Below are 57,671 nucleotides of genomic sequence, written 5' to 3'. Positions count from 1 at the left end.
AGCGGTAATGATTACCCACGATGTGGATGAAGCGATATTTTTAGCAGATCGTGTTGTGATGATGACTAGCGGACCGCGTGCAAAAATTGGTGATGTTCTGGATATTGATTTTGAAAGACCAAGAACACGTAAAGCTGTATTGGAACATGACGATTATTATAAATACAGAAAACATTTGATAGATTTCTTAGAGCACTAAGACGCAAAATTCACAAGTATTTTATTGTACAAAAGTTGCTTACCAAAACATGAGATTTTTGGGAGTTCAGGGTAAATACAACCTAAAATCAAAATAATTAATTAAAAAAACTCAAACAAAAAATTAAACTTAAAAACGAGTAACAATGAGAAAACAATATGTATTAATAGGCTTGATGGCATTGATAGTTCAATTAGCACAAGCGCAGTTTACATTAGATGGTCAATTTAGACCAAGAGCAGAATACCGTAATGGATTTCAAACCTTAATTCCAGATGGAGCTGATGCAGGTTTTGCTATTAATACCAGAGCGCGTTTAAATGCTGGATACCAAACCGAAGCATTTAAAGTGTACTTGAGTATTCAAGATTTATTAGTTTGGGGTGAGAACCCACAAATTATTCCTGTTGATGCTAACAATTCGTTCGCAATTTTTGAAGCGTGGGCAGACCTGAAATTAGGCGGAAACTGGTCTGCTAAAATTGGGCGTCAAGTTTTGTCTTATGATGACCAACGTTTCTTTGGTGGTTTAGATTGGGCACAGCAAGGTAGGAATCATGACTTAGCTATGATTCAATACAAAGGTGATTTTATTCTAGATTTAGGTTTTGCCTTCAATCAAGATCTTGATAATAACGGAGGCCCTCTTTTTGGTTTCCAAAATGTTGGTACGGGCTATCCTAATAACAATCCGTTTCAATACAAAACGATGCAGCATTTATATGCAAAAAAAGCTTGGGATGGTTTTGCAGCAAGTTTGTTATTAGTAAACTATGGGCACCAAGCTTTTGATACTAATAGCGATCCTGATGGGGTAAATAGTCTTTTTACGGCTGGTACACACTTAACATACAAAAAAGGAGCTTTTGGAGCTGCGGCAAATGCTTTTATTCAAACTGGAGAATTCTTTAATGGTAGCACGGATGTAGGAGGCGCTTACTTATTAGGACTGGATTTAACCTATAAAACCTCAGACAAAGTAACATTAGGAGCTGGTGTTGAATTAATAAGTGGTGATGATGCAAGTACTACTGATAAAACGGAAGCATTTATTCCAACATTTGGAACCAATCATAAATTCAACGGTTTTATGGATTATTTCTACGTAGGTAACCATATCAATACCATTGGTTTATTTGATGTTCATGTTAGTGCAAACTTTAAGTTGAGCGATACCTCTAGCTTAATGGCAAAGGTGCTAAACTTTAGTGGAGATCAAGAATTACCAAGTGGTGAAAAATCTTTAGGTACTGAGATTGACATGGTATATTCCAAGAAATTTAAAGGTTATGCTTTAAAAATTGGATATTCCCATTTATTCGCTGCCGACGGTATGTATGAATTAAAAGGCGTTGCCGAAAGTGCTGCAAAAGACACTCAAAACTGGGCATGGGCGATGTTAATTATTAAGCCAAAATTTTTAAATACAGCGAAATAAGACTTTTAGTGTTTATTTAAATTGGAAATAATTTTCATAATATAAAGTGTTAATTAGTTTGATATTCCAATTTATGAAGTCCCGCTTAGTGCGGGACTTTTTGTTTAATAATAAAAATGAGCTCCTTTTAGTGAATTCCGAAAGATGTAAAAAGAGCATTTTGCTCAAAAAAAAGCCTTGAAATTTTTCTTCAAGGCTTTTCTGTTTATATGAAAGTTGGTTTATTAACTGCCCAAACCTAATTGCTCCATAGCTTCTTGTTGTTGCTCCATATAAGCTTCCCAGCCTCCAGCAGAAATAATTTGGAAAATAGACAATGCAAAAGCAATTACGCCTAAAACCAAACCAATTATAGCAATAGTCTTTGCAGTTTTCAACTGACTGAAATTACTATACAATTCAGGATTCTCTTGGTATAACTTTGTGTCTTTATTTACTAAAAACAAGGCTATACCTGAAAATAGTAAACCTCCGATACCCATACTACAGCAGCAAGCTATAAAAGATACTATACTAAGGATTAAAGCGATGGTTGCATTTGGTAATTTTTGTTGTTCCATAATTTTAGATGTGTTAAATTAAAATTTTAAAAGCATAGCTTCCTACTATGATAGCAACATTTAATATTGCCAATACTATAATTATTCTATTTGACGATTTAAAAGGTTTAACAGCATTGATGCCTACTACTACAAATAGCAATACTAACGTGTAAATAGCAGGATACATTTTAAAAGCTGCGATAAATTCACCTTGAATTAATAACGAAAAGCTACGTTGTAAGCCACAACCCATACATTCCACACCCAAAAACTTCTTGTTTAGGCAGGGAAGCATGTATTTTTCCAGTTCACTTATTAATAGCATAAACGGCTTATTTGTGCTAAATATAATGAAAATGAAAAGAATTAAACACGTAAGGATTTTAAGAAATGGTAATTTTATTTACCAGAAATAACAACCTTTTTGTTAAGTGTTTGATTGTCTGATAATTTTAGAGACACCACATAAATACCAGAACTTAAAGATTTTGTGGATACTGTATGCTTCCGTTTGTTAGAAAACATCGGTTGCTCAAAAACTAACTTACCAGAAACATCATAAAGAAAAATATGGTCTATTTCTAGACGTTTTGGATTAATGATTTCTAAGTGGTTACGTCTTTTGTTTTCAAATATTTTAAAATCTGATGCAGCTACTGTTTCTATGTTCAACGTATTCTGTTTGCTGAATGCAATTTCAAATCTGTCGTTATAGAGGCCTTCTTTCAAAACAATACTAAACATATTATTTCGTATATCTGTGTATGTGTCATTCAATTTATCATGTACATAAATAGTGACGCTTTCAGGAATGGCTTTAAGACTATATACTGAGATGTCAAAAGTCGTATCGTCCTTGTTTGTTTTTAATCCGATAGGGATGGTTGTGTCGTCAGTGTAATTGATTGATTTAATAACGAGTTCCTTGTCTTCAGACAATAAATAGGCATCTCTAGTTAAGCCTTCTTCATAATTTCTTCCATCAAAAAATCTATTGTAAGTATCATTGTTTGGAGTGCCATCTCTAAATGCAATAACACTTTCTCTATAAAAGGTGTTATCTATTTTCGTATGCACCCTTATTTCAGGAATTATCAATGGGTTATTAATAATCTCCTGGTAATCAATACCATTATGAGACATCGCAATTACCTCAGGTTTTTTATGTTCTTCGCTTTTTCCTTTTGATTTATTTTTGGCAAAAACAGAGCCATTTCCCCCTGTAGTAGAATCCTCTGCTAAATATAATCGCATAGCATTATTAAACACAGCTGTTCCACCACCTGGCAAGCCTCCATTATCCAAACTGCTTACTATAAAACCTTGTCCAACAGCGGCATATCGTCTTGCATATTGGTAGTAAAATCTTGAGTGTTTCCGGCAGTGGGGCCATTTACACTACCATCCAAGTTATAATTTTCAAATGGAGCAGTCGCATAAGAACCATTGTCTGCCAGATTTGTAGGGTCACCTGGTGTGTACACACTATATCCACCTTGATAATCTGCTAGATTATGTGATCCTACGGGAATTTGCTCCCAAAAGAAAGCTTCTCCATTCAGGATATTTCTGTTATTAGTTCCTGTAGGTGACGTTGAGCCATTGCCATCAGTTAAAAACAACTTTAAATCCAAAGCTGATGGGTAAGGGTTGCCTGTAAGTGTTTCTACTTGAGTTGTTGGTCCAGAAAGTGGATCGGAATCAACACCTGTAAAGGTGCAATCAATTGAGATGTCTCCTGTATTTGGTCTACCTCTTAAATCTAAGACATTATTTACGTTTGGACTACCTTTAAGGGTGAATCCATAACCCGACGGTATGTTGCCTGTATTTAATTCTTGTGACCAATCAGCGTATCCGCCACCAGATATCAATGTAAAAATCCAGTACGTTGCTAACTGAGTTGCGGTACCATTATATGAATTACCAATAAAACCATACGGAACTGATGTTACATTCGTCAGATCGGTGTGATCCGCTGGATCATGAATATTGGTACCATCAAAATCAACATTTGCATTTAGAGTACCGTCAATGCTTACGCCAACAGGCGAGCACCAAAAATTATAATCGTAAATTCCTGTTGTTTGATTTTGATAAATTGATAGTACTCCAGCATCGGAGTTTTTAGTATCTGTATTTTGAAGCAGTTGTGCATCGCTTCTCATATAAATATTAGATGTGGTGGTTTCCAGTCTAATACATCATTTACAAAAAGCACAACGTCCCTAGCATAGAGATATGAGTTATCGTCAACATACAAATCCTGACTAAAAGAAATGCTCAAACCAAACCAAACAAAGCACAATGTAACTAAGCTCTTGAAGGTAGAGTTGAAGCGTGCTAAACCAAATGTTCTCAATATCGAAGTAAGAAAATTCATTAATATTAGGGGCTTTTACAAGCGAATATACAAAAAAATATCAGTTTAACAGGTTTATATGCATTTTGTCGATATCCTGTCTTTTAATAATTAGACCCTATTATCAAAACGATGTCACAATTTTCATGTAAATTTGTGTTACTTTACTAAAGCAGTTCTATCCTCTTATGAAATACCTTAATTACATTTTAATCTTATTGGGTGCTATCATTGCTATGTATGCCAAAGCCGGCGAGGAGCAGAATCAGTATATTTTGATTGCTGGTATAGTTGTTTTGATGATAGGTGTTTATAGAATAGCTAGGACTATTCCAAGTAGAAGAGATAATGAACAAGAAGAAGACAATTAAACTGTAATGGCTATTAAGGTTGGAGACAGAGTTTTAGTTTTAGACGATGACCTCTCTGGTATTGTAAAAACAATAAAAGGTAACGAAGTAACATTAGAAACTGAAGATGGTTTTTTATTAAGTTTTGCTGAAAGTGAATTAGTGTTGATACACAGTGCTGATGCTATGATCGAAAATACGCTCAACACATCTAACATTAACGATATAATCGCAGAAAAGGAAGCTGTTAAAAGAAAATCTTCTAAGCGCATAAAACCAAAAGAGCGATCCCAACCAGCTATGGAGGTAGATCTGCACATCCATCACTTGGTAAAATCGTCTCGCGGTATGACAAATTTTGAAATGTTAGACCTACAATTGCAGACAGCAAAACGTCAATTGGAATTTGCCATTGGCAAACGTATCCAACGCATTGTTTTTATACATGGTGTAGGAGAGGGTGTTTTAAAACAAGAATTGGAAACTTTATTTAGGCGCTATGACAATATCAAGTATTATGATGCCAATTTCCAGAAATATGGATTTGGTGCTACCGAAGTTTATATTTACCAAAGTGTGAATTAAGGAAAGTCAGGGGTGATTTCTGTACTTCCAGATAGCTTGCTTTCTCCTGTTAAAATTCCAAAGTCAAATTCATCCTGAGATAAAAAATCAATTCTAATATCAGAGACTACAAGTCTCACAACAAATGTTCTTGAGATACTATGCTCTTTGTAGGCCATAGCAGGCGTAGAGGTAGTGACACTAGGGTTTAGATAATCTGCGCCAATATCGCTATTTGTGATATCGTTTAATGGGTTTTGGTCTTGGGTATCCGTTTCTTCATCTCTGGTTAATACGCCATCGCCGTCATCGTCACTATCAAGATAATCTGGAGTGCCATTGCCATCGGTATCCTGAGCATCAGAGAGATCTCCATTGCCATCGGGATCTGGGTTCTCGTTTGCTGTAAGTACATTATCGCCATCGTCATCTTGATCTAAATAATCAGGGATACCATCGTTGTCAGTATCTTGCGCATCCGAAAAATCTCCATCTCCATTTGGGTCTTGGTTTTCTAGTTCTGCAGGGATACCATCATTGTCGTCTTCGGTAAAAGTCCTAATGATAGTGGCTACTGCAGTCGCATCATTTTGATCAACTACAATATTCAAACCCTCTGGAGGAACACTAGAGCAAAATAAATCCTTTGGTAAATCAGGTCTGTCATAGGTTCTGTAAGTGAAGCGCACATTAGGCTTAGGTATTACCAGAGAATCATTATCTGGGTCTTCTTCAAATATGTCATCTAGCGTATAGCTAGAAATTAATACCGAAACAGTTTCCGAAGGGTCTTCTTTAGTTTTATAGAGCAAGAGGTCTACTTCACCACAAGCAACAAACGTATCATCGAAATCAAATTCAAAATCAATAACATCACCGTCGCTACATGAAAAAATAACTAGAAAGCCATATGATAAAAGCAGTGATGATAGACGTCTCATAGAATTAAATTTTAAGCAAAAATAATAGAATTGTATATATAACGTCTCTAATTATTAATAATTTTATTTGACCTATTTTTGTTAGAAATTTAGAACGAATGCAACAGGTGTATTTTGATAATGCTGCTACTACTCAAATGCGGGAAGAAGTTATTTCCACGATGACGGATGTATTAAAACACAATTATGGAAATGCCTCATCCTCATATAGTTTAGGTAGATCTTCTAAATCTTTAATTGAAAATTCAAGAAAAGCAATAGCAAAGCTTTTAAACGTTTCTTCCAGTGAAATTATCTTTACTTCTGGCGGTACCGAAGCTGATAATTTAGCATTGCGATGTGCAGTGAGAGACCTTGGTGTAAAACATATCATTACTTCTAAAATTGAACACCATGCCGTTTTACATACTGTTGAAGCATTAAAGAAGGAGTACAGTATTGAAGTTTCTTTTGTTGAGATGGATGAAAAGGGAGTTATTGATTACAAAGGACTTGAGAAACTTCTAAATGGCATAAATACTAAGGCCTTAGTAAGTTTAATGTTGGTTAATAATGAAATTGGCAACATTCTGGATATAGAGAAAATAGCAAATTTGTGTGAAGCCCATAATGCTTTGTTTCATACAGATGCTGTACAAGCTATAGGGCATTACAATTTGGATTTGCAAAAAATTAAAGTAGATTTTTTAGCAGCAAGCGCACATAAGTTACATGGCCCAAAAGGTGTTGGTTTTGCATATATAAGAAAAAACAACCATATAAACCCTTTGATTTCTGGGGGAGAGCAAGAGCGAGGTCTGAGAGCAGGTACTGAAAGTGTTCATAACATAGCTGGACTTGAAAAGGCCATGACTATGGCTTATGAAAATTTAGAGTCTGAGACTGAATATATTAAAAGTTTAAAGTCTTATTTTATTTCAAAAGTTAAAGAAGAAATTCCCAATGTCATCTTCAACGGTCTGTCGGGAGATTTAGAAAAAAGCACCTATACACTTGTGAACATGCGTTTGCCGATAGCCGCAAACAAATCAGGAATGTTTCTCTTTCAATTGGATTTAAAGGGAATTGCCTGCTCGAAAGGTAGTGCGTGCCAAAGTGGAAGTAGTCAAAAATCTCATGTATTATCCGAATTATTAAATGCAGACGATCTAGAAAAGCCTTCAATTCGTTTTTCATTCAGTATCTACAATACTAAAGATGAAATTGATTACGTGGTTGGTATTTTGAAAGATTATATCAACGAATGAAAGTACTTGATTTAGAGCAATGAATTCTTTCCTTTAAATCGACTATTTACCATCTTGTTTATTGCCTTTATAGTAGTATTCATTAAAAGAATTTCAGCATTTATTACTTGGCATTATTAGTACAGATATTTCATGTTTAAGTTTGGTGTTGAGATGGTTAAGCTATTTTTGATTTTTTCTAATATCAAGTAAAATTTCCTTTATATCTTCTAGTAAAACTTCCGTTTTACCTTTTTCATCATTAGTAGATTGCACTGAGCCTGAGTTGTTTTGAAGTAGCTCCCTTTGTTCTAAAACAGTTGTTTTAAAATCATGAGCATCAACAATTCCAATAAGTTTCATGTCGCTTCCCTTGGGATTACTATTACCCGCAGTTTCAATTTTTAAAACTCTCAAGTCTAGATATTTTAGAATAGGGTTCTCAATAAAGGTTAAATCTTGAATGTTTTCCAAAGGAATCGTTTTTTCAACTCTAAAAAACACCCCTTTTTTAAACTCTAAATGTTTAGTTGTGAGTTGGCACTCTAAACTGTTATAATATTTTTTACCAATATGCTGCCCCAAACCTAAGAGCCATACAATAAGGATCGGGATTCCAATAATTGAAATGAACAGAAAGAATGAAACCACCAAAACAATATATGTTTTTATGTTTTTGCTAAATGTAGCTTGTTGGATTACTTTTACTTCGGGTTTCATAGTTAATCTTGAAAAGTTCGTTTTAGTGTAAATCTGTTGATTTTGTTGTCTTTATTTTTGAATGCTATCTCCAATGTATCTGAAGATTTAAAAGGTGATTCCTTTGCAATTAAGTCACATACATTAGCATTTGAAAATTTAATATTGTTTATACTGACAATTTCATCCCCATAGCTTATTTTACCCTTCAATTGCCTGTCCCAGACCACACCAACTATTAGTTTATTGTTTTGAACTATAGGCGTGAAACCCAATTGCTTTTCCATTAGATTTGCCCTTTCGTTAAAGCTATTAAAATAAAAATGACGCTTTCTAAAATCTAAAGTTACCACACCGTATTTAAAAATATCAGAACCAATTCTTGAATTCTTATCATCTGTTGTTTCGGTCATTACATTGGTAAAGACATGGTTGTTAATTGAAATTTCAGGAATCGTCAATCTATATGTCGTGTTGGCCTCTGATGCTCCAAAAAGCCCAATGCCAGCAGAACCTTCACTACTTAAAACATGTGTGGCTACTTTTTGTTCCTTAAAAAGGCTTAAATGTTGTTTGCTCATATCGTAAAACCCACTTGCTCCAGTATCAAATAATAGCTTTTCTGAAACGTTGTTTTTACCCTTTAGCTGTATTTGAATATATGGACTACCTTGACCATTATTAATAAATAGTTTTGTAGGCGTCTCACTTTTTAAATCTAAATTATCAATAGAATTTGTAAGTATGAGCTCCTGCGTTTTTGAATTTATTTGAACGATAGATTTCTGCAGCAGATTGCTTCCGATTATGCCATCAATCTCAAAACAGTCAAAAAGGATGTTATTATCGCCATCGAACACCAAAGCACTTGTATTTGTAAACTCTAAATCTCCAATCGTAATTGATTGAAGCGTGGTTAAATCCATACGCTGCTTTCTATCATTAGAGTCTGATACCGTTAGATTTTTTTTTGAAGAATGTTTTACAACGTTTAATAGGTTTGATGAAATAACGTTCGGGGCTCCTGTGTCAAATAAAAAATAATAAGTACTGTCCTGAATACTTACAGGGATTATTATTTTACCTCTTACATCCTTATATTTTATTGCGGTAAAATAATTTTTGCTGCTGGTTTTACCTGTTTTGAATTTTGTTTTTTGGGCATAAGTAAAAGCAATGCACAGTAAGCATAAACTTAAATTTATAAGCGTTTTTTTCATGATTAGAATTTCATGGTAGTCCTCACATTAAAAACCCGAGGCGTTAAAAAGTTTGGTATAGCAAATTGTCGTTTGCTATACACATCCCTTACCCAAGTATTTGTTATTGAGTTTTGTACATCAAAAATATTGAATATTTCAACACCAAATGAAAGTTGTTTAAACGGTTTTTTCCATCCGCTTTGGAATTGCTTATTTTCATCAACCAATACAAATTGAAAACCAACGTCGGCTCTTTTGTAATCTGGCAACCTAAGTTGAAAATCATAAGGATCTGCGTAACTTGGAGAACCTCCAGGCAATCCAGTATTGTATACCAAATTGAGATAAACTCTCATATTCGGTATGTTGGGGACATAATCTTGAAATAATGCTGCAAATTTTAGGCGTTGGTCTGTTGGCCTTGAAATATAACCACGGTTATTAATGTTCTCTTCTGTTTTTAAATACCCAAAACTAAACCAAGATTCAGTTCCGGGAACAAACTCCCCATTTAGGCGCATGTCTAATCCATAAGCATAAGCTTTTGCATTGTTTCTGGCACGATAACGAATACGAACGTTTTCTAATGTATATGGGTTTACATCCGTTAGGTTTTTATAGAACACTTCTGAAGTCAGTTTAAAAGGACGATCCCACATTTTGAAGCTATAATCGTTACCTAAAACCAAATGCAATGATTTTTGGGCCTTTACATTGGGTTGAACGGTTCCTGTTGAATCCCTGAGCTCGCGATAGAAGGGAGGCTGATAATATAATCCTGCTGCTGCCCTAAACAGCATATCCTTCTTCCAGCTTGGCTTTATCGCAAATTGTGCACGTGGACTAACAACCGTTTGGTTTGATGATACAATACCATCTCCAGATACACTCCAGTTGTGCACACGAACACCCGCATTGTACCATACATCACTTTCGCCTAATGTAGCCCGTTTACTCCATTGCCCGTATGCCTGAATCCTGTTAATTTTGGTGTTGTTCCTAGCTCTAACATTGGTAAAAGGTGTTATTGGACCTTCATAGGGCGTGTAAGGTTGTTCGTTAATGGGGATGGTTCTTGGAGGTCTTACAGAAAAACCTGCTGAATCAATAACTTCCCACTCAACTAAACGGTCTCTAATATCTTCGTTCGTATATTTTATCGACCATTCAAATCTGTTATCATCAACTTTTAGGTCTCCTTTTGCTTGCACAGTTGAAATCAACGCATCCAAATCATTTCTTCCGTGGTTTAGTTGACTTCCAATGCCTTCGCTAAATTCAACCTCTCCTAAATTTTCATCGCCAATATTACTATTTACCTCTCCTAAGTTATATTGAGCCAAGATATCAAAATACTCTTCTTCCGTGGTGTGATATGTTGAAGCCGTCAAGCTAAGCGTTAAATCGTCATTAGCAAAATATGTGCCTTGAAACGCGCCAAAATACGTTTGATATTCTGTTTTTTCCTGACCTTCATAAAATACTATTAAAGCTACAGGGTCTGCCAACGTACCAAAATTAGTTTGTCGCGTTAAGGGCTCATAATCATATTTGTTTAACGATGCGTTACCTAAAAAGCTTAAATGGAATTTATTGGTGAATTTGTAATTGAAATATCCTTGTAAATCAGCGAAAACAGGACGGAAGTTGGTTTGTGTTTGTTTTGCATTGACAAACAGGTTGTTGTTGCGATACCTCGCGCCAACGATACTGGTGAATTTTGAGTCCTTACTTATATTTTCAACAGAAACGGCTGCCCCAAGTAAACTTAAATCGGCATTTACTTCAAATTGATAAGGCGTTTTATAGGTAATATCTAAAACAGAAGATAGTTTATCTCCATATTTAGCCTGAAAGCCACCTGCCGAAAAATCCACATTTTGCACTAAATCAGGATTTACAAAACTTAAACCTTCTTGTTGCCCAGAGCGTACTAAAAAAGGACGATATACTTCTATGCCATTGATGTAAACTAAGTTTTCATCATAATTCCCGCCTCTTACCGAATATTGTGTGCTTAATTCATTATTGTTATTAACTCCTGGAAGTGATAATAATAAGTTTTCAACACCTGCATTTGCCCCAGGGATTTTTTTAACGGTTTCTCTATCTAAAGTTATAATGCCTTCAACTTCCTTTCTACGTGTTCCAGATATCACAACCTCGTTTATTTGTTCGACTGAAGTGCTCATTACTGGATAAAACTCTTTAATTACGCCATTTTTTAAATTAAAGGTAACGACCACTTTTTTGTGTGAAATGTGCGTAAACTCGATATTAACATCTTGATTCGCAGGAATATCCAAAGTATAAAAACCGTTTTCGTTGGTTTGGGTGCCTATAATACCAGTTTTAACGGACACATTTTGAATGGGTTTGCTGTTTTCATCAAGAATAACACCTTTTATTGTGGCTTCCTGACTAAAACCTATTAGAATCGTAAATAAGAAAAGAGTTGTGGTTAGTATGTAACGCGTTTTCAAAAGCAGTTAAGTTTATTTCCTGTAAAATGTAGTTTCAAAAGTAGAATTATTTCCAACATTATCTGTAACAATTACTTTTAAATTGTTTTTGGTATCCCCAATCACGCCATCGTTAAAATCGTGTGTTAGTGTTTTTGTTTTATAGTCATATTCCATTAAAATCCAATTTCCATTCACTGTGGCCCTATAACTTGATATTCCTGAAACTTTGTCATCAATTTTAACTTTAAGGAAGCGGTATTTGCTTAACCACTGACCCTTTTTAAAGTTAATTGGCGTTATGGTTGGTACTTCGTCATCATAAGCTAAAGCATATGTCCCCAGTCTTTTGGTGTAAGACGATAAGGTGTCTCCCTCACGTTTTGTAAACGAATAATACGGTGTTTTCTTATAACCAGATAATCGAGCTATAAAAAGTTTATTCTTGTCTTCTGCACTATACTTGCTAATGTTGTACGATATTTTCAAGTTTTTCTTTAAGGGAACAATATCCTTGTGAAGCGTTAAGGTATCGGCGTTAACGTTAAAATCCATATAAAAATCTTCATAAAACGTATCAGGGAATATATCCACACTTATGTTTTTCTCCTTTAACGTCGTACTTTTTTCCGCATAAATGTAATATGGCGTTTTGATTTCAGGTTGAGATTTGATGCTTTTACTTTTTTGGCCTTTGATAGAAATCGTAACCCAAGATGTGTTGTTTTTAAAATCACTAACCTTTATTTTATATACTGAATATGTACTGTCTTCAATGGACAGGATACCTTCTTTATAAAGGTCTTTATAAATGCTTAACGGATTGTTTATTCTAAACAATTTTTGAAGTCGTTGTTTTCTGGTTTTGAATTGTTTATAGTCTATTAATTGTTTAATATGTTTAGTTTCATCAAAAGAGAATCTTTTAAAATCCAGCTCAAAGTTTTTACTACCATTTACAAAGGTTTGAATATTGTATACGCCATTTTTATTTGGTGCTAAATCCTGTCTGTCCCAAGTAGTAATTCCGAACCCTATTTTACCAAAAGCGTTGATGTTTTCAACGGTGTAATCTCCATTTTTTAACGGGATTAATCGCAAGCTCTGTTTTGTGTTGGAATTATTTACATGGGAGCTTTCATCCAGTGGATACGCATAAATGGAAGTTACCGTGGGAAGTTTACTGTCCTTAATTTCTATCCCAAAAAGCATAGGGTTTATAGGGCGTTCAGCATTATCACGAATTTCAAAATGTAAATGTGGGCCGCCAGAACCTCCGGAGTTACCACTGTAAGCGACTAAATTGCCCTTGGTTACTAATAACTCATCGACTTTTGGGAACAGTTCAATCTCATAAGACTCTTTATAGTACTGCTTTTTTTTAATATAATCTTCAATTTCTGGAGAAAAGCTTTTTAAGTGTGCGTAAACCGTTGTGTATCCATTTTTATGGGTAATGTATAATGCTTTTCCATAGCCGTAATGCGCTATTTTTATTCTGCTAACATAGCCATCTGCCGAAGCCTTTACCTTTAGCCCTGTGCGCTGTTGAGTTTTTATATCCATACCAGAATGGAAATGGTTTGAGCGTAGTTCTGCAAAGGTACCTGAAAGTACAAGGGGTATATCTAAAGGACTAGCAAAGTAATCTTGTGGGTATATGTTTTGTGCACCAATGGGCGCGCAGAGTAGGATGAAGAGGGCAAGAAGTATTCGCATAACGATGTATTGGGCTAAAATATTAATTTGAGTATGAATTAGCAAAGTAGAAAACAAAAATCACGCCAATGGGTTTTTATGGTTGAATTATTACGTATTGTTTGTCGCCTATACGTTGCAGGAGTGATTTGGTATTGATGCAAGACACAGCCTTGGCAGATAGACCCGCGTTAGGGATTGCAGCGGCATCCTTTTTGCGAACCTTGAATAATGCATTTTTAAATGGAAACGATTTGCTTTAAAAATTAATGTGATCTTGAAATGAGTTTGGGATGCTTCGCGAAAAGATATAGCGGAAAGCCCGACCCCCTTTGGGGTAACGCCCAAAACGCAATGGAGGTTTTAAAAAATTAACTAAAAACTATTGCTATTTAGGCCAAGGTATGTTAACTTTGTTTACTAAGTATTGTTTTTTGTAAATGAGTAAGATTGAAGATATTGTCGATTCTTTAGAACACAAAATTAGCAAAGTACTACTGAGAGTAGACCATTTAAAGCAAGCTAATTTAGAATTATCGAAAGATTTAGCTTCGGCGCGACAAGAAATTCAAACCCAAAAACAATTGAATATTGATTGGGAGGAAAAATATGAAGCTCTAAAAATTGCAAATTCAATGCTTGGTAGTGACGATAATAAAAGAGAAACTAAGCTTAAAATAAATGCATTAATTAGAGATATTGACCATTGTATAGCGCAATTATCGGATTAATGTAACATAAGAATCAATGTCAGAAAAGCTTAAAATAAAGCTATCTATAGCTAACAGAGTATATCCTTTAACCATTGATACATCTCAGGAAGAAGGTTTGCGAAAGGCGGCTAAGAACATTGAAACTATGATTAAACAATTTGAGCAAAGTTATTCCGTTAGAGATAAACAAGATGTATTGGCCATGTGCGCTTTACAGTTTGCATCTCAAGTGGAGCAGAAAACTATAGATAAAGAAGTGCGAAATGAGGTTGTTGAAGAAAAGCTTGAAGCTATCAGCAACATGTTAGAAGCTCATTTAAGTGCTTAACGTTCTTTAAAATAAAGTAGAAAGTTACTACCTACATCGGTTATTTTTTTTGATAAACTCAACGTTAATTCTTTAAAAAGGGTGAGTTGAAGTTGTAAAAGCATGCTGCTAGTGCTGGTTAATTCTAGTATCTCGGGCAGACCCTTGATCAGCTTGTTAGCCCTAAACTTGTTTTTAAGGAGTTTATACAAAACACTATACTGATGTAGGTTTTTTTATATATATAAATCAACTAAATTAAAAATGGACAACCCAATTATATTAATTGTAGTAGGCGTAATTGTAGGGCTAATAATAGGATTTATTATAGCCAAAACAATGGAAAAGAATAATGCATCAAAGCTTATAAAAAGTGCAAAAAAGAATGCAGCATCAATATTAAAAGAAGCTAAGAGTGAAGGCGAAACGATAAAGAAAGATAAAATACTTCAGGCTAAAGAGAAATTTATTGAACTTAAAGCTGAGCATGAAAAGGTAATTTTATCTCGCGATAAAAAAATGGCAGAGGCCGAAAAGCGCACTAGAGATAAGGAATCTCAAATATCTAATGAACTCTCTAGAAATAAAAAGCTAAATGCCGAGGTTGAAAATAAAATTAAGGATTACAACCATAGGCTGAATGTACTTGACAAAAAGCAATCGGAAATTGACAGACTTCATAAAAGTCAAGTACAACAGTTAGAAGTCATTTCAAGCTTATCAGCCGAAGAGGCCAAGGAGCAGCTTGTAGAGTCCCTTAAAGGAGAAGCTAAGAATGATGCTATGGCTTACATACAGGGCGCGCTTGAAGAAGCAAAATTAACAGCGGAACAAGAGGCTAAAAAAGTTATTATTAATACCATTCAACGCGTTGGAACCGAGGAAGCGGTTGACAATTGTGTCTCTGTTTTCAATATTGAATCAGATGATGTAAAGGGTAGAATTATTGGGCGTGAAGGAAGAAACATTAGGGCGATAGAGGCTGCAACTGGTGTTGAAATTATTGTTGATGACACACCTGAGGCCATTATATTATCTTGTTTTGATTCTGTCCGTCGTGAGATTGCAAGGTTATCACTTCATAAATTGGTAACAGACGGTAGAATTCATCCAGCTAGAATAGAGGAAATTGTTAAGAAGACCAAAAAACAAATTGAACAAGAAATTATTGAGGTTGGTAAGCGTACTGTGATAGATTTAGGCATCCATAATTTACATCCAGAATTGATTAAGACAGTTGGAAGAATGAAATACCGTTCCTCTTACGGACAAAACTTATTGCAGCATTCCAGAGAAGTGGCAAAACTTTGTGGCGTGATGGCTGCAGAATTAGGTTTGAATCCTAAGCTTGCGAAAAGAGCTGGATTATTACACGATATTGGTAAGGTACCAGATGCTGAGACTGATATGGAAACACCTCATGCAATTTTAGGTATGCAATGGGCTGAGAAATATGGAGAAAAAGATGATGTTTGTAATGCTGTTGGAGCACACCATGATGAAATAGAAATGAAATCGTTATTAGCGCCTATAGTTCAGGTGTGTGATGCTATTTCAGGTGCACGTCCAGGTGCACGTCGTCAAGTACTGGATAGTTATATTCAGCGTTTAAAGGATCTAGAAGATATTGCTTTTGGGTTCAACGGCGTTAAAAAAGCCTATGCCATTCAAGCAGGTAGAGAACTACGTGTTATTGTTGAAAGCGAAAAAGTGAATGATGAAAAAGCTGCGGAGTTATCTTTTAATATTTCACAGAAAATCCAAACGGATATGACCTATCCAGGGCAGGTAAAGATTACGGTGATTAGAGAAACTAGAGCAGTTAATATTGCAAAATAAGCGATATTAGTTAGTTATCAGGTACTATCAAATAAATCCAGCATTAAGCTGGATTTTTTAATTTGACTAATGACTAGCGACTATTTCCTAGGATGATACTTCTCTACAACCTTGGTAAGATGACTTTTATCCAAGTGGACATATATTTCTGTAGTGGTAATGCTTTCATGTCCTAGCATTAATTGAATAGCTCTTAAATCTGCATCGTTTTGTAGCAAGTGTGTCGCAAAAGAATGACGAAAGGTATGAGGGGACACATTTTTTTTAAGTCCAATTTTTTCAACCAATTGCTTAATGATAGTAAATATCATTGCACGTGTTAATTGTTTGCCTCTTCGGTTCAAAAATAAAGTATCCTCAAATCCAGCTTGAATACTTTGATGATTTCTAATTTCGTTTCTATAAATGTTGATATATTTTATTGTAGACGCTACAATAGGAACAAAGCGCTGTTTATCGCCTTTCCCTGTTACTTTTATAAAACCTTCGTCAAAGAATAAATCGGATAATTTTAAATTGATGAGCTCACTTACTCTTAAGCCGCAACCATAGAGTGTTTCTAACATGGCTCTGTTTCGTTCGCCTTCAGGTTTGCTTAAATCTATGGCTTGAATAATTTGGTCTATTTCCTCTTCCGAGAGCGTATCCGGAAGTTTTCGCCCAATTTTAGGGGATTCTATCAGCTCCAAAGGGTTATCACTTCTGTAATCCTCAAATACTAGATAATTGAAGAAGCTACGAAGGCCAGAGATTAACCGCGATTGCGATCGGGCATTTAATGATTTGGCAGCTTCATATATGAAATGTTGAATTGTTTCAGAGGAAATTGAAATGGGAGAGTTAGATATGTTATTTTCTTCCAAATAAGACATCAACCTTTGAATGTCACGACAATAACTTTCAATTGAGTTATCTGATAGACCGCGTTCTATCTTTAAATAAAGCTGAAAATCCTTTAAAGCGTTTTGCCATTTCATTAGTGTAAAAGTAAAGAAAAATCTACCTAATATAAGCCAAGTTTATTGGCTGTATCAACATATTCAAAATAATAATTGTTAATAACTTAATTTTTAAAGTGCTGAAATACAGATTTTTAAATTAAAATGTTAATATCCGTGTTAATAAAGTAGTAAAAATATGTTTTTCGCAATAAAATTTTATTTAATTTTAATAATATCAAACTATAAACTTTAAAAATTATGAAAAAATTATTTTTTCTTTCGATTATTGCGATTTTCGCATTTCAAGGAGTTAATGCTCAGGGACAGTTTAGAGCAGGAGTTAACGCTGGTTTACCTGTTGGAGACTTTGGGGATCTTTCCACCTTTGCTATTGCGGTAGACTTGGGTTATCTATTTGATTTATCTGATGATCTTGATGCAGGAATAGAAACTGGCTACACCAACTTTTTTGGAAAAGACGGCTTCGATGGATTTAGCTTTATTCCCATTAATGGATTAATAAACTATGACTTATCTGAAGAAATTGAGATTGAAGGGGGAGCTGGGTATGCTATTTCTTTAGAGTCCGGTGGCGGAGGAGATTTCTATTGGAAAATAGGAGGGGCCTATGCTATTGACGAAGATAGTGATATTGGGCTATCTTACCGTTCTGTATCAGGAGGAAACGGCTTTTCTATTGATGCCATATATTTGGGATACCGAAGAAGGTTTTAGTATTTTTTTTAAAAAAATATTTAAAGGAGGTCAATTGACCTCCTTTATTTTTGTAATATATTGACACTAATATAGTTAAGAAAAAAAGTACAAAAAATTTCTTTTCTTGACATTATTCTTTTTACATTAGTAGTTTATCAAACTATAAACTTTATTAAAACATGAAAAAATTATTTTTAGTAGTTCCACTCGTTTTATTTGGAATGTTTAATTCTTTTGCTCAAGAGCAAGTTATAAAAGCAAACCCAATCGGTTTGGCATTTGGTATTGCCAACGCTGGTTATGAGTTTACTGTAAAGGATGGTCAAACGGTCACTATCTCTGGTCTATACTACAACATCTCAGATGTCTCTGGTTTTGGAGCAGGTGGAGAATATAGATTTTATTTTGATGGTGAAGCTATAAGAGGTTGGCATGCTGGACCTTCAGTAGGTTATTTTTCGCTTAGCGATGATTTTGATAATTCTGCTGGTTTCTTTTCAATTGGAGGTGAAGTAGGTCATCAATGGGTGTTTGGAGAGCATTTTGCATTAGACGTATTTGCAGGTCTTGGTTATATAGCTGGAAATTCTGATGATTTAGCAGTTTCATTGAGTTCTGCCGCTGTATCTTTAGGTGTTTCTATAGGATATGCTTGGTAAAACATAAAAATTTAATATTTGAAAAAACCGAAGTAACATACTTCGGTTTTTTTATGCAATAACTTTTGTATTTTTAGCTCATGAAGAAACTTATCATCATCAACGGACCAAATCTTAACCTTTTAGGAAAGCGAGAACCTAATATATACGGTAGTTTAACTTTTACTGAATTTTTAGATGAAGTAAAACAAAAGTACCCTGATGTAGATTTGGATTACTTTCAATCAAATATAGAAGGTGAGTTGATAGATAAACTACATGATGTTGGGTTTAGTTACGATGGCATTATTTTGAATGCAGCGGCTTACACGCATACATCAGTAGGTATAGGTGACGCTATCAAGGGTATAGAAACACCTGTAGTGGAAGTTCATATTTCTAACACTTTTGGGCGTGAGGAATTTAGGCATCAATCTTATGTTTCACCAAATGCTAAGGGTGTCATACTTGGTTTTGGGCTACAAAGCTACGAACTTGCCATACAAAGTTTTCTAAGTTGATAGCTACTTATATATCATTATGAAGAACGTTATTCATCTTTTACTTTTATTATTAGTAGTATCTGTGTCTAATACAGAGGCACAATCAGAAAATGCTTTTGGAATCAAAGGAGGAGCCAACTTCACTTTTTTTAAGGTTGCAGAAGATTCATTTGGCACCAACCCTGAAACTGCTACTGGTTTTTACCTTGGAGGCTTTGCAGATTTTGAAGTAGATCAAAGTTTTTCGATTCAGCCAGAGGTACTTTATATAGTGCTCAATGATTTCAATTTTATAAATGCACCTATTTACATGAAATATGAAGTAGGACATAATTTTCACTTTTTAGTAGGCCCAAGTTTAAATTATTTTTTTGATTTTTTTACTAATAAATTTAAAGTTAGGGGAGATATTGCAACTTCATATCAATTAAGTAATAGCTTAGATATTCATATCAAATATACTTTGGGGTTTCAAGAGATTACACCAAATGGTCTATTCTTTGGATTGGGAATGAAATTGTAGAAATGCCTCGAACATAGATAAAAAAAGTTCCCTAATTAGGGAACTTTTTTATTTAAAATCTAATATTTCTATTAATTTGAAATTTTGCCTAAATATGGATTACCTCGTCATAAGCTGCGGCAACAGCTTCCATAACAGCCTCACTCATTGTTGGGTGCGGGTGCACCGCTTTTAACACTTCATGACCTGTAGTTTCCAATTTTCTACCTAAAACAGCTTCCGCAATCATATCCGTAACACCAGCACCAATCATGTGGCATCCTAACCATTCACCGTATTTGGCATCAAAAATAACCTTTACAAAGCCTTCTTTGTTTCCACCGGCACTTGCTTTTCCAGAAGCAGAGAAAGGGAATTTTCCAACTTTGATATCAAAGCCTTTTTCTTTAGCTTGTTTTTCAGTTAAACCAACACTAGCAATTTCAGGAGTGCAATAGGTACAACCTGGTATATTGCCATAGTCAATTGGCTCAACATGCATGTCGGCAATTTTTTCAACACACAAAATACCTTCTGCAGAAGCAACATGTGCCAATGCCTGACCTGGAGTAACATCCCCAATAGCATAATATCCTGGAATATTGGTTTGATAGAAATCGTTTACTAAAATTTTATCTCTATCTACAACGATGCCTACATCTTCTAAACCAATATTTTCAATATTAGTCTTTATACCTACAGCTGATAAAATAATGTCAGCTTCTAAAACCTCTTCACCTTTTTTAGTTTTTACAGTTGCTTTTACGCCTTTTCCAGCCGTATCAACTGAAGTCACTTCAGCAGAGGTCATTATATTTATACCATTCTTTTTGAAAGAACGTTCTAATTGTTTAGAAACATCTTCATCTTCAACAGGAACAATATTTGGTAAATATTCAACAATAGTAACCTCGGTTCCCATAGAGTTATAGAAATATGCAAACTCAACGCCAATGGCACCAGAACCAACAACAATCATTTTCTTAGGCTGTTTTTTCAAAACCATGGCCTGACGATATCCAATCACCTTTTCGCCATCTTGTGGCAAACTTGGTAATTCTCTAGAGCGCGCACCAGTTGCAATAATAATATGGTCTGCAGAATATTCCGTGCCGTCAACATCAACCTTTTTACCAGGCTTTATTTTACCGTAACCTTCTATAACGTCAATTTTGTTCTTCTTCATTAAAAACTGAACACCCTTACTCATGCCATCAGCAACTCCGCGGCTGCGTTTTACAACAGCATCAAAATCATGTTCAGCATCTTTAACTTTTAAACCATAGTCTTCCGCATGTTTCAGATATTCAAATACTTGAGCAGATTTTAATAATGCTTTAGTTGGGATACATCCCCAATTTAAACAAACACCTCCAAGGTTTTCCTTTTCAACAATAGCAGTTTTAAAACCTAATTGTGATGCTCTAATGGCTGTTACATAACCACCAGGACCGCTTCCAAGAACTATAATATCGTATTTACTCATCTGTTAAAATTTAAGCTGCAAATTTACAAAATGAAGTTTGAATAACGAATTTAGAACCCTATTAATTTGCATCTAATTACTACCTTTGCGAAGCAATTTTTAAGAAATGAACATACCTAGAACAAGTTTTCCGCGTATTGTAATTATTGGTGGTGGTTTTGCTGGCGTAGCTTTAGCTAAAAAACTCTCTAAACAGGAAGTTCAGGTAGTGCTTATGGATAAGCATAATTATCACACATTTCAGCCATTATTGTATCAGGTATCCACAGGTGGATTAGAGCCAGATTCCATAGCATATCCAATTCGCAAAATATTAAAGGATTTTCCCAATTTCTATTTTAGGCTCGCTTCTGTAGAGGAAATTGATACGAAGAAAAATAAAGTCAGAACTAACATAGGAGACTTAAAGTTTGACTACTTGGTGGTAGCCTCAGGTTCAAAAACAAACTTTTTTGGTAATACTGAGATTGAAAAACACAGTATGGCTATGAAAACCATACCACAATCTTTAAACCTGAGAAGTTTAATTTTGGAAAATTTCGAGGATGCGCTGCTAACCTCAGATTTGAACGAGCGCAATGCATTAATGAATTTTGTTATAGTAGGAGGTGGGCCAACTGGTGTGGAGCTCGCTGGCGCTTTAGCAGAAATAAAAAAAGGAATACTCCCAAAGGATTATCCAGATTTGGATACACGCTCGGCACAAATACATATCGTACAATCGGGGGATTGCATACTCAAAGGTATGAGTGCTAAAGCTTCGCAAAAAGCTGAGGATTTTCTAGAAAAACTTGGTGTACACGTATGGAAAAACGTACGTGTTACCAATTATGATGGTAAAATGGTCACAACCGATTCTGATTTAACTTTTGAAACGTCCACTGTAGTATGGGCTGCTGGTGTTAAAGGGGCCACAATTAAAGGATTGGATGCTGAAGATTTTATTACACGCGGTAATCGTATTATGGTTAATGAATTCAATCAAGTAAAAGGGTTTGAACACATTTTTGCCATTGGAGATATTGCATGTATGGCTACTGATGAGCATCCATACGGATTTCCAATGATGGCGCAACCTGCCATCCAGCAAGGAGATCAACTAGGCGATAATTTACTTAAAATTATTGAAGAAAAACCTTTGAAACCTTTTGTTTATAAAGATAAAGGCGCTATGGCAACCATCGGTAGAAACAAAGCCGTTGTAGACTTGAAGAATTGGAAGTTCCAAGGTGTTTTTGCTTGGTATGTCTGGATGTTTGTCCATCTTTTTTTCTTAATTGGTTTTCGAAACCGCATGGTAGTATTTGTAAATTGGGTATACAATTATGTGAGATTTGATAGAGAAGCACGCCTAATTATTCGTCCGTTTAAAAGAAATTGATTCCCTTATTTCTGCGCTCTTAACATAGTATAAGATTTGTTGTCAGTTTTTTAGCTACATTGAAAAACTATTAACAATCAAATTTTATTTTAAATGAAAAATCTAACCATTATCACTATGATACTGCTTACTGGTATCATCTATTCTCAAACCAAAAAAAACGGAACTATCTACCTCGAGCATCCAGCTATTGAAGTTGCAGAACAGGCGCAGCAAGCTTTTATAAAGGGTGACACCACAAAACTAAAGAGTCTCTTAGCAGATGATTTTAAATCTTTTAATGGCATGAATACGAATCCACAAAATAAAGGTGTTGATAAGGCTACCCTTTTACGTCAATCTATTTTCTGGGTAAACAATGCGTCTTATCTAAATATAGAAAGATATCCTGGGGCTTATCCAGATGCACTGGAGTATAAGAAAGACAACAAAGAAGGTGATGTATGGGTGCAAACCTGGGATATGCTTAAAGGAGTACATAACGAAACAGGTGTAAAACTAAACATGCCACTTCACAGGCTTTTCGTTATTAATAAAGACAATAAAATTAAAACGATGATAACCTATGATGATGGAACAGTGTTTCAAACTCTAAGAGAGGGGTTTTCTGAGAGAACCAACGGTACTATCTACAATCAGCATGATTACATCAATAAAGTAAGAAGAATGATGGCTGCATTTGAAAATATGGATTTGGAGAAGGCATATAGCTATTTTGATGAAAAAGCGCAGTTTAGTAATTTAGAAATGCCCATAGATGAGCGTATGAACTTAGATGAAATAAAAGAGATGCATAAAGATTTTTATGAAAATTTTGAAATTGTAAGTATTGATGTTGTGGGTTATCCAGATGCTTTAGATTATGAAATAGGAGGTGGGGGAACCACCGTTCAATCTTGGTGGAACTTTCGAGTTATTAGAAAATCTGACAAGAAGAGGCTAACAATGCCTGCTATGTATACACATGATTTTAACGATGATGGCAAAATCGCTAGATCAATAGGTTATTTTAGCTCCAAAACTTTAGAAGCAAAATAAATAATGTAGCAATACTAAAAAACTTCTCAAAAAAATTGAGAAGTTTTTTATACATCATCAGTAAAATGTGTTCTACTTTTTTCTTTACTAAACTTATCCTTATTGTATTTTGAAGAATCTCCTTTCGGAATTGAGAGGGAAATCCAGTTCTTACCTTTTAGCAACTTACCCAAAAACACAATTTGCCCTATATGATAAGCATAATGTGCTAGTTGTCTATTGATGGCTTCAATCACCGTGTGCCCTTGATTTCTTATATAAATAATTTGCTCCAAATCTTTTTCTTCCAGAGGAGTAATAGCATCAAAAAGACATTCCCAACCTTTTTTCCAATCTGCAATTAAATCATCTTTTGAGGTATAGGTGTCTATGAACTCTTGGTCGCGATGGCGCCATTCTTTTTCGCCATCCTCGGTTAAAAAGTTAGTCCACCTACTCAACATGTTACCAGCCATATGTTTTACAATAATTGAAATTGAATTAGAATCCTGAGCGAACTCTTTTTGCAATTCAGCAAAAGTTAAATCCTTAAAAGTTTTATCTCCCAAGGATTTATAATATTCAAATTGCTTTTTAATACTGGTTAGGTAGCTTTCCATATTTTAAAAATACGAATTATTCCTTTGGAATAAATTTTAAGGCAGCACCGTTTATACAATGGCGTTTTCCAGTAGTATCCCTAGGGCCGTCATTAAATACATGTCCTAGATGTCCGCCACAAGTGGCACAATGCTCTTCCGTTCTGGCATATCCTAAATTATAATCGGTTGAAAACTCGACATTACCTTTGATTTCTCTGTCAAAACTAGGCCACCCTGTACCAGAATCAAATTTATGTTGGCTTTTAAAAAGCGGTGTATCACAGCCTTTGCATACATATGTGCCTTCTTTATAGTTTTTATTTAATGGACTAGTAAAGGCACGTTCTGTGCCAGCTTTTCGCAGCACATAATACTCCAGGTCGGTAAGCTGCTTTTTCCATTCGGCATCTGTTTTGGTGACTTTAAAATTCTTTTTTTCGGTTTTACTTTCCGATTTTTTTTGAGCGGTGGAATTGCAACTAAACAATACAGTAAAAGCTACTAGAGCAAGGAAATTCTTCATAATACTAATTTTTAGTAGTCAGTCGTTTGTTTTAAATAAAAATAACATCGCTTTAGAAATTCTTGCATTTATTTTTCTTAACTTAAAAAAGTAAAATGTGACCAATAAAAATAAAAAGTGTCTCATTAATATACATTGATTTTGTATTTTTAACTCTAAATTTAACGTTAATATGAAACGAAATAAAGTTATACTTGGTTTTGCACTGGCATTACTTTTAGTTGCATGTGCTACCAATCCATTTACAGGTAAGAAAACCATAGCTTTGGTGCCAAATTCACAATTATTCCCAACGGCTTTTGCACAATACAATCAGTTTTTAAATGAAAATAACGTAGTGACCGGCACCAAAGATGCCGAAATGATTCAGCGTGTTGGGCAGCGTATTGCTGTTGCAGCAGAACGTTATTTAAATGCTAATGGTCATCAAGGATATTTAAATGACTATAAATGGGAATACAACCTAGTAAAAGATGAAACCGTAAATGCTTGGTGTATGCCAGGAGGCAAGATTGTGTTTTATACTGGTATTTTACCTATAGCGCAAAATGAAGCTGGTGTTGCGGCAATTATGGGTCATGAGGTGGCACATGCATTAGCTAATCATGGTCAACAACGTATGAGTGCCGGTATTTTGCAACAATTAGGTGCAGTAGCCGGAAACGTTGCAATTAAAGATGATCAAACAAGGGCGATTTTTAATCAAGCATATGGTATTGGATCTCAACTAGGAGTAATGTTACCATTTAGTAGAAGTCATGAAACGGAGTCTGATTTAATCGGTATATATTTAATGGCAATTGCAGGTTATAATCCAGATGAAGCAGCAGGCTTGTGGAAGCGTATGAAAGCTAAAAGTGGAGGACAAGCACCGCCAGAGTTTATGAGTACACATCCATCAAATGATACGAGAATTGCCAACCTTACCAAATGGGCGCCACAAGCCAAGGCTGAAGCAAAAAAGTATGGCGTAACAACCTTTAGAAATTAAAAAACACACATAGAACAAATTATTTGTTTATTTTAGAAGTCACGCAATTAAAGCGTGACTTTTTTTATGAAAGAACCATTACAAAAGGGCAGTAAAAAACTCTTGAATGCTTGGGCTTTTTATGATTGGGCAAATTCTGTGTATACACTTACCATAGCCTCTTCTATTTTTCCACTTTTTTACTCAAATTTATTTGACACCAAAGAACAACTGGTTTCTGCTTTTGGTTTTGAAATGAAACAAACAGTTTTAATTGAAATAGTAACAGGATTTACATTTTTGGTTGTAGCGTTTCTTTCCCCTTTATTATCAGGTATTGCAGATTATGTAGGGAACAAGAAGAATTTCATGAAATTCTTTTGTTATATTGGAGGTGTAGGTTGTATCGGTCTTTATTTTTTCAACCTGGATTATATACACACCAGTATTCTATTTTATTTTATGGGGCTATTAGGTTATTGGGGAAGTCTGGTGTTTTATAATTCTTATCTGCCAGATATAGCATATCCAGAACAACAAGACAGTATTAGCGCCAAAGGCTTTTCTTGGGGGTATATTGGAAGTGTTCTACTACTTATTTTGAATTTATTAATGGTTATGTTTCCAAATTGGTTTGGTTTTGATATTAGTATTTCTGAAGATATCAAACTTAACGGAAGTGAAATTGAAATAGCTGAAGCTTTGGAAAAGGCAAAGAATTCGGCATCTTTTGAAGCCATGAAAATTTCATTTATTACTGTGGGACTATGGTGGGTTTTATTTAGTCAATATACATTTTATCACTTACCTAAAGGAAGTTCAAAAGGTCGTAAAGTCACCAAAGATGTGGTGTTTAATGGTTTTAAGGAATTGAAATCAGTTTGGAGAGAATTGAAAAATAATTTGAGGTTAAAACGCTATCTAAATGCATTTTTTGTTTTTAGTATGGCCGTACAAACGATAATGTTAATGGCAGTGTATTTTGGTGAAAAAGAAATACTTTGGAATGATGAAGAACACAAAACAACAGGACTTATTGGAAGTATTTTGTTAATACAGCTGGTCGCAGTTTTAGGAGCGTTCGTTACTTCTAAGATGTCAAATAAATATGGGAACATCAAAACACTAATCGGCATCAATATCATTTGGATGGGCTTATGTTTCTATGCTTATTTCATGAAGATGCCAATGGAGTTTTATATTGCAGCGACATTGGTTGGATTTGTCATGGGAGGTGTCCAGTCTTTGGCCCGCTCTACCTATTCCAAATTTTTACCAGAAACTGAGGATACTACCTCGTACTTTAGTTTTTACGATGTTGCAGAAAAAATAGGTATTGTAATTGGTATGTCCATATTTGCAGTGGTGGATCAATTATATACTATGCGATCTGCTATTTTGTTTTTATTCGTCTTCTTTTTAATTGGTATTATCTTATTGTTTAGAGTACCCAAAAAAGCATCATAAAAAAAATCCTTCAGGAATAATTCCTAAAGGACTTTTTTAAAATTAAATTCTTAATAATTAAGATTCTGTTGACTTTTCAGCCTTTTCAATCTTAATACTCAATTCATCTGTTTTCTTATCTAAATCGATAATAATTTTATCACCTTCTTGCAGGTTGGAAGCAACAATCTCTTCAGCTAATGCGTCTTCAATATACTTTTGAATGGCACGCTTTAGTGGTCTTGCGCCATATTGCTTGTCAAAACCTTTGTCGGCAATATAATCTTTTGCCGTCTTGGTTAACTTTAGGTTATAGCCCAAACCTTTAATTCTTGCAAGAAGCTTCTCTAATTCAATATCTATAATCTGATTGATATCTTCTCTTTCAAGAGGATTAAACACCACTACGTCATCAATTCTATTCAAGAACTCTGGTGCGAAGGATTTTTTAAGTGCATTTTCAATTACTTTTTGAGCATTTGAATCTTCTTGCGCTTTTTGAGCCGATGTACCAAAACCAATACCTGATCCAAAATCTTGAAGCTTTCTTGCTCCAATATTTGATGTCATGATGATTATAGTATTTCTAAAATCGATTTTTCTGCCCAAGCTATCTGTTAAATGGCCATCATCAAGTACCTGCAGTAACATGTTGAACACATCAGGATGTGCTTTTTCAATTTCATCCAATAGAATCACAGAATAAGGTTTACGACGTACTTTTTCAGTCAATTGCCCACCTTCTTCATAACCAACATATCCTGGAGGTGCACCAACTAAACGAGAAATAGCGAACTTCTCCATGTACTCACTCATATCAATTCTTATCAAAGAATCTTCACTGTCAAACAATTCGCGAGATAACACTTTTGCCAATTGGGTTTTACCAACACCTGTTTGCCCTAGGAAAATAAATGATCCAATGGGTTTATTAGGATCTTTCAATCCTGCGCGGTTACGTTGAATAGCTTTAACCACTTTGGCTACCGCTTGGTCTTGCCCAATTACTTTTCCTTTTATCAAATTCGGTAATTCAGCTAATTTGTTAATCTCAGTTTGCGCGATTCTATTTACTGGAATACCCGTCATCATAGATACAACGTCAGCAACATTCTCTTCTGTAACAATTTCACGATGTTGTTTGGTTTCTTCTTCCCATTTTTCCTGTGCAACAGCTAAATCCTTTTCTAAGCGTTTTTCATCATCTCTTAATTTAGCGGCTTCTTCATACTTTTGCTTTTTAACAACTGAGTTTTTAGTTTCCCTTACTTGTTCTAATTGTCTCTCCAACTCTAAAATCTGCTGGGGTACATCAATATTTGTAATATGAACTCGAGAACCTGCTTCATCCAAAGCATCAATGGCTTTGTCCGGTAAAAACCTGTCTGTCATATATCTGTTGGTTAATTTTACACAAGCCTGTATGGCTTCATCTGTAAAATCAACATTGTGATGTTCCTCATACTTACCTTTAATATTATTGAGAATTTCTATGGTTTCCTCAACAGTAGTAGGCTGCACAATAACTTTTTGAAAACGACGCTCTAAGGCACCGTCTTTCTCTATATATTGTCTGTATTCATCTAAAGTTGTAGCACCAATACATTGAATTTCGCCTCGTGCCAATGCTGGTTTAAACATGTTAGACGCATCTAAACTTCCTGTGGCACCACCCGCACCAACTATGGTATGAATTTCATCAATGAATAAAATAACATCATCATTTTTTTCCAGCTCGTTCATTACCGCCTTCATACGCTCCTCAAACTGACCTCTATATTTCGTGCCAGCCACTAAGCTTGCCAAATCAAGCGTTACAACCCTTTTATTAAATAGGATTCTAGACACTTTTCGTTTTACAATTCTAAGCGCTAAACCTTCAGCAATGGCAGATTTACCAACACCAGGTTCTCCAATTAAAAGCGGATTGTTTTTCTTTCTTCTACTTAAAATCTGTGAAACACGCTGTATTTCAGCTTCTCTCCCTACAACAGGGTCTAGCTTCCCTTCTTCGGCTAAAGCCGTTAAATCCCGTCCAAAGTTATCCAAAACAGGTGTTTTAGACTTCTTATTTGACTTACCCGAAGGGGAATTAAAAATATTATCCTTTTGAGATTCATCTCCTAAATTAGAATCATCATCTTGAAAAGACTCTGATTTAGGCTCTATATAATCGTCGTTTTCGTTTGTAATCATTTGTTTAAATTGTTCTTTAACATTATCATAGTCAACTTTTAACTTGTTCAGTAGTTTGGTAGTTGGGTCGTTTTCATTTCTTAAAATACACAATAGCAAATGCGCAGTATTTATCGAAGTACTTTGAAATAGTTTTGCCTCTAAAAAAGTGGTTTTTAAAGCGCGTTCTGCTTGTCGCGTTAAGTGCAGGTTTTTCTTTTGGTTTGAAGCAATGTTAATATTAGGGTTTGCAGGACTTAAAATCTCCACCTTTCGTCTTAAGTGGTTCAAGTCTACATCCAATGCGTTCAATATATCAATAGCCTTACCATTGCCATCGCGTAAAAGCCCAAGCATTAAATGTTCGGTACCAATAAAATCATGGCCCAAACGCAACGCTTCTTCCTTACTATATGCTATTACATCCTTTACTCTGGGGGAAAAATTATCATCCATAACTAAGTTCCTTTCTGCATTAAAAATACTAAAATAGTTTTACTCAAAGCAAAAACTATACCTTAAAATCTATACGCCATGCTAATTGACGAAAAATTAATCAGAAAATCAAAGCATATTCGCTTATAGTTATTAACGAAAAACAGGTACAAAATTGTTAATAAAAAGTCCTAAATTGGAAGTGTAAATCTCTTATTCTCACTAATGAAATTCGTATATTAGCATGTTTTGAAAAATTCGTAAAAATTAAATTAAATTATATATGGCAGAAGGAGAAAAACTGATACCTATCAACATTGAAGATGAGATGAAATCTGCGTACATTGATTACTCAATGTCGGTCATTGTGTCACGTGCATTACCAGATGTAAGGGATGGCTTAAAGCCAGTTCACAGACGCGTACTTTACGGTATGCACGAATTGGGAGTTAGAGCGAATTCGGCACACAAGAAATCAGCTAGAATAGTTGGGGAAGTTTTAGGTAAATATCACCCACATGGTGATACTTCGGTTTACGATACCATGGTGCGTATGGCGCAAGAATGGAGCTTACGATACATGTTAGTAGATGGACAAGGCAACTTCGGTTCTGTGGATGGTGATAGTCCAGCAGCTATGCGTTATACAGAGGCAAGAATGCAAAAAATTTCCGAGGAAATGCTTGCAGACATTGACAAAGAAACGGTAGACCATAAATTGAATTTTGATGATACGTTGCAAGAGCCTACCGTTTTGCCAACCAGGATTCCTGGATTGTTGGTAAACGGTGCTTCAGGAATTGCCGTGGGTATGGCCACAAACATGCCTCCTCATAATTTAACTGAAGTTGTAAATGGCACTATTGCTTATATAGATAACACTGATATCGAGATTGACGAATTAATGACGCATATAAAGGCTCCCGATTTTCCAACTGGGGGGACTATTTATGGTTATGATGGTGTTAGGGATGCATTCCAAACTGGGCGTGGTAGAATTGTACTTCGTGGAAAAGCAAATATTGAAGAAGTTAATGGGCGTGAATGCATTATAGTTGACGAAATTCCATATCAGGTAAATAAGGCAGATATGATTAAGAAAACTGCCGACTTAGTGAATGAGAAAAAGCTTGAAGGCATTTCTACAATCCGTGATGAATCTGATAGAAAAGGAATGCGTATTGTTTACGTTTTAAAGCGTGATGCTATACCAAATATTGTATTAAACAAATTGTATAAGTATACCGCGTTACAGTCCTCATTTAGTGTGAATAACATTGCATTGGTTAATGGTAGGCCACAGCTTCTAAACTTAAAAGATTTAATCCATTATTTTGTTGAACACAGACATGAAGTTGTAGTTAGAAGAACCCAATATGAATTGCGCAAAGCGGAAGAAAGAGCGCACATTTTAGAAGGTTTAATAATTGCTTCTGATAATATAGATGAAGTTATCAAAATTATTAGAGCATCCTCCAATGCTGATGAAGCGCGTAATAATTTGATTAAACGTTTTGAACTTTCTGAAATTCAAGCTCGTGCCATTGTTGAAATGCGTCTACGTCAATTAACGGGACTGGAGCAAGACAAGCTGCGTTCAGAATATGATGAAATTATCAAGACTATAGCCGATTTAAAGGATATTCTTGATAAGAAAGACCGCAGAATGAATATCATTAAGGAAGAGTTAGAAGTTATTCGCGATAAATATGGAGATGAAAGACGCTCTGTAATTGAATATGCAGGAGGCGACTTAAGTATAGAGGATATGATTCCAAATGAGAAAGTAGTAATCACCATTTCTCATGCTGGCTACATCAAGCGTACATCGCTTACTGAATATAAAACACAAAATAGAGGAGGTGTTGGACAGAAGGCATCAACTACCAGAAACGAGGATTTCCTAGAGCATCTATTTGTAGGTACTAATCATCAGTATATGCTCTTCTTTACCCAAAAAGGTAAATGTTTCTGGATGCGTGTTTATGAAATTCCAGAAGGTACAAAAACTTCAAAGGGAAGGGCGATTCAAAACTTAATAAATATTGAGCAAGATGATAAGGTAATGGCGTTTATCTGTACTCAAGATTTAAAAGATGAGGATTATATCAATAAGCATTATGTTATAATGGCTACTAAAAAAGGACAAGTTAAAAAGACGTCTTTAGAGCAATATTCAAGGCCAAGAACTAATGGTATCAATGCCATTACCATCAAAGAAGACGACGAACTACTTGAGGCTAAATTGACAACCGGAGAAAGTCAAGTAATGCTTGCGCTTAAATCTGGAAAAGCCATTCGTTTTGAAGAAGCCAAAACAAGACCAATGGGCAGAAATGCATCTGGTGTTAGAGGCATTAAACTAGCGAACGATAAAGATGAGGTTATTGGTATGATTGCAGTGGATGATATGGAGAGCAACATACTTGTGGTATCAGAGAATGGGTATGGAAAACGCTCTAGTCTAGATGATTACCGAATTACCAACAGAGGTGGAAAAGGTGTAAAAACCATCTCTATTACCGAAAAAACTGGTAACTTAGTGTCTATCAAAAACGTTACAGATAATGATGATTTAATGATTATCAATAAATCTGGTATCGCCATCAGAATGGCGGTTGAAGATTTACGTGTTATGGGGCGTGCTACACAGGGTGTAAAATTGATAAACCTTAAAGGTAAAGACTCCATTGCTGCAGTTGCTAAAGTTAGGCATGATGAAGACGATGTAGATGTAGATGAAACGACTGAAAACACTGATGTTTCAAATGATGGCACAACTGTTGATAATAATGATACAGAAAACAATAATAACGAATAACACAAATTAAATTAAAAATGAAAAAACAATTAATTATAGCTTTAGCTATTTCCATAAGCACATTTTCTTTTGCTCAGAAGAAAGAGTTAAAAGCTGTCGAAAAAGCAATTAAGGCCAATAATTTTGCTGAAGCAAAATCTGCTCTGGCGGTCGTTGAGCCAATGTTAGGTGCATTAGATGATAAACTAATGGCCAAATATAATTATTTAAAAGGTGTTGCTTTATATGCAAATGGCGCTGGAACCAATGCCGATATGGCTAAAGCAATGGAGTTTTTAAATAAGGCCAAAGATGACTACAAAACTGAAGTTACAGAACTTGAAGCATCAATGCTCAATAAAACGCTGGAAAAAGGTAATAAAGCATATGAGACCAAAAAATATGATGTAGCCTCAGAATACTTTGAACAGGCTTATAATTTAAGAAGTCAGGACACTACATATCTTTATTATGCAGCTGCAACAGCAGTGAACGTTCCTGACTATGATAGAGCATTACAGCTATATCAGAAACTAAAAGATTTGAACTATACTGGAATTCAAAAACAGTACTATGCTGTTAATGTAGAAACAAACCAAAAAGAAACTTTTAATGATAAAAACATGAGGGATTTATCGGTAAAATCAAAGACCCATAAGGACCCTTCACAAGGAACAAGTGATTCTAAACGTGGTGAAATTGTTAAAAATGTAGCGCTTATATATATATCTAAAGGTGATAATGAAAAAGCCATACAAGCTATAAAGGATGCAAAAGCAGAAGCTCCAAATGATATTAATTTGATTCTGTCAGAAGCAAACATTTATTATAAAATGGGTGATACTGAAAAGTTTAAGGAATTAATGGAAACTGCTACAACATTGGACCCTGATAATCCAGAACTACAATATAATTTAGGCGTTATTTCTGCGGATTCAGACCAACCAGATGAAGCACTCGAATATTATAAGAAAACTATTGAATTAGATCCAAATTATTTAAATGCTTATATAAACAGTGCTGCTGTAGTTTTAGGCAGAGAAAAAGATCTTATTGAGGAAATGAATGGGTTAGGAACCTCAGCCGCAGATGATAAACGTTACGAAGAATTACGTGAAGAACGTCAAAACTTGTACAGGAAAGCTATTCCTTATTTATCAAAAGCTTTAGAAATAAACCCAAAGAGCGAGAGTGCTGCTAAAACCTTAATGAACATTTATAGTGTTCTTGGTGAAACAGATAAATACAAAGCGATGAAAGCTAAAGTAGAATCTATGGGCGCACAATAGACTAAGTGGTATAATATAAAAAAACCAGAGGACAACCTCTGGTTTTTTTATGCTTATATTTTTACAAAAGCTATCATTCGAAAGCTTTTAATGTGTTCGTGATAATCGAAATGCAATCCAATAGTTGTTCTTTTGTCATGACTAAGGGAGGTGCAAAACGAATAATATTACCATGAGTAGGCTTAGCCAACAAACCGTTGTCTCTTAAAGCTAAACAAATATCCCAAGCCTTATTATTTTTTTCTTCATCGTTAATTACTATGGCATTTAATAAACCTTTACCTCTTACTAGCTTAACCACATTACTGGTTTTAATGTAGGCATTCAATTCACTTCTAAAAAGCTCGCCTAAAGTATCTGCATTTTCTGCTAAATTTTCCTCTTTAACTACTTCTAAAGCTGCAATAGCAACTGCTGCAGCAACGGGATTACCTCCAAAAGTGCTACCGTGATTTCCTGGTTTAATAACATTCATAATGTCGTTATTAGCGAGTACTGCACTTACAGGATAAGCACCACCACTAAGTGCTTTTCCCAGAATTAAAACATCTGGTTTTACATCTGGTGTACCACTACAAGTTTTGTTTTCACAAGAACAATTCCCACAGGTTGCCAAAAGGCGTCCGGTTCGCGCAATGCCTGTTTGTACTTCATCAGCAATAAACAAAACATTATAGGTTTCGCAGAGTGCCTTCGCGGCAATTAAATAGCCATCACTCGGCACATAAACACCTGCTTCACCTTGTATAGGCTCCACTAGAAAACCTGCAATATTTGAGTTGGTTTTTAAAACTTCCTCCAAAGCTTCTAAATTATCATACTCAATTTTGATGAACCCTTTGGTGTAAGGACCAAAATTTTCACGTGCCACTGGATCATTTGAAAATGAAATTATAGTGGTAGTTCTTCCATGGAAGTTATTTTTACAAACCACAATTTCAGCCTCGTTTTCATCAATACCTTTTACCTCATAGGCCCATTTACGTGCCAACTTTAAAGCCGTTTCTACCGCTTCCGCTCCCGTATTCATTGGTAAAAGCTTATCAAATCCAAAAAGTTCCGTAGCATACTTCTCGTATTTTCCTAGCATATCGTTATAAAATGCTCTGGACGTAAGTGTTAATGTTTTGGCTTGCTCCACCATAGCATTAACAATTTTTGGATGACAGTGCCCTTGATTTACAGCAGAATATGCAGATAAAAAATCATAATACCGTTTACCTTCTATGTCCCACATATAAACACCTTCTCCACGACTAAGCACTACGGGGAGTGGATGGTAATTATGTGCACCATACTTGTTTTCTAACTCAATTGCTCTTTGAGATGTTAATTGTTCTAAAACAGCCATTTTAAAAATAGTTTAAAAAATTCTTAACTATTGAATATTTGAGCATTCAAACATTCATAATTAATCTCGCTAAGCGAGTAAAATAACCATTCCTTCTGTACCTTTATTCTTTCGGAGATCCCGATAGCAATCGAGACGAAAAAGCAGCGTGGGAGAGAAATCATCCCTGGATAGGTGTGCAATTTAATAAATAAAAACTGTTTGCTAAAATTATTAAGATAATCGGCTAGTAAGAGAGGATACTTGCAGCTCCAACCGTTTCAACTCCCGCAGAATAGCATTTTTGTCCATTTGCATCCACGCGAATACTTTAAGCATGCTAACACCAATAAGAAATACAAGACTTCCCGTTGCCCACTTAATTAACTCAAATGTACTTTCTACATTGAAAAATTGCACTACACAATAGATGAAAAGCCCAAAAAACACTAAGGTCATAAAGTTCATCATATACATAATCCATTTGTTTTTCCCTCTAAACAAGCCCCATACCATTTCCAGTACATTTTGCTCTTCTAACTCATCATAGAATTTGCTTTCTTCTTCTGATAAGGTTTCCTTTATTAATTTATCAATATCTTCCATATTAGTCTTCATAATTATAATTTTTTAAAAGTTGTTTTAATTTTTCTCTTGCATGAAACAGTCTAGATTTAGCAGTACCAACTGAAATATTGAGCGTTTCACTTATTTCTTTAAGGCTGTAATCTTCAGTATAAAACAGTTTTATTACAGTTTGTTGATGCGATGGTAGCATTTTAAAAGCGTCTAATAGTTTTGCTTTTAATGTGACGTTATTTTGTGGTTCTTCAATGTCAATTTGCTTACTTTGTTCTTGTTTTATCTGTTCTAAATGCTTCCTGATTCTGCTGTTTTTATTTAGCCAATCGATAGACTTATTGCAAACAATACGCAAACCCCAACTACCAAAACTCTCAGGTTTTTCTAACTTGTCAATTTTATTAATAATAACCCGCCAGCTATCTTGGGCTATATCCTTTGCAGCATCAGCATCCTTAACTAACCAATACGCTTTTTCACAAAAGGGTTTGTGCCAGTGCCTTACCAATTGGTTTAAAGCTTTGGGGTTTCCAGATTGAAATTCTAAAACTAAATCTTTATCCGTTTTCACCTTAATCGTTTAAATATGAAACGCCATAAACGCACCCAAACATTCCATTTTGTGAATGTTTTGGTATTAGAAACATTGTTCTCAATACAGTCAAAGGCATTTTCAATCAAGGCATCATGAAGCCACCTAATGGCGATTACCCATTGTATAGCAGCAGTTCCTTTGGCTTGCATAATAATGCTATGTTTTATTTCCGTTTTGTATTTATCCAATATACTGATGTCAAATCTATGAATACCATCAAAACCCTTTGGTTCTAAAAACCGAAATGTGATGGTATCGCCTTCCTTATATTCCTCAATAACATATTTGATAATACCATGACCGCCTTTAGAGCCTACGGAAAGTCCATCTTTAAACTTAATAGCAGGCCAGTGTCGATGTGGCCATACTTTATCGTGCTTTGTAGCAAGTGTTTTTAGCAAAGGTGATATCTTTTCCTTTGGCGCATTTATAATTCGCTTATGTATGTTTGTAATATCCATATTCATACTAAAGACGAAAAAATAATCGAAAGGTTCATTTTATTTTAGCAAAAGTGAAAATCTCTTAAAGTTAATGGAAATAAACCAACATTTATTTCTCGCTATTGTTATTTTTGCAGCATGTCTAGAAGAAGAAATTCTAAAAGAAAACTATTTGAGCAACTAGAAGTTATTGATGCTGGTGCCAAAGGGAAAACTGTGGCTAAAGCACCTGATGGAAAAGTGGTGTTTTTATCCAATACAGTTCCTGGGGATGTTGTGGATGTGCAGACCTTTAAAAAGCGAAAAGCTTATTATGAAGGTAAAGCCACCAATTTTCATAAACTTTCTGAAAAACGTGTGACACCTAAATGTGATTATTTTGGGACTTGCGGTGGCTGTAAATGGCAAGACATGGGCTATGAACACCAGTTGTATTATAAACAGAAGGAAGTTGTTAATAATTTGACTAGAATTGGGCATATTGATTTACCAGAAATCACCCCAATATTAGGTTCGGATAAGCAATATTTTTATCGTAACAAGATGGAGTTTTCTTTTAGTGATAGCCGATGGTTAACTAAAGAGGAAATTCAATCTAACGAAGATTTAGGAGATAGAAATGCATTAGGATTTCATATCCCTGGCATGTGGGATAAGATTTTAGATATCAACAAGTGTCATTTACAAGCTGATCCTTCAAATGCCATAAGAAATGCGGTAAAACAATTCGCTGTTGAAAATGCTTTGGAGTTTTTCAATACAAGACAGCAGAACGGATTTCTAAGAACCATGATGATTCGCACCTCTAGTACTGGCGATATCATGGTGTTGATTCAATTCTTTAAAGAAGATATAGAGAAACGGACATTACTTTTGGATTTTATTGCTGAAGAATTTCCTGAAATTACATCATTACAATATGTCATCAATGGCAAAGGCAATGATACCATTTACGATCAAAAGGTAATTTGTTACAAGGGCGATGATCATATTTTTGAAGAAATGGAAGGGTTGAGATTCAAAATAAATGCAAAATCCTTTTACCAAACCAATTCAGAACAGGCTTACGAACTCTATAAAATCACAAGGGATTTTGCAGGATTATCTGGCAACGAACTTGTTTACGATTTATATACAGGTACAGGAACTATTGCACAATTTGTCTCAAAAAAAGCAAAAAAAGTAGTAGGGGTAGAGTCTGTTCCAGATGCCATTGCTGCTGCAAAAGAAAATGCACAATTAAATAACATTACTAACGTTGACTTCTATGTTGGTGACATGAAACAGGTATTTAATGATGCCTTTATCGAAGCACACGGGCATCCAGATGTTGTTATAACCGATCCACCTCGTGATGGCATGCATAAGGATGTTGTCGCGCAATTGCTTAATATAGCAGCTGAAAAAATTGTGTATGTAAGTTGCAATAGTGCAACACAAGCCAGAGATTTGGCATTGTTAAATGATATGTATAAAGTTACTAAAGTGCAACCTGTAGATATGTTTCCACAAACATTTCATGTGGAAAACGTAGTGTTGTTGGAAAAACGTTAATAGGTTTATGTGTTTATTCGTTTAAAGCTATAGTTAAGTGAGATTATATTCGTTTGAAAAATTAAATGTATGGAAAGATTCAATAGAACTGGTTAAATCTGTTTATGAAGTGACAAAAGAATTCCCTAGTGATGAAAAATTTGGTTTAATCAGTCAATTGAGAAGATGTTCTGTCTCTATAGCTTCAAATTTAGCAGAAGGAACTTCTCGGCAAACTAATAAAGATAAAGCGCATTTTACTACCATGGCCTTCAGTTCTTCAATGGAATTATTAAATCAAATTATAATTTCTAAAGAACTGAATTTTTTAGATGAAAATGAATACGTAATATTGAGAACGAAAATCGAAAAGATAACAAATATGTTAAATGCTTTACGTAAATCACAAATCAACGGATAAACGAATCAACTAATAAACATTAGTTATATTAATGAAAAAAGTAAGTTTACTCATTTTGATGCTCGTCGTTGTTGGCAACTATAGTTGCGAACGTGATGATTTATGCCCAGAAGCTACACAAACTACTGCGAGACTAGTGATTGAAGCATTTGATGTTTCGCTACCAGAAGATAGCAAGAATATTTTTGGTTTAAGAATTGAAGGTATTAACGAGAACGGAGAAGGTAACGGCGTTTTAGAGAATTATAATGTGGTAACCTCTAGTGAATTGATTTTACCACTAAGAACTGATGCCGAGGTAACGCAGTACAAACTACATCGGGACTATGCTATCAATGATAATGGCACGCCAGATGATACGAGCGACGATTTTGAAGAGGGTAATGAAGACATTATTACCATAACATATATCCCTGAAGATGTTTTTGTGTCCAGAGCCTGTGGGTTTAAAACCGTATTTAATAATGTCCAAATAAGAATTGATGTTGATGATGTTGATGATGACGAATGGATACGATCAATAACAACCGAAAATGATAACCAAATTGTAGAGAATGAAGCAGAAGCGCATTTTATATTATTGCATTAATGCCATACTGATAGTTTTGGTTTGTTCGGGTAGTCTGCAAGCCCAAAACGATAGTATTCCAAAAGTAGAAAGTGATTCTACGGTAGTGAAGTTAAAATATGGCTTACGTTTTGGTGTGGATACTGGAAAGCTAATCCGGTCGTTTTTAGATGACGAGTTTCAAGCTATTGAATTAGTTGCAGACTATCGACTTACCAAAAGGTTGTATATCGCTGGAGAATTGGGAAATGAAGAGCGCATTATAACCACCGATTTTTTAAATACTACTACAAAAGGAAGTTACTTTAAAGCTGGGATAGATTTTAACACCTATCAAAACTGGTTGGATATGGACAATATGGTCTATTTTGGATCGCGTTTAGCGTTTAGTTCGTTCAGCCATACTATAAACGAATATCAAATATACAGCACAGACCAATATTGGACACCACAAAAAACTTTGGCAGATAGCTATGAAATAGATGGATTATCCGCTATTTGGACCGAACTTATTTTAGGTCTCAAAGCAGAACTATTTAACAATTTATATTTTGGTTTAAACGTACAACTTAAGGTACTACTTACTGAAACTAAACCAGACAACTTCCAGAATATTTATATCCCTGGGTTTAATAAAACCTATGATAGTACGCGCATTGGCGTAGGCTACGGATATACTTTGGCCTATAGAATCCCGCTTTATAAAAAGGATAAGATTATTGGTCCTGCTAAGTAAACATTCAATATTTTAAGTAGATATACGTATTGTTTGTATGAGGGATTATACCTAAATTTCAAGGTACTTAATACTTCATTAAATGGCTATTATTAAATATCTTAAATCCGAAACTGCGAAAGTCTATAAGAAAAGTAACGAAAACACCGTGTTGCTGGAAGCACTTTGGGGTGATCGTATAGAGCTGGTTTCAAATACTAAAGTCAACGGACGTTATAAAGTCAATGTACGGTGGGCAAAAAACGTGTATATCAAAGCTGAAGATATTGGTGACGAACCTCTGCTAGAACTCTATTTTATTGATGTTGGGCAAGGTGATGGCGTTTTAATTGTAACGCCAGAGCGGAAACACATTTTAATTGATGGCGGTTATAAACGTTCCAAACAACCACACGGCAAAAGTGCTGCTGATTTTGTGGATTGGAAGTTCTTCAAGGAATACAAAAAGGAAAATATAGAGTTGGACGCCATGATTTGCTCGCATTGTGATGCCGATCATTACGGAGGTTTATGGGATTTATTGAGTAATGATGAAGATGACAGAAAAGAATTAGATACCAAAGCCACTAAAGTAGATACGTTTTATCATGCTGGGGTATCTTGGTGGAAAACAGATGAGAAGCGACGTTTTTTAGGTGATGAATCTGATGGTATGTTGCATGATTTGCTTACAGGAAAAACCTCCATAAAATATGGACTAAAGAAAAATGCAGATTTACGCTTACAAGGGGAGTGGGCTGATTTCTTGAAGACCATTATCGATAGTGGTGCTTCCGTGAAACGCATAGCGCACAACCCCTCAAAAGATTTTAAGTATTTAAAGGGTTTTGAGGAAGATAAAGCTACGTCCATCAAAATATTAGGACCTATTGAAACTAGGGTTAATGGGAAGCCAACATTAAAAGATTTGGGAAGTTACAGTACCAATACTAACGGAAATTCTATTTTACTTCGACTAGATTATGGTAGAGCAAGAATCTTACTTACAGGCGATTTAAACAAAAAAAGTATGCAACATATCATAGCTTCTTTGCAAGGCGATTTAATTGAATTGGCTGCCGATGTGGCAAAATCCTGTCACCATGGGAGTGATGACTGTTCCTATGAATTTTTGCAATATGTGAATGCCGCAGCCACTGTGATTTCTTCAGGTGATGATGAAACCCATGCACATCCCCGTCCCAATATTGTAGCGGCCTCTGGAGCTACAGGTTTTAAAAAGATTGAAAACGACGAAATGGTAACGCCATTAATTTATAGTACTGAAATTTCTAGAAGTTTACGCATGGGCGACCCCTACGAAGTAAAACAAGATGATTATGAAACACCCAACGGTGATATTGATATAGTACTTACCGATGAAGCCAAAACCAAAGTACGCTATTATCGCACCGCATCCGGAGCATTGCGCCCTTCAAAGAAAATAAAAAGCATGAACCGCTTAAAAGTTGTGGATGGTATCGTGTACGGTTTGGTAAATGTAAGGACTGATGGTAATAAAATACTTTGTGCTACACTTAATGAAGGTAAGCGTAAATGGGAAGTAAAAAGTTTTACGTCGCGGTTTTGATTCCCGTCATTGCGAGTGATATCGAAGCAATCTGACTAGTGTTATTATGAATTTGTCTTTTTATGGGATGAGATTACTTCAGTCGTGTCTCTTTCGTAATGACGCATGGATGTTTATATTTTGGAATTTTAAAAAATAAACGTCATAGCGAACGCAGTGCAGCAATCTGTTTCTTTTATTGGCGGATATAGTGTTTGAAAATTAGGCAAAAGACTTATAAGATTATTCGGCGTTCGAGCCTCACTTCTCGTAATAACGTTTTGGTATTTATATTTTTGAAGTTTAAAAAATAGACGTCATTGCGAGTACGCAGGACGAAGCAATCTCCTTAATGGAATATTGGATTCGCTTTTCTTTTGTTGGTTTACTTCATATCGACTGCGCTCAGTAAGCTTGTGTAAATCGCAAAAGCTGTGTTCTCTTGATTAAACCAAAACCCTGTAGATAATTATTTTTTATTTTTGAATCTGAAAAAGAAAGCGCTTCTAATTTGTGAATACTACTCAACCAACCAAAAATACTTCAAAAACAAAATGGATTCATTTACGAATGGTGCCGCATGGCGATGGTTAAAAAAATTAATGCTATTCATTATTTTTTCTTTGGTGATAAACCATTTATCGTCACCTGAGAGTTTTTCTGTTGGAGACTCGTACAGATTTCCCCTTGAAGGCTTTTTATCTTCAATTATTTTATGCATTCTTATTGCAATTATAGCAGAACTCAATTTTAAATATTACACCAAAAAGTATTTCTCTAAAAAGGTAGAAATTCGCTCTGTCTCGTGGTATATGGTATCCACACTTGGTTACATTGCCATTATGTACGTTCCTTTAGGTATTGTATTAGTTATGGTTGCTGGAGCAGATATGGAGTTTTATTATTTGTTAATCGGTTTACTGCTTACCTTATTGGTAAGTTTTGTACTTATAGGTTTAGCTTATGCCCAAGATATCTACAATTTATACAAACGATCCATAAAAGATGCTCAAATTACCATTGAAAGTGGTGCAAAAACAACAAAGCTTACTTACGAAAATATTGCTTGCTTTTATAGCGAAAATAAAGTGGTGTATACAGTGCGTAATGATGGTTCTACAATTACCACCGATTTTACCTTGAATGAACTTGAAGAAAAAATAAACGATCAGTTATTTTTTAGAGCGAATCGACAAATTATTATTCACAAGGATGCCGTAGACGAAATTGAAAAAATTGAAAACGGCAAGTTGCGCATTCGGTTAAAAGCAGTAATTCAGAACAATGCGACAGCCGAAATCACAATAAGTCGCTATAAGAGAACTGCTTTTATGGATTGGTTTGAATAACAAAACCATAAAACCAACCGACTATTCAGTTATAAATTTGCTACCATTCAGTAAAACCATTACTATTTAAAAGGGTTTTCAGAGATTTTGTTCATTATTTCGTTTTGAATTTAAAATCAAAATACAATGAATAATCTTAGTTTAAAACAAATCGCCATTCCATTAATTACTATTGCTATTATGCTCTTTTTATGGTTTGGGCCTTTGCAAATTCCCTACATCGTAAATATCATTATTTCTTTATTGATTTTTTTAGCAAACTATATAGAATACGATAGGAAGCCATTTGCAGCACTCGGGTTTCAACGAGAAAAATTAACCTTTAAAAACTTCTTTGTGTTGGCACCATTAGTAGCCGCAGTAATCTTTGCGTTTTATATATTTATTTTGGTGCCCGGTGTTACCAAACTCACAGGAGTACCTATAGATTATACTGCTTTTAAGCCTTTGGTAGGTAACATTCCTGCTTGTTTAGTGGCCTTGGCATTGGTATGGGCTTCAGCAGGGTTTGGGGAGGAAATTATCTTTCGTGGGTATTTGATGCGTCAATTTGTAAAGTTTTTTGGCGAAACCAAAGTGGCTATGGCGCTTAATATTATCCTATTGGCTTGCTTTTTTGGTTTTATGCATAGTTATCAAGGCATTACGGGGCAAATAGTTACAGCTATAGTTGGTGCCATTTTAGCCTTGATATTTTATTGGCGAAAGTACGATTTATGGTTTGTTATTGCGGTGCATGGTTTTGTAGACACTATTGCTATTATTTGTGTATACTTTGGTTTGGCGACATAGCATAATTGTTGATAATTACGCATAAGTACTTATTGATTTTTTAGTGCGAAAATTCTAACTTCGTTGATTGAACGATATAGTTCATCAGAACGGAACCATATCTAACCTTGGGCTTAATTAAAAAAAACTCAAATGGAACCAGCAACTTGGGGATTTATAGGAACGATTTTAGGAACTATCGTTGGAACTTCTGCGAGTATTTTTGCCACATATTTGAATGGTAAGAATACCATAAATATTCAGAAAAGCACAGAGAAATATAAACGTGAAGAATTGTTTAGGGAATTCCAAAGAAATAATCTTCTAAAACTACAAGATGAATTCTCTGTCGGAATGAGATTGATTGGAAAACTGCACACTGAAGCTTTTGCTTACTTTAAAAAAAATAGTACGTTAAAAGGTTTTAGAGTAAGTGATGATATTGATGCAGGAATAAATAAGTCATTTCAAAATCTTATGAAATTAACTGAAAGAGTCAATGATGACAAGTTAAGAATGAAAATTATTGAAATTAGAATGGATATGGCAAGTTTTTCTATTTCTGATACAGACCCAAGAGATAATGTTTACATTGAAGAGTTAGGAAATAAGTTTGAAAAATTAATGACTGACATTGGAATTGAATTAAGAAATAACTTTAAATAAATAAGTAAACAATGTATAACCACAATTACGGCGGATTCGACTACGTCCGAATTCAGTCGGAATTGCTAAAGCTAGTACCAAACCGAAAAGTCTGTGTTCATTAAACTGTAACTGACGGTTATACAAGACCGATAAGCCGAACCAAAAATCTCTACTTTATATACTTCCCTTTCTTGCTCCCTTCATACATCACATACTTTACCAAACGCGATTCTAGTTTGGCATTGTAAAGCTGTATTTTTCTAGAAGGCCGTAGGCCTACATGTTTTAACGCATCCAGGTTTGAGGTGATAAACCATGCATCGGTGCCTGGATAGTTTTGTTTTAGGGTATCGCCAATGCTTTTGTAAAAGGCTTCCATATCTAGGTTTAAACGTTCCCCGTATGGTGGGTTAAATACCATATGTAATTTGTTTTGTCCGCCTTTTTGGGTTTTAAAAAAGTCCTCGTGTTTTATGGTAATAAAATCATCTAACTGTGCATTCTCAACATTTTGCTGTGCTTTACGTACCGCACTTGGTGCTTTATCGTAGCCTATAATTTGATGGTGAAAGTCTCTGGTTTTCTTTAATAGGGATTCTTCAATTTTTTCAAATAGGTCTACGTCCCAATCTTGCCAACGCTCAAAGGCAAATTCCTTGCGCATCAGGTTAGGAGGGATGTTACAGGCAATCATGGCTGCTTCAATAGGGATGGTTCCCGAGCCACACATGGGGTCCATAAAATCGGATTGTCCGTCCCAACCCGACAATAGTATTAACCCTGCTGCTAATACTTCATTAATCGGTGCAATATTGGTAGCTAATTTATAACCACGTTTGTGTAAGGATTCACCAGAAGAATCTAAGGACACCGTGCACTCGTTTCTGGCAATGCGCACATTTATTTTTAAATCGGGAAATTTTAAATCTACATTAGGGCGTTGGCCAGAGTTGTCACGAAAACGATCCACAATGGCATCTTTTGTTTTTTGCGCGATAAATAGCGAGTGTTTAAACAAATCAGAATGTATAGTGGCATCAACCGCCAAAGAGCCAGTAGGTTTTAAATAGTCTTCCCAAGGCATTTTTTTAATTTGTTCGTACAAATCGGCTTCATTATGTACTCTAAAACTTTTTATAGGCTTTAGAATTTTTATGGCAGTACGCAACGCTAAATTGGCTTTGTACATGAACCCTTGGTCTCCCACAAATTCTACAACGCGCACGCCTTTTTTAACGTGCATCGCCCCGAGTTGTGTGAGTTCTTTTTCTAAAATGTCTTCAAAACCAAATAGGGTTTTGGCTACCATGTTGAAATTTTCGGCCATATTTTTCGTCCAAGTCTTAATAAGTGCTCCGTTTTACCTTCCTTTTGGGGAGGTCGTAATTTCTTTTTTTTCAGAAATTGCGGGTGGAGCTATTAGATTGCAAAAATAGTGTAATTTTGCGGCAAATAAATGACCATAGCAAATAAGTGGGTTAGGGATTGCAGCGGCATCCTTTTTGTTATCGGTGGCTGAGATTCTCGAAGCCACAATAGCAAAAAGATATAGCGGAAAGCCCGACCACGCCCAAAGGCGTGGTAACCCCCAAAATAATATATGACGGAAGATACATCGAGTTGGTTTAAATCGTGGTTTGATACGCGGTATTACCACATTTTATATAGAGATAGGGATGCTACCGAGGCACAAGTGTTTATGGATAACCTAACCAACTATTTGAATTTGCCTGAGGGTGGCACTATTTTAGACTTGGCTTGTGGTAAGGGGCGCCATTCGCGATACTTGAACAAGTTGGGTTATGATGTCACTGGGATTGATTTGAGTGTGAATAGTATTGCGCATGCGAAACAATTTGAAAACCATAGGTTGCGTTTTGAGGTGCATGATATGTGTAAACCGTACCCAAAGCGGTTTGATGCCGTGTTTAATTTGTTTACGAGTTTTGGGTACTTTGAGGATGACGCGGATAATTTAAATACCATAAAATCGATTAAGGCAGATTTGAACGCCACGGGATTTGGTGTTATTGATTTTATGAATGTGGATTACGTAATTGACAATTTGGTGCCTGAAGATAGTAAGACCGTGGATGGCATTACGTTTTACCAAAAGCGTTATGTGGCTAACGGCTATATCGTAAAGGATATTAGTTTTGAGACTGATGGTAGGGCTTTTAATTTTACTGAGCGTGTAAAGGCGTTTACTTTAGCAGATTTTGAGGCGTTATTTGCTGCCGCTGGTGTACATTTGTTGGATATTTTTGGAGACTATAAATTGCGGAAGTTTAGTACTAAGACATCGGAACGCTTGGTCATGATTTTTAAATAACTGATAATCGGTGTTTTATTATCTCATTCATGTATAAACCAAAATTAGGTTGAACTAAAATTTTAAATGAATAAATTTCTTTTTCCTGTTTACGCTGTTATTATTGGGTTGGTTATTGCTAAACTTACCAAGAATAAAAATACGTGGAATACTAAGTTATTATTATCCTTTAGTGGTGCATTTTTATTAGCATTGACGCTTTTTGAGTTATTGCCTGAAGTTTACAGCCATTTAGATACAAAACTTACTGGACTGTTTATTATGTGCGGTATTTTACTGCAAATTGTTTTGGAATTGTTCTCTAAAGGTGCAGAACATGGGCATGTACATATCCACAAAGATTCTACAGCGTTTCCGTGGCTGTTATTTATCAGTTTATGTATTCATAGTTTTTTAGAGGGATTTCCTATTCATGAGCATAATGATATGGTATATGGCGTTTTGGTACACAAAATTCCTATTGCGGCTTTGGTGAGTATGTTTTTGTTTAAATCGAAATTTAGCACTGCGCAAATTGTTCTTTTTTTAGTCGTTTTTACGGCAATGACGCCTTTGGGTACCTTAATTTCGAATACGACAGAAATCAGTGAGCCATTGGCGCACAGTATAAATGCAATTGTTATTGGTATATTTTTCCATATTTCAACTACAATCCTTTTTGAAAGCGGCGAAGGCCATAAGTTTAACTTGAGTAAGTTTGTAGCCATAATATTAGGTGTTGGGATTGCTTATTTTATATAGAAGCCTTTTCCTAACCCTTTCCAAAGGAAAGGGAACTATTACGGAAATGTATCTCGCAAAGTCCTTCTAAAGTTTTTATGAAATTAGATATAAATATAAAGTTTGAGTGTTTCTTCCCCTTTGGGGAAGATTAAGAAGGGACCTCTCTATGTTTAGCAAAGAAGAATCGCGCATATTACGACAAGAGTTTTGGACCAGTTTTGGGAAGTCTTTCCCAAGAAAATGGATTCTGTACAATACAAAACTGAAAGGTCTGAGTTTTAAATTTCATTTTGATACCAAAAAAGCACTGGTAGCTCTTGACTTGGAGGACGATTTGGAGCATCGCATAAAATATTGGGAGAAGTTGGAAGCCTTAAAGTCTATTTTGATAGATGACTACTTGCCTGAAGCTATTTATGAAGAGGAATACTTTTTAGAAAACCATAAAGAAATCTCCAGAATTTACGTGCCTTTGGAGCAAAAAGTATCCATTCATAACAAAAACTCATGGCGTGATGTTATGGTGTTTTTTAATGACACCATGCATCAATTTGAAGCATTCTTCTTGGAATATAAAGAGGTGATTGAGGGGTGACAACGTCGAAGCTTGCAATTCATAGGGAGGAACGACTGAAGAATCTCTGTTTTTACTTAAGATTCTTCGCTACACTCTGAATGACAAGGTGAATTCAATCTAGAATTAGTTTAAACAATTAAAAACTACTTAAAGGCTGTTAAAATACGGGATTAAATTATGATTTATCCGTATTTTTGCACGAGCAAAAAAAGTGCAAATTATTATGTTAGATAAACTCGCCAAAATTCTATTTTCTACTCGTCTTACCGCTATTTTATTTGTTGCTTTTGCTGTTGCCATGGCTGCAGGAACTTTTATGGATGCAGGACAGGATACATCGCCTACACCATACACAAGAAATTTAATTTATAACGCATGGTGGTTTGAGGCCATTATGGGCATGTTCATTATCAATTTTGTGGGTAACATATTTAGATTTAGGCTATACAAAAAAGAAAAGTGGGCCACTTTTATACTTCATATCTCTTTCATTTTTATTCTGTTGGGTGCATTTATTACACGTTATATTGGCTATGAGGGCATGATGGCTATTCGCGAAGGTGCTACTGAAAATCAGTTTTTATCTCAAAAAACCTATGTTACTGGTAGAATTTTTGGTGATTTCAAAATCAATGGTGTTAGCCAAATGCGTACTATTGAAGAAGAAGTTGATTTTTCTCCAAGGCTAAACAACAGTTTAAAAATTGAAACGGATTATGGCGGACAAGATGTAACTATTGAACTTGAAAAGTTTATTGAGGGTGCGGAAGAGGATATTATTCCCGATGAGAACGGAGAGTCTTATTTAAAATTAGTAGAGGCGGGCACTAACGGACCGCACAATCACTTTTTAAAAGTAGGGCAGGTTGCTAACATTCATAATATATTATTTGCTCTAAATAAACCAACCGATGGTGCTGTAAATATTACATTTCAGGGTGATTCCTTAACTATCAAATCACCTTTTGAAGGCGAATACATGACGATGGCTACAAGAGCGCAGGGTAAGTTGGTTAAAGATAGTTTGCAGCCATTGTACTTACGCTCCCGTTACGTTATTGGTAATATGCAATTGGTTTTTCCAAAACCTGTGGTTAAAGGTGTTTTTGATATTGTAAAAAAGTCTAAAATTTTAAAAAACGACGATGATGGCCTAGTCTTAAAAGTAACCAGTAATGGTGAAACCAAACGTGTTGGTGTTTTGGGCGGAAAGGGTACCGACAGAAACTTTAAAGAGATAAAAGTAGGAGGTTTAGATATAGCCTTAAAATATGGTTCTAAAGTTTTGGAGTTGCCTTTTGCACTAAAATTGAATGACTTTGAAGCTGAAAAATATCCTGGTTCTGAGGTAAATTCTGCCTATTCCAGTGAAGTTACCGTTGTTGATGAGCAAGAGGGCAGTTTTGATTATAAAATCTTTATGAATAATATTTTAGATCATCGCGGTTACCGATTTTTTCAAGCGAGTTACGACCCGGATGAAAAAGGAACTATCCTATCTGTAAACCATGATTATTGGGGTACACTGATTACTTATATCGGATATATTATGTTGTATTTCGGACTTATGGCCATTATGTTTAGCAGAGGCTCTCGTTTTAGTGATTTAAAAATATATCTTGAAAAAGTAAAAGCTAAAAAAGCAAAACTGTTGACTGCTGTGTTACTATGTTTTGGCTTGTTCGGTTTTACACAAAACACACAACATTCACCTGATGACGGACATGACCACGGTCATCAATTTGAAAAGCCTACAAAAGCTCAAGTAGATTCTGTGTTGAGTGCTAACATAGCACCAAAAGTGCACGCTGATAAATTTGGACATTTAGTAATACAAGACATCAGTGGACGTATGATGCCTGTAAACACTTATGCTTCTGAACTTTTAAGAAAACTAAGTAAGCATGACACTTATGAAGATTTTGATGCTAATCAGGTATTTCTATCTATGCAGGAGAGTCCAAGATTATGGTACAACGTACCAATTATTTATCTGCGTCCTATGGAAACAGATTCCCTAAGAAATATCATAGGCGTTTCTAAGGAAGGGAAACTTTTTGCATTGGTGGACTTTTTGAATGAGGATGGCTCTTACAAACTTTCGCCATATTTACAAGATGCATATAATACCCAAGTTCCTAATGGCTATCAAAAGAAATTGAAGGAAACACACGAACGTGTTTCATTGTTATCTAATACAATAGAAGGCTTGTCCTTAAAAATATTTCCTATTCCTGATGATGAAAATAACAAATGGATTTCTAATTACGAATATCGTTTGGATCCTACTGTAATTAAAGATTCGTTATATAACAATTTTGTCAAAAATGGATTTTCAACCTATTTATTCACTTTAAATAATGCGAAGCAATCTGGGGATTACGCACAAGCCAATAAGTTGCTGGAAGCCTTTAAAAAGACGCAGCAAAAATATGGTTCGGAAGTTATGTTGAATGATGATAAAATTAAAATGGAGGTACTTTATAATCGCTACGACATTTTTAAGAAGCTCTTCAGCTGGTATATGTATGCGGGCACTTTGTTCTTTATTCTCTTGATAGTTCAAATATTTAATGATAGGAGTAAAGCCCTGAACATTACTGTCAATATTTTTAAATGGATAATTGTTGGGCTGTTTTTCTTGCATACAGCAGGATTGATTGTGCGCTGGTATATTTCCGGTCATGCGCCATGGAGTGATGCCTATGAATCGATGATTTATGTAGCTTGGTCAACCATGTTGTTTGGATTAATAACTGGAATTAGCAGAACAAAAAACCAACAGAATAAATCTGTTTTAGGATTAAAATTTAGGCCATTAATTCCAACGCCTTCAATGTTTGAAATTAAGTCTTCAAACTTGACCATAGCGGCTGGAGCCTTCGTTACAGCAATGATTTTAATGATTGCACATTGGAATTGGATGGATCCGGCTATTGCAAATTTACAACCTGTACTTAATAGTTATTGGCTAATGATCCATGTGGCAGTAATTGTAGCAAGCTACGGACCTTTTGCTTTGGGTATGATTCTAGGTGCTGTATCATTGTTTCTAATGGCTTTTACAACTAAAAAAAATAAAGCTAAAATGGTTTTAAATATCCAAGAGTTAACTATTATTAATGAAATGGCTTTAACCGTAGGTTTGGTCATGTTGACCATTGGAAACTTTCTTGGAGGTATGTGGGCTAATGAAAGCTGGGGACGCTATTGGGGCTGGGATCCTAAAGAAACCTGGGCGCTGATTAGTATCATGGTGTATGCGTTTGTGATACATATGCGATTGGTCCCTGGACTTCGTGGACGTTGGTTTTATAACCTTATGTCAATTGTTGCTTTCGGAAGTATTTTAATGACCTATTTTGGGGTTAACTTTTATCTCGCCGGTTTGCATTCATACGCTAGTGGCGATCAAATTGTAAGTTTGAAGTTTATTGCCATTGCTTGTGTATGTATTGCTATTCTCGGATTTTTTGGGTATCGTGGCTATGCCAGATATTATAAGAAATAGTATTTCTGCAGATTGAGTTAGCGCTTTTGTATTTATCTTCTAATTTTGCAATTGTAAATTAGAAGAACTATGAAACTATTCAAAGAATTTAAGGAGTTTGCTGTAAAAGGCAATATGATGGACATGGCCATTGGTATTATCATTGGTGCAGCATTTAATAAAGTAATTGATGTTTTGGTAAAGCAGGTAATGCTTCCGCCTTTGTCTTTATTGACAGGCGGTGTCAACTTCCAAAACAAAAAAGTTATCTTACGAGATGCCGTTTTAAACCCTGATGGCACCACTTTAAAGGATGAAGTAGCTATTGGCTATGGCGCTTTAGGCGAGGTAATGCTAGATTTTTTAATTATCGGGTTTACCGTGTTTATCGTTGTGAAATTTATGAATCGTTTGAAACGAAAAGCGCAAGACACAAAAGATGTTACCGTTGAAACCCCAAAGGATATTGAACTACTGGACAAGCTTACCAAATTAATGGAAGAGCAGAACGCGCTTCTAAAAGCGAAGTAATGCTTTAGTGGTTTTTACAAACAAGCACTTTGCTACAAAATTATATAGTGACTTTAGCGGATGAGACCCGCGTTAGGGATTGAGGCATTTGTTGAAGCTCCTCGACGCAGGAGAGAGCGACTGCCGAAAGCCTGACCCGCAGGGGAACGCCCAAATAGAAATATTGCACTTATCTTATATAACTTCCAGTTTTTTACCAACTTTAATAAAGGCATCGATGGCCTTTTGTAAATGCGCTTTGTCATGCGCAGCTGATAGCTGCACGCGTATTCTGGCTTTTTCTTTGGGAACAACAGGGTAGAAGAAGCCAATAACATAAATACCTTCGTCTAACAACATTTTTGCAAATTGTTGCGATAGTTTTGCATCGTAAAGCATTATGGGGACTATGGGATGCACACCGGGAATAATATCAAAACCAGCTTTTGTCATTTCAGTTCTGAAAAACGTAGTATTCGCCTCTAGCTTATCCCTTAAAGACGTATCCTCTGAAATAATGTCAAATACCTTTAAGGTAGCGCCAACAATAGCAGGGGCGAGGGTGTTGGAGAATAAATACGGTCTAGAATGTTGACGTAGGATGTCAACGATTTCTTTTCTAGCGGCCGTAAAACCGCCAGAGGCACCGCCAAGGGCTTTTCCGTAGGTACCAGTAATAATATCAACGCGATCCATAACGCCGTGATACTCATGTACACCTCTTCCAGTTTTTCCAATAAAGCCTGTGGAATGACACTCGTCAATCATTACAAGGGCGTCATATTTATCAGCCAGATCACATATTTTATCTAATGGTGCAATTTTTCCATCCATTGAAAACGAGCCATCAGTAACAATCAATTTTCTTCTAGCCGAAGCCGCAGCTTTTAGTTGCGTCTCTAAGTCGCCCATATCGCAATTTTTATATCTGAAACGCTGCGCTTTACATAGGCGAACACCATCAATTATTGAAGCATGGTTTAATTCATCTGATATAATTGCATCTTCTTTTGACAGTAGAGGTTCAAACAACCCACCGTTGGCATCAAAGGCAGCTGCGTAAAGAATACAATCTTCCATTCCCAGAAATTCGGCTGTCTTTCGTTCCAGCTCCTTATGAATGTCCTGCGTACCACAGATAAAACGTACGGAGGATAATCCAAAACCATGTGATTTTAAAGTGTCAATTCCTGCCTGAATAACCGTTTCATTTGATGATAGTCCTAAATAGTTGTTTGCACAAAAATTCAAAACATCAGGATTTGATTGCGTATCAATTTCCGCACCTTGTTTTGAAGTGATTATACGTTCATTCTTATACAATCCACTTGCTTTAATTTCATCTAAGTCAGCCTGAAATTGTTGTTTTATATCTCCGTACATATCTTATGCGTTTTCAGTTTTATATTTTTTGTTTAAGTGTTTTATCATATCTTTGGTCATGGCCTTTAGATCATAGTTAGGTTGCCATCCCCAATCTTTTCTAGCTTCGGAATCATCAATGCTATTTGGCCAAGAATCTGCAATATTCTGTCTAAAATCGGGTTTATATATCATCTTAAAATTAGGGAATATTTCACATATAGCCTGTTGCAGTTCTGCTGGATTAAAGCTCATACTTGCTATATTATAAGACGTTCTGGTTTTAATAGTTTCAGGTTGGGCTTCCATTAATTCTATAGTGGCTCTAATAGCATCGTCCATGTATATCATGGGTAGGCTTGCCGTTTCATTTAAAAAACAAGTGTAATCTTCTCCTTTTACAGCATAATGGTAAGCATCTACTGCATAGTCCGTTGTGCCGCCGCCTGGAGAGGTTTGATGCCCTATAACACCGGGATATCTTAAGGAACGCACGTCTAAACCATATCTCGAAAAATAATAATTTGCCCAATGTTCTCCGGAGGCTTTACTCATGCCATAAACTGTTGTCGGTACTAAGAAAAAATCCTGAGGAGTTTCGTCTTTTGGGGCATTTTCACCATAAACCGCAATTGAACTAGGGAAAAACACGCGATCAACTCCGTTTAAACGAGCAGCTTCCAAAACATTGAGAAACGTTTTATTGTTAATGTCCCAGGTACGGAGCGGTTGTTGTTCGCCATTAGCTGATAAAATAGCAGCCATGTGATATATCTGGGTGATGTTATGCTCTTTAATGATACCTTCAATACTATTAAAATCCGTTGCATCTAAAAACTCGAAATTTCCTTTAAACGAAGCACTGAATTTTATGTCGGTAGCGATAACTGCATCAGTGCCATATATTCCTTGAAGTTTTGTAGTTAATACAGAACCTAATTGCCCATTTGCACCAGTAATTAAAATTTTGTCTTTCATTTTACTTGTAATACTACCAATACAAAATTAAAGTTTAGATAAACATCACAGTTAAAAAAATTGTTAATTGATAATTATTAAGCGTTTTATTCTGAAATTCTATAAATTTGAATTCATATTTTCTTTTTTAATATATATTTTAATGTATTGAAAGTAAATTTTACTGAAATGGAACGATTAGATGATATTGATCTTAAAATATTGAGAATTCTTCAAAAAGATTCTAAAAAAACTACTAAAGATATAGCAAAACTGTTGCATCTTACGCCATCACCTGTTTATGAACGCATTAGGCGTTTGGAGAAAAAAGGGTTTATAAAAAAGTACGTCGCTTTAGTTGATAAGAAATTAGTGGATTGTATAGTAACGGCTATTTGTATGGTGTCTTTACGCTATCACGACGAAGGGTTTATCGACAAGTTTGATAGACAAATAAAGGCATTGCCCGAAGTTCAGGAATGCTATCATATGGCTGGGAAAGTAGATTTTTTCTTAAAAATACATCTGAGAAGTCTTGAAGAGTATCATGAATTTGTAAGATTGAAACTCTCCAAAATAGAGAATATTGGGGTGCTAGAAAGTTATTTTGTTTTGAAGGAGATAAAGGCCACCACCGAATATCATTTTTAAGATGATACCTTAATTAGTTGATTTTTGCTGACCAATAAAGCACTTAATCTACTTAGCATTAAATTCTTCGGAAATCTTATGGTAATAAATATCTTCAAAATTTGATATGACTTTATCTGCATTAGAATAGTCCTGATTTTTAGAATGAAAACTATCATAACCCACACAGTAGATTCCTGCTGATTTGGCCGCTTTGATACCATTGGTAGAATCTTCAATTACGATACATTCCTCTCTTAAACAACCTGTAGCATCTGCCGCTTTTTCAAAAATTTCAGGATGCGGCTTGGACTGCTTCAAATCAGCACCGCTCAATTTAGCCTTAAAGTACTTGTTTAAGTCAAATTGTTCAAATATCATGTTTATACCACTCATAGAAGCTGAAGATCCCAAAACAAGGGTTAATCCATTATCGTAATAATTTTTGATGAGATCTAGAACGCCATCAATTAATCCCAAATTAGAATCGGTATCAAAAAACTGTTTGTAGTGCTTACGTTTTAAAGAAACTAATGCTTCTGGGGTTTCATCTAAATGAAATTGATCACAAAGGCGTCTACAAATGTTAAGGGTAGACTGTCCAGTAAATGATTCATAAAGGTCTGTTGAAACATCAATACCAACTTCATCGAACATATCATGATAAGCTTTATGGTGCATGGGCTCACTATCAATAATTACCCCATCCATATCAAAAATAACAGCTTTTAACATTTTAAAATTTTTTGCGAAGATATATCAACCTATTAAAATCGCCTAGACAAATCATTTTGTTAATTGAAATTTATTCAACATATTTGTATCTTATGATTGTATAAGTTGACTTCAGACGTTATCGAGGTTCTCTCGAATTAAAAAACCAAGCACGTTTTGTGTTTGGCAAGTATTCATTACAATATTTTCACAATGCAATCAAATAAAATCACATTTAAACAATTTCTTAATTATTTTAAAATTGCCGTTTCAGGTAAGGAACAAGAATTTACTTCTGGCAGTATAAGACGAGCGGTTTTTATGCTCTCAATCCCCATGATTCTCGAGATGCTCATGGAGTCTATTTTCGCCCTCGTTGATATCATGTTCGTGTCAAAAGTAAGTGTCAATGCAGTGGCTACAATAGGCTTAACCGAATCGGTCATTACCCTGGTTTATGCGGTTGCCATAGGTTTAAGTATGGCAGCTACGGCGATAGTTGCACGTAGAGTAGGGGAAAAAGACATAAAAGGTGCTTCTAATGCTGCAGTACAAGTCATTTTTTTAGGAATAGCCGTATCAGCGATTATTAGCGTTATAGGAATATTGTACCCAAAAGAAATTCTTGGATTGATGGGTGGCGAGACCGATTTAATTGAAGAAGGCTATGGTTACACTAAAATATTGATGGGCGGTAATGTTACCATCATGCTTTTGTTTTTAATCAACGCTATTTTTCGTGGGGCGGGGAACGCTTCAGTTGCCATGTGGACTTTAGTCTTATCGAATGGATTAAACATTATTTTAGACCCTATTTTTATTTTTGGTTTAGGGCCTATTCCTGCGTTTGGTGTTGAAGGTGCTGCAATCGCTACAACTATTGGAAGGGGAACTGCTGTACTATTTCAATTGGCAGTCTTGTTTTTTGGATTCAGTAAAATTAAAATTGGCATCAAGGATCTTGTGTTACAGGTAGGGGTTATGCTAAATTTAATAAAAGTGTCGCTCGGTGGTATTGGACAGTTTTTAATCGGAACCTCTTCCTGGGTATTTTTAATGCGAATTATGAGTGAATTTGGTAGTGAAGTTTTAGCAGGTTATACTATCGCCATTCGTGTTATGATGTTTACTTTAATGCCCGCATGGGGTATGAGCAATGCAGCGGCGACGTTAGTGGGACAAAACTTGGGAGCTCAAAAACCAGACAGAGCAGAACAATCTGTCTGGAAAACTGGAAAGTATTGCGCTATTTTTATGGGATTTGTCTCTATAGCATATTTAGTGTTTGCACCGCAAATTATTGTACTTTTTAACCAAACTCCGGATGTTGTGAATTATGGCAGCTTATGTTTAAGAGTACTAGCGGCAGGTTATATTTTTTATGCCTATGGTATGGTAGTGGTAAACGCTTTTAATGGAGCGGGAGACACTAAAACGCCTACTTACATCAACTTTGTGTGTTTTTGGTTGCTACAACTGCCGTTTGCCTATGTTATGGCCATAACTTTAGATTTTGGTCCTTCTGGTGTGTTTTGGGCAATTACTTTAGCCGAAGTGCTTATCGCAGTTATTGCTATAGTTTGGTTTAAAAAGGGCAACTGGAAAAAGGTGCAAGTCTAATTTATGAGAATTGAAATTAAAGATCAATTACAAAGAGTAATTCGCTTTGAAGACACACCAAAGCGAATTGTGTCTTTAGTGCCTAGCCAAACAGAATTACTATGCGATTTGGGTTTGGAAGGTTACATTGTTGGTGTGACAAAATTTTGTGTCCATCCACAACATATTAAGACCAAAACCACTATAGTTGGAGGGACAAAGCAAATCAATACTGCTAAAATAAAACCACTGCAACCTGATATCATTCTATGTAACAAAGAAGAA

The 57,671-nt window shown here is 35.4% G+C and carries 56 protein-coding genes and 1 other RNA gene (2 of these 57 cut by a window edge); 35 read left to right on the top strand and 22 right to left on the bottom strand.

The genetic code is table 11. The features are described from left to right. Both EYD45_RS02675 and EYD45_RS02670 read left to right on the top strand, forming a co-directional pair. Window positions 1-199, top strand: partial view of an ABC transporter ATP-binding protein gene (locus tag EYD45_RS02675; protein WP_130962795.1) — the final stretch only. 629 nt of this gene lie to the left of the window's left edge; 199 of the gene's 828 nt are visible here — the last part of the coding sequence; its start codon lies off the left edge, out of view; its stop codon occupies window positions 197-199. A gap of 145 nt (window positions 200-344) precedes the next feature. After that, entirely contained in the window at window positions 345-1,637 is a 1,293-nt protein-coding gene (locus EYD45_RS02670; RefSeq protein ID WP_130962794.1) for an alginate export family protein, read from the top strand. Window positions 1,638-1,861: 224 nt separating this feature from the next. Here EYD45_RS02670 and EYD45_RS02665 read toward each other — a convergent pair whose 3' ends face one another. From EYD45_RS02665 to EYD45_RS02650, 4 genes are all read right to left on the bottom strand, one after another. After that, on the bottom strand, window positions 1,862-2,197 hold the full coding sequence (locus EYD45_RS02665) for a CCC motif membrane protein (protein WP_130962793.1): 336 nt from the start codon (window positions 2,195-2,197) through the stop codon (window positions 1,862-1,864). A gap of 13 nt (window positions 2,198-2,210) precedes the next feature. Beyond that, the gene (locus tag EYD45_RS02660) at window positions 2,211-2,504 is read right to left on the bottom strand and encodes a DUF2752 domain-containing protein (RefSeq protein WP_130962792.1); all 294 of its coding nucleotides are present in this window, start codon (window positions 2,502-2,504) and stop codon (window positions 2,211-2,213) included. A gap of 74 nt (window positions 2,505-2,578) precedes the next feature. Further along, window positions 2,579-3,484, bottom strand: a complete 906-nt coding sequence (locus tag EYD45_RS02655; RefSeq protein ID WP_130962791.1) for a T9SS type A sorting domain-containing protein — start codon at window positions 3,482-3,484, stop codon at window positions 2,579-2,581. Between the two features lie 8 nt (window positions 3,485-3,492). Further along, a complete protein-coding gene (locus EYD45_RS02650) occupies window positions 3,493-4,347 on the bottom strand; it encodes a hypothetical protein (RefSeq protein WP_130962790.1) in 855 nt (284 codons plus the stop codon). Window positions 4,348-4,759: 412 nt separating this feature from the next. On the opposite strand from EYD45_RS02650, the gene EYD45_RS02645 reads away from it, so the two are divergent. Together EYD45_RS02645 and EYD45_RS02640 are read left to right on the top strand one after the other, a co-directional pair. Then, window positions 4,760-4,912 (top strand): hypothetical protein, encoded by a 153-nt coding sequence (locus tag EYD45_RS02645; protein WP_233702495.1) that lies wholly within the window; start codon window positions 4,760-4,762, stop codon window positions 4,910-4,912. Between the two features lie 6 nt (window positions 4,913-4,918). Further along, the gene (locus EYD45_RS02640; RefSeq protein ID WP_130962788.1) at window positions 4,919-5,476 is read left to right on the top strand and encodes a Smr/MutS family protein; all 558 of its coding nucleotides are present in this window, start codon (window positions 4,919-4,921) and stop codon (window positions 5,474-5,476) included. On the opposite strand, the gene EYD45_RS02635 is transcribed toward EYD45_RS02640, so the two are convergent. Next, window positions 5,473-6,396 carry a hypothetical protein gene (locus EYD45_RS02635; protein ID WP_130962787.1) on the bottom strand — a complete coding sequence of 308 codons (924 nt, stop codon included), beginning with the start codon at window positions 6,394-6,396 and terminating at the stop codon, window positions 5,473-5,475. The genes EYD45_RS02640 and EYD45_RS02635 overlap by 4 nt on opposite strands. A gap of 98 nt (window positions 6,397-6,494) precedes the next feature. Between EYD45_RS02635 and EYD45_RS02630 the strand changes: the two genes are divergently transcribed. Further along, entirely contained in the window at window positions 6,495-7,643 is a 1,149-nt protein-coding gene (locus EYD45_RS02630) for a cysteine desulfurase family protein (protein WP_130962786.1), read from the top strand. Window positions 7,644-7,805: 162 nt separating this feature from the next. Here the strand turns inward: EYD45_RS02630 and EYD45_RS02625 are convergent, their stop codons facing one another. The 4 genes from EYD45_RS02625 to EYD45_RS02610 are packed head-to-tail and all read right to left on the bottom strand — an operon-like array spanning window position 7,806 to window position 13,704. Beyond that, the gene (locus EYD45_RS02625; RefSeq protein WP_130962785.1) at window positions 7,806-8,342 is read right to left on the bottom strand and encodes a PH domain-containing protein; all 537 of its coding nucleotides are present in this window, start codon (window positions 8,340-8,342) and stop codon (window positions 7,806-7,808) included. Window positions 8,343-8,344: 2 nt separating this feature from the next. After that, the gene (locus EYD45_RS02620) at window positions 8,345-9,541 is read right to left on the bottom strand and encodes a retropepsin-like aspartic protease (protein ID WP_130962784.1); all 1,197 of its coding nucleotides are present in this window, start codon (window positions 9,539-9,541) and stop codon (window positions 8,345-8,347) included. A gap of 2 nt (window positions 9,542-9,543) precedes the next feature. Continuing rightward, on the bottom strand, window positions 9,544-12,006 hold the full coding sequence (locus EYD45_RS02615; RefSeq protein ID WP_130962783.1) for a TonB-dependent receptor: 2,463 nt from the start codon (window positions 12,004-12,006) through the stop codon (window positions 9,544-9,546). 12 nt (window positions 12,007-12,018) lie between these two features. Further along, window positions 12,019-13,704 carry a M23 family metallopeptidase gene (locus EYD45_RS02610; protein WP_130962782.1) on the bottom strand — a complete coding sequence of 562 codons (1,686 nt, stop codon included), beginning with the start codon at window positions 13,702-13,704 and terminating at the stop codon, window positions 12,019-12,021. Window positions 13,705-14,123: 419 nt separating this feature from the next. Here EYD45_RS02610 and EYD45_RS02605 point away from each other — a divergent pair, with 419 nt between their 5' ends. From EYD45_RS02605 to rny, 4 genes are all read left to right on the top strand, one after another. Next, window positions 14,124-14,414 carry a hypothetical protein gene (locus tag EYD45_RS02605; RefSeq protein ID WP_130962781.1) on the top strand — a complete coding sequence of 97 codons (291 nt, stop codon included), beginning with the start codon at window positions 14,124-14,126 and terminating at the stop codon, window positions 14,412-14,414. 16 nt (window positions 14,415-14,430) lie between these two features. Next, window positions 14,431-14,724, top strand: a complete 294-nt coding sequence (locus EYD45_RS02600) for a cell division protein ZapA (protein WP_130962780.1) — start codon at window positions 14,431-14,433, stop codon at window positions 14,722-14,724. A 56-nt stretch (window positions 14,725-14,780) separates the two neighbouring features. Beyond that, window positions 14,781-14,909, top strand: a non-coding RNA gene (gene ssrS, locus EYD45_RS02595) — 6S RNA. A 58-nt stretch (window positions 14,910-14,967) separates the two neighbouring features. Beyond that, a complete protein-coding gene (rny, locus tag EYD45_RS02590) occupies window positions 14,968-16,542 on the top strand; it encodes a ribonuclease Y (protein WP_130962779.1) in 1,575 nt (524 codons plus the stop codon). Between the two features lie 80 nt (window positions 16,543-16,622). Here rny and xerD read toward each other — a convergent pair whose 3' ends face one another. Continuing rightward, on the bottom strand, window positions 16,623-17,519 hold the full coding sequence (xerD, locus tag EYD45_RS02585) for a site-specific tyrosine recombinase XerD (RefSeq protein ID WP_130962778.1): 897 nt from the start codon (window positions 17,517-17,519) through the stop codon (window positions 16,623-16,625). Window positions 17,520-17,741: 222 nt separating this feature from the next. Between xerD and EYD45_RS02580 the strand changes: the two genes are divergently transcribed. The 4 genes from EYD45_RS02580 (at window position 17,742) to EYD45_RS02565 (ending at window position 19,864) form a co-directional block, all read left to right on the top strand. Further along, on the top strand, window positions 17,742-18,218 hold the full coding sequence (locus EYD45_RS02580) for a hypothetical protein (RefSeq protein WP_130962777.1): 477 nt from the start codon (window positions 17,742-17,744) through the stop codon (window positions 18,216-18,218). A gap of 161 nt (window positions 18,219-18,379) precedes the next feature. Then, complete coding sequence (locus EYD45_RS02575) at window positions 18,380-18,859, top strand: DUF3575 domain-containing protein (protein WP_130962776.1); 480 nt, start codon at window positions 18,380-18,382, stop codon at window positions 18,857-18,859. Window positions 18,860-18,939: 80 nt separating this feature from the next. Beyond that, complete coding sequence (aroQ, locus tag EYD45_RS02570; protein ID WP_130962775.1) at window positions 18,940-19,359, top strand: type II 3-dehydroquinate dehydratase; 420 nt, start codon at window positions 18,940-18,942, stop codon at window positions 19,357-19,359. Window positions 19,360-19,378: 19 nt separating this feature from the next. Beyond that, complete coding sequence (locus EYD45_RS02565; RefSeq protein WP_130962774.1) at window positions 19,379-19,864, top strand: outer membrane beta-barrel protein; 486 nt, start codon at window positions 19,379-19,381, stop codon at window positions 19,862-19,864. An 88-nt stretch (window positions 19,865-19,952) separates the two neighbouring features. On the opposite strand, the gene lpdA is transcribed toward EYD45_RS02565, so the two are convergent. Beyond that, window positions 19,953-21,329, bottom strand: a complete 1,377-nt coding sequence (lpdA, locus tag EYD45_RS02560) for a dihydrolipoyl dehydrogenase (protein WP_130962773.1) — start codon at window positions 21,327-21,329, stop codon at window positions 19,953-19,955. Between the two features lie 106 nt (window positions 21,330-21,435). Between lpdA and EYD45_RS02555 the strand changes: the two genes are divergently transcribed. Together EYD45_RS02555 and EYD45_RS02550 are read left to right on the top strand one after the other, a co-directional pair. Continuing rightward, complete coding sequence (locus EYD45_RS02555; RefSeq protein ID WP_130962772.1) at window positions 21,436-22,710, top strand: NAD(P)/FAD-dependent oxidoreductase; 1,275 nt, start codon at window positions 21,436-21,438, stop codon at window positions 22,708-22,710. A gap of 93 nt (window positions 22,711-22,803) precedes the next feature. Continuing rightward, the gene (locus EYD45_RS02550) at window positions 22,804-23,748 is read left to right on the top strand and encodes a nuclear transport factor 2 family protein (RefSeq protein ID WP_130962771.1); all 945 of its coding nucleotides are present in this window, start codon (window positions 22,804-22,806) and stop codon (window positions 23,746-23,748) included. Window positions 23,749-23,795: 47 nt separating this feature from the next. Here the strand turns inward: EYD45_RS02550 and EYD45_RS02545 are convergent, their stop codons facing one another. Then, complete coding sequence (locus tag EYD45_RS02545; RefSeq protein WP_130962770.1) at window positions 23,796-24,347, bottom strand: DUF1572 family protein; 552 nt, start codon at window positions 24,345-24,347, stop codon at window positions 23,796-23,798. 16 nt (window positions 24,348-24,363) lie between these two features. Further along, window positions 24,364-24,852: a peptide-methionine (R)-S-oxide reductase MsrB gene (msrB, locus tag EYD45_RS02540; protein WP_130962769.1), complete on the bottom strand. Its 489-nt coding sequence runs from the start codon at window positions 24,850-24,852 to the stop codon at window positions 24,364-24,366. Between the two features lie 172 nt (window positions 24,853-25,024). Between msrB and EYD45_RS02535 the strand changes: the two genes are divergently transcribed. Further along, entirely contained in the window at window positions 25,025-25,843 is an 819-nt protein-coding gene (locus tag EYD45_RS02535) for a M48 family metallopeptidase (protein ID WP_130962768.1), read from the top strand. 66 nt (window positions 25,844-25,909) lie between these two features. Next, window positions 25,910-27,289 carry an MFS transporter gene (locus tag EYD45_RS02530; RefSeq protein ID WP_130962767.1) on the top strand — a complete coding sequence of 460 codons (1,380 nt, stop codon included), beginning with the start codon at window positions 25,910-25,912 and terminating at the stop codon, window positions 27,287-27,289. A 57-nt stretch (window positions 27,290-27,346) separates the two neighbouring features. Here the strand turns inward: EYD45_RS02530 and EYD45_RS02525 are convergent, their stop codons facing one another. Beyond that, window positions 27,347-29,899, bottom strand: a complete 2,553-nt coding sequence (locus EYD45_RS02525) for an ATP-dependent Clp protease ATP-binding subunit (RefSeq protein ID WP_130962766.1) — start codon at window positions 29,897-29,899, stop codon at window positions 27,347-27,349. Between the two features lie 262 nt (window positions 29,900-30,161). Here EYD45_RS02525 and gyrA point away from each other — a divergent pair, with 262 nt between their 5' ends. Beyond that, window positions 30,162-32,699, top strand: a complete 2,538-nt coding sequence (gene gyrA / locus EYD45_RS02520; RefSeq protein ID WP_130962765.1) for a DNA gyrase subunit A — start codon at window positions 30,162-30,164, stop codon at window positions 32,697-32,699. Between the two features lie 17 nt (window positions 32,700-32,716). Continuing rightward, the gene (locus EYD45_RS02515) at window positions 32,717-33,967 is read left to right on the top strand and encodes a tetratricopeptide repeat protein (protein ID WP_130962764.1); all 1,251 of its coding nucleotides are present in this window, start codon (window positions 32,717-32,719) and stop codon (window positions 33,965-33,967) included. Between the two features lie 73 nt (window positions 33,968-34,040). Here the strand turns inward: EYD45_RS02515 and rocD are convergent, their stop codons facing one another. From rocD to EYD45_RS02495, 4 genes are all read right to left on the bottom strand, one after another. After that, window positions 34,041-35,318: an ornithine--oxo-acid transaminase gene (gene rocD, locus EYD45_RS02510; RefSeq protein WP_130962763.1), complete on the bottom strand. Its 1,278-nt coding sequence runs from the start codon at window positions 35,316-35,318 to the stop codon at window positions 34,041-34,043. A gap of 213 nt (window positions 35,319-35,531) precedes the next feature. After that, window positions 35,532-35,915 carry a DUF6768 family protein gene (locus EYD45_RS02505; RefSeq protein ID WP_130962762.1) on the bottom strand — a complete coding sequence of 128 codons (384 nt, stop codon included), beginning with the start codon at window positions 35,913-35,915 and terminating at the stop codon, window positions 35,532-35,534. Next, the gene (locus EYD45_RS02500; protein WP_130962761.1) at window positions 35,905-36,450 is read right to left on the bottom strand and encodes an RNA polymerase sigma factor; all 546 of its coding nucleotides are present in this window, start codon (window positions 36,448-36,450) and stop codon (window positions 35,905-35,907) included. Before EYD45_RS02500 ends, EYD45_RS02505 begins: the two co-directional genes overlap by 11 nt. Beyond that, entirely contained in the window at window positions 36,447-36,935 is a 489-nt protein-coding gene (locus EYD45_RS02495; RefSeq protein WP_130962760.1) for a hypothetical protein, read from the bottom strand. The genes EYD45_RS02500 and EYD45_RS02495 overlap by 4 nt, the downstream gene beginning before the upstream one ends. A 120-nt stretch (window positions 36,936-37,055) precedes the next feature. Here EYD45_RS02495 and rlmD point away from each other — a divergent pair, with 120 nt between their 5' ends. The 8 genes from rlmD (at window position 37,056) to EYD45_RS02455 (ending at window position 44,510) form a co-directional block, all read left to right on the top strand. After that, complete coding sequence (gene rlmD, locus EYD45_RS02490; RefSeq protein WP_130962759.1) at window positions 37,056-38,471, top strand: 23S rRNA (uracil(1939)-C(5))-methyltransferase RlmD; 1,416 nt, start codon at window positions 37,056-37,058, stop codon at window positions 38,469-38,471. Window positions 38,472-38,508: 37 nt separating this feature from the next. Continuing rightward, window positions 38,509-38,871, top strand: coding sequence for a four helix bundle protein (locus tag EYD45_RS02485; RefSeq protein ID WP_130962758.1), 363 nt, complete (start codon window positions 38,509-38,511; stop codon window positions 38,869-38,871). A 31-nt stretch (window positions 38,872-38,902) separates the two neighbouring features. Further along, a complete protein-coding gene (locus EYD45_RS02480) occupies window positions 38,903-39,460 on the top strand; it encodes a DUF6452 family protein (RefSeq protein WP_130962757.1) in 558 nt (185 codons plus the stop codon). Continuing rightward, window positions 39,426-40,175: a DUF6048 family protein gene (locus EYD45_RS02475; RefSeq protein ID WP_130962756.1), complete on the top strand. Its 750-nt coding sequence runs from the start codon at window positions 39,426-39,428 to the stop codon at window positions 40,173-40,175. The genes EYD45_RS02480 and EYD45_RS02475 overlap by 35 nt, the downstream gene beginning before the upstream one ends. 82 nt (window positions 40,176-40,257) lie before the next feature. Beyond that, window positions 40,258-41,745 (top strand): ComEC/Rec2 family competence protein, encoded by a 1,488-nt coding sequence (locus tag EYD45_RS02470; RefSeq protein WP_130962755.1) that lies wholly within the window; start codon window positions 40,258-40,260, stop codon window positions 41,743-41,745. Between the two features lie 533 nt (window positions 41,746-42,278). Beyond that, complete coding sequence (locus EYD45_RS02465) at window positions 42,279-43,073, top strand: LytR/AlgR family response regulator transcription factor (RefSeq protein ID WP_233702493.1); 795 nt, start codon at window positions 42,279-42,281, stop codon at window positions 43,071-43,073. Between the two features lie 126 nt (window positions 43,074-43,199). Beyond that, window positions 43,200-43,865 carry a CPBP family intramembrane glutamic endopeptidase gene (locus tag EYD45_RS02460; protein WP_130962754.1) on the top strand — a complete coding sequence of 222 codons (666 nt, stop codon included), beginning with the start codon at window positions 43,200-43,202 and terminating at the stop codon, window positions 43,863-43,865. Between the two features lie 132 nt (window positions 43,866-43,997). Beyond that, window positions 43,998-44,510, top strand: a complete 513-nt coding sequence (locus EYD45_RS02455) for a hypothetical protein (protein ID WP_130962753.1) — start codon at window positions 43,998-44,000, stop codon at window positions 44,508-44,510. 151 nt (window positions 44,511-44,661) lie between these two features. Here the strand turns inward: EYD45_RS02455 and EYD45_RS02450 are convergent, their stop codons facing one another. Next, window positions 44,662-45,819, bottom strand: coding sequence for a THUMP domain-containing class I SAM-dependent RNA methyltransferase (locus EYD45_RS02450; protein WP_130962752.1), 1,158 nt, complete (start codon window positions 45,817-45,819; stop codon window positions 44,662-44,664). Window positions 45,820-46,092: 273 nt separating this feature from the next. Here EYD45_RS02450 and EYD45_RS02445 point away from each other — a divergent pair, with 273 nt between their 5' ends. The 5 genes from EYD45_RS02445 (at window position 46,093) to mscL (ending at window position 52,145) form a co-directional block, all read left to right on the top strand. Next, window positions 46,093-46,824 (top strand): class I SAM-dependent methyltransferase, encoded by a 732-nt coding sequence (locus EYD45_RS02445; RefSeq protein WP_130962751.1) that lies wholly within the window; start codon window positions 46,093-46,095, stop codon window positions 46,822-46,824. 66 nt (window positions 46,825-46,890) lie between these two features. Beyond that, window positions 46,891-47,565 carry a ZIP family metal transporter gene (locus EYD45_RS02440; RefSeq protein WP_130962750.1) on the top strand — a complete coding sequence of 225 codons (675 nt, stop codon included), beginning with the start codon at window positions 46,891-46,893 and terminating at the stop codon, window positions 47,563-47,565. A gap of 148 nt (window positions 47,566-47,713) precedes the next feature. Further along, window positions 47,714-48,142 (top strand): DUF4268 domain-containing protein, encoded by a 429-nt coding sequence (locus tag EYD45_RS02435; RefSeq protein ID WP_130962749.1) that lies wholly within the window; start codon window positions 47,714-47,716, stop codon window positions 48,140-48,142. A 205-nt stretch (window positions 48,143-48,347) separates the two neighbouring features. Continuing rightward, window positions 48,348-51,635: a cytochrome c biogenesis protein gene (gene ccsA, locus EYD45_RS02430; RefSeq protein ID WP_130962748.1), complete on the top strand. Its 3,288-nt coding sequence runs from the start codon at window positions 48,348-48,350 to the stop codon at window positions 51,633-51,635. A gap of 69 nt (window positions 51,636-51,704) precedes the next feature. After that, complete coding sequence (gene mscL, locus EYD45_RS02425; RefSeq protein ID WP_130962747.1) at window positions 51,705-52,145, top strand: large conductance mechanosensitive channel protein MscL; 441 nt, start codon at window positions 51,705-51,707, stop codon at window positions 52,143-52,145. A gap of 174 nt (window positions 52,146-52,319) precedes the next feature. On the opposite strand, the gene kbl is transcribed toward mscL, so the two are convergent. Next, the gene (gene kbl, locus EYD45_RS02420) at window positions 52,320-53,507 is read right to left on the bottom strand and encodes a glycine C-acetyltransferase (RefSeq protein ID WP_130962746.1); all 1,188 of its coding nucleotides are present in this window, start codon (window positions 53,505-53,507) and stop codon (window positions 52,320-52,322) included. A gap of 3 nt (window positions 53,508-53,510) precedes the next feature. After that, window positions 53,511-54,464, bottom strand: coding sequence for an NAD-dependent epimerase/dehydratase family protein (locus tag EYD45_RS02415; RefSeq protein ID WP_130962745.1), 954 nt, complete (start codon window positions 54,462-54,464; stop codon window positions 53,511-53,513). Window positions 54,465-54,632: 168 nt separating this feature from the next. On the opposite strand from EYD45_RS02415, the gene EYD45_RS02410 reads away from it, so the two are divergent. Further along, window positions 54,633-55,094 carry an Lrp/AsnC family transcriptional regulator gene (locus tag EYD45_RS02410; protein ID WP_130962744.1) on the top strand — a complete coding sequence of 154 codons (462 nt, stop codon included), beginning with the start codon at window positions 54,633-54,635 and terminating at the stop codon, window positions 55,092-55,094. 48 nt (window positions 55,095-55,142) lie between these two features. Here EYD45_RS02410 and EYD45_RS02405 read toward each other — a convergent pair whose 3' ends face one another. After that, on the bottom strand, window positions 55,143-55,808 hold the full coding sequence (locus tag EYD45_RS02405) for an HAD family hydrolase (protein WP_130962743.1): 666 nt from the start codon (window positions 55,806-55,808) through the stop codon (window positions 55,143-55,145). A gap of 192 nt (window positions 55,809-56,000) precedes the next feature. Here EYD45_RS02405 and EYD45_RS02400 point away from each other — a divergent pair, with 192 nt between their 5' ends. Further along, window positions 56,001-57,407, top strand: a complete 1,407-nt coding sequence (locus tag EYD45_RS02400; RefSeq protein WP_130962742.1) for an MATE family efflux transporter — start codon at window positions 56,001-56,003, stop codon at window positions 57,405-57,407. Window positions 57,408-57,410: 3 nt separating this feature from the next. Continuing rightward, a protein-coding gene (locus EYD45_RS02395; protein WP_130962741.1) for an ABC transporter substrate-binding protein crosses the window boundary here: on the top strand, window positions 57,411-57,671 show its beginning. The gene runs 528 nt beyond the window's last position; only the first 261 of its 789 coding nucleotides appear in the window; it begins with the start codon at window positions 57,411-57,413; the stop codon falls past the right edge of the window.

The organism is Hyunsoonleella flava (assembly GCF_004310325.1).
GTDB classification, from domain to species: Bacteria; Bacteroidota; Bacteroidia; order Flavobacteriales; family Flavobacteriaceae; genus Jejuia; species Jejuia flava.
This window is presented reverse-complemented; position numbering and strand designations above follow the sequence as displayed.

What these genes read in the sequence shown, in the direction of transcription:
- EYD45_RS02670 (WP_130962794.1), top strand. Translation starts at nt 345, where the DNA reads ATGAGAAAACAATATGTATTAATAGGCTTGATGGCATTGATAGTTCAA.
- EYD45_RS02665 (WP_130962793.1), bottom strand. Translation starts at nt 2,197, where the DNA reads ATGGAACAACAAAAATTACCAAATGCAACCATCGCTTTAATCCTTAGT.
- EYD45_RS02660 (WP_130962792.1), bottom strand. Translation starts at nt 2,504, where the DNA reads ATGCTATTAATAAGTGAACTGGAAAAATACATGCTTCCCTGCCTAAAC.
- EYD45_RS02650 (WP_130962790.1), bottom strand. Translation starts at nt 4,347, where the DNA reads ATGAGAAGCGATGCACAACTGCTTCAAAATACAGATACTAAAAACTCC.
- EYD45_RS02640 (WP_130962788.1), top strand. Translation starts at nt 4,919, where the DNA reads ATGGCTATTAAGGTTGGAGACAGAGTTTTAGTTTTAGACGATGACCTC.
- EYD45_RS02635 (WP_130962787.1), bottom strand. Translation starts at nt 6,396, where the DNA reads ATGAGACGTCTATCATCACTGCTTTTATCATATGGCTTTCTAGTTATT.
- EYD45_RS02630 (WP_130962786.1), top strand. Translation starts at nt 6,495, where the DNA reads ATGCAACAGGTGTATTTTGATAATGCTGCTACTACTCAAATGCGGGAA.
- EYD45_RS02625 (WP_130962785.1), bottom strand. Translation starts at nt 8,342, where the DNA reads ATGAAACCCGAAGTAAAAGTAATCCAACAAGCTACATTTAGCAAAAAC.
- EYD45_RS02620 (WP_130962784.1), bottom strand. Translation starts at nt 9,541, where the DNA reads ATGAAAAAAACGCTTATAAATTTAAGTTTATGCTTACTGTGCATTGCT.
- EYD45_RS02610 (WP_130962782.1), bottom strand. Translation starts at nt 13,704, where the DNA reads ATGCGAATACTTCTTGCCCTCTTCATCCTACTCTGCGCGCCCATTGGT.
- EYD45_RS02605 (WP_130962781.1), top strand. Translation starts at nt 14,124, where the DNA reads ATGAGTAAGATTGAAGATATTGTCGATTCTTTAGAACACAAAATTAGC.
- EYD45_RS02600 (WP_130962780.1), top strand. Translation starts at nt 14,431, where the DNA reads ATGTCAGAAAAGCTTAAAATAAAGCTATCTATAGCTAACAGAGTATAT.
- rny (WP_130962779.1), top strand. Translation starts at nt 14,968, where the DNA reads ATGGACAACCCAATTATATTAATTGTAGTAGGCGTAATTGTAGGGCTA.
- xerD (WP_130962778.1), bottom strand. Translation starts at nt 17,519, where the DNA reads ATGAAATGGCAAAACGCTTTAAAGGATTTTCAGCTTTATTTAAAGATA.
- EYD45_RS02580 (WP_130962777.1), top strand. Translation starts at nt 17,742, where the DNA reads ATGAAAAAATTATTTTTTCTTTCGATTATTGCGATTTTCGCATTTCAA.
- EYD45_RS02575 (WP_130962776.1), top strand. Translation starts at nt 18,380, where the DNA reads ATGAAAAAATTATTTTTAGTAGTTCCACTCGTTTTATTTGGAATGTTT.
- aroQ (WP_130962775.1), top strand. Translation starts at nt 18,940, where the DNA reads ATGAAGAAACTTATCATCATCAACGGACCAAATCTTAACCTTTTAGGA.
- EYD45_RS02565 (WP_130962774.1), top strand. Translation starts at nt 19,379, where the DNA reads ATGAAGAACGTTATTCATCTTTTACTTTTATTATTAGTAGTATCTGTG.
- lpdA (WP_130962773.1), bottom strand. Translation starts at nt 21,329, where the DNA reads ATGAGTAAATACGATATTATAGTTCTTGGAAGCGGTCCTGGTGGTTAT.
- EYD45_RS02555 (WP_130962772.1), top strand. Translation starts at nt 21,436, where the DNA reads ATGAACATACCTAGAACAAGTTTTCCGCGTATTGTAATTATTGGTGGT.
- EYD45_RS02550 (WP_130962771.1), top strand. Translation starts at nt 22,804, where the DNA reads ATGAAAAATCTAACCATTATCACTATGATACTGCTTACTGGTATCATC.
- EYD45_RS02545 (WP_130962770.1), bottom strand. Translation starts at nt 24,347, where the DNA reads ATGGAAAGCTACCTAACCAGTATTAAAAAGCAATTTGAATATTATAAA.
- msrB (WP_130962769.1), bottom strand. Translation starts at nt 24,852, where the DNA reads ATGAAGAATTTCCTTGCTCTAGTAGCTTTTACTGTATTGTTTAGTTGC.
- EYD45_RS02535 (WP_130962768.1), top strand. Translation starts at nt 25,025, where the DNA reads ATGAAACGAAATAAAGTTATACTTGGTTTTGCACTGGCATTACTTTTA.
- EYD45_RS02530 (WP_130962767.1), top strand. Translation starts at nt 25,910, where the DNA reads ATGAAAGAACCATTACAAAAGGGCAGTAAAAAACTCTTGAATGCTTGG.
- EYD45_RS02525 (WP_130962766.1), bottom strand. Translation starts at nt 29,899, where the DNA reads ATGGATGATAATTTTTCCCCCAGAGTAAAGGATGTAATAGCATATAGT.
- gyrA (WP_130962765.1), top strand. Translation starts at nt 30,162, where the DNA reads ATGGCAGAAGGAGAAAAACTGATACCTATCAACATTGAAGATGAGATG.
- EYD45_RS02515 (WP_130962764.1), top strand. Translation starts at nt 32,717, where the DNA reads ATGAAAAAACAATTAATTATAGCTTTAGCTATTTCCATAAGCACATTT.
- rocD (WP_130962763.1), bottom strand. Translation starts at nt 35,318, where the DNA reads ATGGCTGTTTTAGAACAATTAACATCTCAAAGAGCAATTGAGTTAGAA.
- EYD45_RS02505 (WP_130962762.1), bottom strand. Translation starts at nt 35,915, where the DNA reads ATGAAGACTAATATGGAAGATATTGATAAATTAATAAAGGAAACCTTA.
- EYD45_RS02495 (WP_130962760.1), bottom strand. Translation starts at nt 36,935, where the DNA reads ATGGATATTACAAACATACATAAGCGAATTATAAATGCGCCAAAGGAA.
- rlmD (WP_130962759.1), top strand. Translation starts at nt 37,056, where the DNA reads ATGTCTAGAAGAAGAAATTCTAAAAGAAAACTATTTGAGCAACTAGAA.
- EYD45_RS02480 (WP_130962757.1), top strand. Translation starts at nt 38,903, where the DNA reads ATGAAAAAAGTAAGTTTACTCATTTTGATGCTCGTCGTTGTTGGCAAC.
- EYD45_RS02475 (WP_130962756.1), top strand. Translation starts at nt 39,426, where the DNA reads ATGAAGCAGAAGCGCATTTTATATTATTGCATTAATGCCATACTGATA.
- EYD45_RS02470 (WP_130962755.1), top strand. Translation starts at nt 40,258, where the DNA reads ATGGCTATTATTAAATATCTTAAATCCGAAACTGCGAAAGTCTATAAG.
- EYD45_RS02465 (WP_233702493.1), top strand. Translation starts at nt 42,279, where the DNA reads ATGGATTCATTTACGAATGGTGCCGCATGGCGATGGTTAAAAAAATTA.
- EYD45_RS02460 (WP_130962754.1), top strand. Translation starts at nt 43,200, where the DNA reads ATGAATAATCTTAGTTTAAAACAAATCGCCATTCCATTAATTACTATT.
- EYD45_RS02455 (WP_130962753.1), top strand. Translation starts at nt 43,998, where the DNA reads ATGGAACCAGCAACTTGGGGATTTATAGGAACGATTTTAGGAACTATC.
- EYD45_RS02450 (WP_130962752.1), bottom strand. Translation starts at nt 45,819, where the DNA reads ATGGCCGAAAATTTCAACATGGTAGCCAAAACCCTATTTGGTTTTGAA.
- EYD45_RS02445 (WP_130962751.1), top strand. Translation starts at nt 46,093, where the DNA reads ATGACGGAAGATACATCGAGTTGGTTTAAATCGTGGTTTGATACGCGG.
- EYD45_RS02440 (WP_130962750.1), top strand. Translation starts at nt 46,891, where the DNA reads ATGAATAAATTTCTTTTTCCTGTTTACGCTGTTATTATTGGGTTGGTT.
- EYD45_RS02435 (WP_130962749.1), top strand. Translation starts at nt 47,714, where the DNA reads ATGTTTAGCAAAGAAGAATCGCGCATATTACGACAAGAGTTTTGGACC.
- ccsA (WP_130962748.1), top strand. Translation starts at nt 48,348, where the DNA reads ATGTTAGATAAACTCGCCAAAATTCTATTTTCTACTCGTCTTACCGCT.
- mscL (WP_130962747.1), top strand. Translation starts at nt 51,705, where the DNA reads ATGAAACTATTCAAAGAATTTAAGGAGTTTGCTGTAAAAGGCAATATG.
- kbl (WP_130962746.1), bottom strand. Translation starts at nt 53,507, where the DNA reads ATGTACGGAGATATAAAACAACAATTTCAGGCTGACTTAGATGAAATT.
- EYD45_RS02415 (WP_130962745.1), bottom strand. Translation starts at nt 54,464, where the DNA reads ATGAAAGACAAAATTTTAATTACTGGTGCAAATGGGCAATTAGGTTCT.
- EYD45_RS02410 (WP_130962744.1), top strand. Translation starts at nt 54,633, where the DNA reads ATGGAACGATTAGATGATATTGATCTTAAAATATTGAGAATTCTTCAA.
- EYD45_RS02405 (WP_130962743.1), bottom strand. Translation starts at nt 55,808, where the DNA reads ATGTTAAAAGCTGTTATTTTTGATATGGATGGGGTAATTATTGATAGT.
- EYD45_RS02400 (WP_130962742.1), top strand. Translation starts at nt 56,001, where the DNA reads ATGCAATCAAATAAAATCACATTTAAACAATTTCTTAATTATTTTAAA.